The following is a 57,671-nucleotide window of genomic DNA, read 5'->3' as shown; positions in this document are numbered from 1 at the left end:
CATTTACTCTTGTAAGTCCTTTAAAATTGATTCCTGTCAATATGCTAGCAGGTGCTATTGGTTCATCAACAGCTGTTATTTTAGGAGCGCAAGCAAAAATTCCCCCTGTTGGTGGTGTATATGGATTTGTAACCGTTCACAATGGGTGGGCTTATTTGATTGGATTATTGGTTTGTGCTCTTACTATTGGAGTTTTAGCGCCATTGTTGGTTGATTTTAATGACCACTCATCAGAGGATAAAGAATCATTAGATGAAACCGATATTGATATTAAATTTGATTAGTCAAAAATAAGTATTGGTCGTCTGATGGCTGATACTTATGTTTTTTAAATATAGAGTAGGCGTTTAGTTTATATTTTAAATTTGACGTATAGGCCATAGTTTCAGCACGAGGAGGTATTAAAGTGGTTAAAGTTCATTTTGTAAATCATACTCACTGGGATCGTGAATGGTATTTTACGACTCAGGATGCGCAAGTATTAAGTGATCAGCTTTTTTCAGATGTCTTGGATGAACTTGAACAACATCCGGAAGCAAATTTTACTTTTGATGGGCAGATATCAATAATTGATGAATATACTTCTATGCACCCAGAAGCAGTTGAAAGAATAAAAAAACTGGTAAATCGTAAACAACTTTTTATTGGACCTTGGTATACCCAAACAGATGCTTTACTTCCAACAGGAGAGGCAATTATTAGAAATCTGGTGATTGGTATAATGGATTCTAAGTGTAAATATGGGCAACCGATGATGATTGGTTATTTACCGGACACTTTTGGTTTTAGTGCCCAATTGCCAGTCCTCTTAAACCAAGTTGGAATAAAAGATTTTATTTGTTGGCGGGGAACTAATTTTTCAAGACAGACAAAATCAGTATATTTTAGATGGAAAGGCCAAGGATCCGGAGCTGTATATGCTGCTAATTTTCCTTTTGGTTATTACACTGGTCAGATTTCAGTTGAATCAAAACATAATTTATCACTTTTTGTTAAAAATCGATTAGACAAAGGAATCAAATTTGAAGCTAAGCATAATGACAATCAAGAGGTCTTGATTCCATCTGGCATTGATCAAATGAATATTATTCACAATATTTCCGAAACTTTGGGCAAAATTAATAAATTAAGTAAAAATAAAATATTTTTAAGCTCTTATCCTAATTTTATGAATAAATTACATTTAAAAAAAGATTTGGAAGTCTATCAAGGAGAGCTTAGGTTGCCAACATATTCGCGTGTGCATCGAACAATAGGAAGTGTTAGATCACAACTTAAACGTAAGAACTTTAAACTTGAAAGGATAATTTTAAGAAGAGTTGAGCCTTTGATGGTAATTGCCCAAAAGTCGGGTATTAAGATTTCAAATGGTCCAGTATTAAAATTGTGGAAAAAATTGCTAGAATGCCAGCCACATGACACTCTTGGAGGAAGTGTCTCTGATAATGTTGCTGTAGACATTGAGCATCGGTTTAAAGAAGGATTTGAAATAGCCAATGGGATTGAGAATTATATAAAAAAAAGAATTGCTCAACGTTTGGAATTAAAAGAAAACCAAGTTTTAATTTTCAATACAGATCCGATTCGCTTCAATGGTTTTAAAACAATAAAAATTATTACATCATCTAAACGTATTAAATTTGATTCTGAATATAGTGCATGTGTAATTTCTGAGAAATATTTTCCTGCTAGAAAAAATATTATGCAACAAACGCCTAAAGGGTTTGAATTTAAAACTGAATCTGAATATTATGAATTGACGGTTCAAATTAAAGTATCATTACCAGGTTTAGGATTTAAAGTAATTGATTTTAAAAATTCCGACAAAACGATAGCCTGCTTAGAGACAAATAATGGAAACCTTATACAGAATGAATACTGGAAGTTGAATTTTCATGAGGGACAGTTTGATTTGAATAGTAAACAATATCAATATACGAACTTTATTAAAATTCTTGATTCTGGCAATGACGGTGATACCTATGATTATTCACCGTTAAGAAGTGATTTTGAAAGAGAGCTTTCCTTAAATGGTAAGTGTAAAATAATTAAGAGCCAAAACTTTCAGGAACTTGTTATTCATGGTAGCTGGAAATTACCTGCAACATTAACTGACCGAATTATAAAAAATCCTAAATTAAAAGTTGTTGACTATGTTTTAAAGCTTAAACTTACTAATCACCAAAAAATTATTGATGGGAATTTAAAAATTGACAATCAAATTTTGTCACATCGATTACGTTTGAAGATCAAAACAGGAATTATGAGTAATTATTCAGTATCAGAGATTCATGGCGCATTTGTGAAACACAAGAACTATCCAATTGATTCACATTGGGACCAGGAATTCGTTGAAAAGCCAGTAAATATATATAATTTTGATCAGGCTGTAGGATTAAAAAATGAAAATCATAGTTTATTCTTTTTAGGCAAAGGTATGAAAGAATATGAAAAGGTTGAAGATAGTTTGTTGGTTACTTTAATGTCAACAACTGGACAACTTGGTAAACCGAATCTTTTGTGGCGGCCTGGGAGAGCTTCTGGAGATACGACGAGTGTTGGTCATTTAATGACACCTACTATTTTAGCTCAAGAGGTAGGAACCAACGATTTCACTTTCGGAATTTTAGAAAATAGTAGTGAAGAGGATGAAAATAAGATAGCTAATAAAATACATTCTTGGTTTTCACAAAGCATAAGTTATCAAATTCAAAACTTAAATTTGTTTGTTAATCGTCTGGATAATAAAATTTGGAATATTGAATTTAAAAATGATTTACCAAGGATCAACGAAATGTCGGAGTTCTTAAATTTAAAAATTCCTTTAGTTGTAGTAGCTATTTATCCGGCCTATACAATTGAAAAAGCTTTTGTAATTAGATTAGCAAATTATTCAAATCATAAGGTTGATTTGGCTTGTTTGAAAGATGAAAGTTTTTACGTGTCTGATGCCTTAGAAAAAATTGATCCGACAGCTGATTACAGTGTAAAAGCCGAAAATATGATTACATTGATCAAAAAATATTAGGAAGAGATGAACTTTAATGGTTGAACCATTATTTTTAAAGCCAATATTTCATGAAAAGCTGTGGGGCGGACGCTTGTTGGAAAAGGATTTTGGTTATCAGTTGCCGAATGGTAAAATTGGCGAATGTTGGGCGATTTCTGGCCATCCGCACGGGCCAAACCAAATTATTAATGGCCGCTTTAAAGGTCAGTTGTTGCCAGATGTTTATGCTGCTCAGCCAGAACTCTTTGGTAATCCTGGATCAAAAGTTTTTCCATTGCTGATCAAGTTTTTAGACGCTGAAGCCAGTCTATCAGTTCAAGTCCATCCTGATAATCAGTACGCTCAAGTCCATGAAGGTGAATTAGGCAAGACAGAATGCTGGTATGTTTTGCACGCTGAACCTGGCGCATATTTAATTTATGGTCATCATGCTAAAACTCGTGCTGAATTGCGCCAAATGATTGAAAATGGTGATTGGGATCAGCTCTTGCGTAAGAAGTACGTCAAAACTGGTGACTTTGTTTTTGTTCCCAGTGGGACGATCCACGCCTTGAATCAAGGAATTGAAGTGATCGAAACGCAGCAAAGCTCCGATACAACTTATCGGCTATATGATTATGATCGAGTCGACCAAAAGACGGGCCAAAAACGTGCACTGCATTTGCAGCAATCGATTGATGTGACGGATGTACCTTTCAAAGAGCCAGTATTGAATATCAAGTCTAAAAAAATTGGTCAATCGACGATCACGACTTTAGTGGAGCCACCAGTTTCACCATATTTTTCCGTTTACAAATGGAATGTTACTGATAAGTTGAGTTTAAAGCGTGGTCAGCGGCCATATGTTTTAGCTTCAGTGATTGATGGACAAGGCATTCTGATTGTTAATGGTGAGGAGTTTGCAATCAAAAAGGGGAGCAATTTTGTGTTGACTAATGATCTTAACGAGTGGCAATTTAAGGGGAATCTTGAGTTAATTACTTCCAGTCCAGAATAAGAGACTAACGTGTGGTGTTTAAAAAGTAAGTAAGCGTATTTAGCAAAAATTTGTAACTTATAAACATATAATACGAGGAGGTTGTTAATATTGCTTTTAGGTAGCGTTGAAGCTGGCGGAACAAAGTTTATTTGTGCAGTTGGTAATGAAAAATATCAAATTAAAGAAAAAGTCCAAATTCTGACTACTGAACCGAAAGAAACTCTAAAACAATGTATAAACTTTTTTAAACAGTATGACGATTTACAAGCAATTGGCGTTGCTTCTTTTGGACCAATAGAAACTAATTTAGCTTCAGAAAAGTATGGATTTATTACAACAACTCCTAAAAAGTTGTGGCAAAATACAAATTTAGTGGGAATGATTCAAAAGAGTCTGTCAGTTCCAGTTAGCTGGACGACAGATGTTAATGGCTCAGCTTATGGAGAATGGTTAAATTTGCAGGAGAAATCACCTAGAGTTTCTTCTCTTGTTTATTATACTGTTGGGACAGGCATTGGAGCAGGAATAGTTTATGATGGAAATTTCGTAGGTAGTCAAGGAAATCCAGAACTTGGACACATTTATGTAAAGAAACATCCATCAGACATGAACTTTACCGGCGTTTGTCCTTATCACCATGATTGTTTAGAAGGATTGGCTTCTGGTCCGGCAATTAAGGCACGATTAGGCATTGCTGGAGAGAATATTTCAAAAGAAAATAAAATTTGGCAAATAATTTCATATTATTTAGCTCAAGCAGCTATGGTTGCGACTCTAAGCTTTAGACCAAGTAAAATAATATTTGGCGGTGGAGTTTCGAGTCAGTGGTTGGTAGATTTGATCAGTAAGGAATTTTCACTGCTCTTAAATAATTATGTTGAAATTGGAAATTTATCAGATTATATAATAGTTTCTCATATTCCTGATAACGGTTCTGCAACACTTGGCAATTTTGCTTTAGCGAAGAAAAAACTAATACGGATTATTTAGTATTGATAAATTTTTAGAAACTATCTTAGGAGAATTTTCTTAGTTCTTCTTCAAATTAAAATGGTATTATGCCAAGAACGGTCTTTAAATAATGCTGATTGACGTTAGTAAAATTAAGGGTATTTATCTTTAGCAAAACTGATCTCCTTTGAAAAGCATTTTGTAAGAACGGTCGTTCTTCAGACTCAAGGGAGGTTTTTTTTAAAATTATCTATGAAAAGGCTTAAGTATGTTACCTGTAAAAAAACAGATGCTTGTAATTACCTTTATCATGTGAAGATGACAAGGAGGTATTGCACGCAGTTGTACTGATATTAATCAGTGCGGCTAAACTGCCTTATTTGAACATAAAGTCATCTTGCTATCGAATTTAAAGAAAGTCAATTTAAATAAAGATGTACTTGAAGATTTTAGTTGTCTTGAAAGGATTGCTGGATTAACTGAAAAAGACGGTCTATACGACTGAAGCCTAGGATCATTATTTGATTCTAGGCTATTTTTGTATAGTCCTTCATCTGTAACCGACCGTTTATAAAAGAGTGTGTAAGCACCTAATAACCGACCGTACCAAAAAAATGGCCAATTGATCTCATTTGAAATCAGTTGGTCATTTTGCTACAGCTATTTTTGCCAGCACTGGTATTGATAATTTACTTTTATCCTGCCAATTCCATGGCAAATATACTTCCAGCTCTTCAGTTTTCATAAATACTGACAGTTTTGATATTTTTTCTATTATATCTTGTAAATATTTAAAAGGAATTAAGCCATTTGCTTTGGCACTTTCGATCAAAGACATCCAAATCGCATTAGCTTCAGCTCCTTTCGGGCTGGTACTGAAAAGCCAATTCTTTCGACCAATTACATAGCTTTTCATATTTCGTTCTGAAGCGTTATTGCTTAAATCTATTTCGCCAAAATTTAGAACTTGATTTAAAGCTTTCCGCTGATTTTGAGCGTAAATCAATGCTTTGCCTAAACGTGATTTCGGTAATACTTCAGCTTGATCACACCATTGCCAAAAACTATCAATCAATGGTTTTAAACTTTTTGAGCGATGATCAAGTCGCTCACTGCTTGATAACTTTGACCATTGTTTTTCCAAACGAAACATTTCGTTTAAGATTGCCAGTGGGCGAGTTTCTTTAAAATGTCCGCGCACCTTATTGGCATCATCATAAAATTTTCGTCGAACGTGCGCCCAACAACCTACACGCGTAATTGAATCAGTTAAAAGATTGTAACCGGCGTAGCCGTCACACTGAAGAACACCAGTAAAATTCTGATAAATCTTTTGGGCAAATTTTCCTGATCGAGTATCACCGTAAACATAATAAACAATTGGCTTGTTTGAACGACTGATACTTCGGATGACCCAGATATAAGATTTACTGTGTGCTGGTTTGTCGGGCTCTCGCAAAACTTCATAAGGTGTTTCATCACCTTGAAGGAATCGTTGCTCAATTAGTCTTTGATGCAACAAAGCATACAAAGTTTTTACGATTGCCGCACATTTGATTATCCAGTTGGTGATTGTTGTTTCACTGAGTAAAACGCCAGCACGCTGCCATTCCTTTAATTGTCGATAAATTGGAGTTCCCAATACATATTTTTGATTAAGGATCTCTGCTATCAGTGAAGGAGTGGCAATACTATGTGCAATTAACGCCTGTGGCGCCTTTCCGTGGTAAGGATGACTGCAACCATCCAATTCTTCACAGTCAACACATTTGTAAGTTTCTTCATTAATGATTTCAACAAACAATTTGCCTGGAATCATGTGAATGACCTTTCTCACAAAATGTTTTCCAATGGGGATCAGTTGATGACCGTGTTCGCAATAATCATCTTCTCGTTTAATGATTGTCTCTTCAACAGGCAACCCTTCAGAAACGATCTCACTTCGTGTCCGACGATGCCTTTTAACTGGTACAGCTGTTTGACTTTCACTTATTTCTTCGCTTTGATTTCCAGTTTGCTCTGGCTCGGTAAAAGAATTATCAAGCAAGGATAATTGGCCTGGGTTTTCCATTTTTTCAGAATGCCGACCATATAACTTGTTTGTTAAATAAGCAACTTGTTCATTAAGCTGCTTATTTTCTTTCATTAACTCACTATTTTGCCGAAGTGTTTCTTGTAAAAGCTCTTCAGTCTTAGGCATCGCGGATCACCACCATTCCTCATGTGATGATTTGAGTTTATCATTTATTGCCGTTGATGACTAGTATATTTTGGTGGTTTTGTTTGTCGAATCGATGATTCAACAGTTCAACCAGAAAGCAGTCGTTCTAATTGTTTGGCATGAAGTTTCTTTACTTCATTTGTATTTGTGGGCCATTGCAAATGACCATTTTCAATTCGTTTATAAAGCAGCCAAAAACCATCTCCGTCCCAATATAAAGCTTTGAATCGATCTTTTCTTGTGCCACAAAACAGATATAAAGATTTAGAATATGGATCAAGCTTGAATTGATCTAAAACTACATTTGCCAGTCCATCAATTCCCCGCCGAAGATCAGTTTTGCCACAGATAAGATAAATACCTTTAATTTTTCGCATATCAAGCAACATCATTTGAAAATCGCCTTGATTAAAGAATCTAAAATGTATCCTTGGATACGGTTATACACGATAACAGTTTTATTATCATCGACACTAACTTGAAAAGCTTTAGTAGGAGCCGAAGCCTGCGGATTAAAAGATTTACCCATTTTGATCTGAACAACATCAGGTTTATCTGTCATAAAAACACCTCATCATTCTTTATTGATGAGGTAATTTTACCGCTGAAATATACTCTTTTATAGACGGTCGGTTATTAGGTGCTTACATTACAAGTAACAAAGAAGTTTTAAGAAAGTGGTTGCGGCAAGAAAAAATAGCCGGAGCATTTATAGAAAATAAAAAAGCTGGTTGGAAAATTCCCGAAAAGGGATTGGTAGCATTTATTAAAAAAGTAAAAGAGATCATCACACACAAGAATTTATTAAGGGCTATAAAACTGCAAAACAAGAGGATCAAGCATTAATCAAAAAAATAATGCAGATTGGCTTTGATCAACAGTTTTGGTTAAAGCAAAGTGACTTTAAAGATAGTATTTACATGGATACAATAGATAAAAAAATTTTTTGAAATTTGCAGATGAAGAGATTTTTTCCTGGGGTGTTAAAAATCCTAGAAAAGAGCCTGAAGTTAGAATTGCTGGTAATTGGATCAATATTGATTGGAGAGGAACCAATATTACAGAAAATTTAAATGATTATAATTTTGAGAATAATGATTTACCAGAAACAGTTGCAATCGAGGTATTAAAAGATGTACTACTGCAACGTTATAGGACTAATGAACGTAATTAGTCGCATGTTAGTGTAAAGTTTCAAAAATACATGCTATAATGTGAATAAGAAAAAGGAAGCCCCGCTAGAATAGGACTTTCCCGCAAGCCGCTCCAAAGGCGGTGGCGAAGTTAATAAGACAGCCATTAAGCTACCCTGTAACTGGTCAAAGTTACGCAGGGCGGCTTTTTATTTGTTCTTTTTGTCGATGTATGTTAGCAATGCTAATATAAACATTAAGTCAAAGCATTTGAACGTATCTGTTACGGATTCAAAAATATGAACCACTTTTATGCCAGAATTTTTTTAATTGATGAATTTACACTTTAAGTGCAACACTAAAACAAAATAAAGGACTCACAACGGAAATCCAAATATAATAAGTTTGTCTACAACTTAAAGAAGGAGGATTTCTATTATGAGCCACTATCAACATCTTACTATAAATGACCGTGAAATGATATTGGAGGGCCTTACTCAAAGTAAAACTATCCGTGAGATAGCACGAAAATTAAAACGTGCTCCTTCTACGATTTCTCGTGAAATTAAACGGCATCAGTGTAAAAATATCGGAAGATACTCACCAGATAAAGCACAGAATGATTATAAATTTTCTAAAAGTAACTGTGGTCGCAAAGCAAAACTCATTGAAGATCCATCATTGTTTCAAAGAATTAAACACCTTTTTTTGGATTGTCAGTGGTCACCAGAAGAAATTTCGCAACGCTTATTACTTGAAACAGGCGTGACAATCATAAGTTTTATCACCATTTATCGTGGGATTTACGCCGGTCTATTTGATAAACCTGGTTTAAGCCAAGGAAATCGCGGCGCTATTCGTAAATTACGTCATCGAGGTAAGCCTCGTCACAATAAGAAGTATGTCGAAAAACGAGGTAAAATCCCAATCACTAATACTATTCACGAATGTCCTGAAGCTGCCAATAAAAGAACTGAACTTGGTCATTGGGAAGCTGATACCGTGGCAGGAAAAACAGGACAATCTTGTTTAGTAACTCTTGTTGATCGTAAATCACGTTTTTTAATTGCTAGTAAAGCAACTAAAAAAAGTTCAGAACCGGTGACAACCGAGTTGATGGCGATGTTTGAAAAAATTGGTAAAAGCAAGCTTAAAACCATTACACCAGATCGCGGCAAAGAGTTTTCGAAACATGCTCAGGTAACAGATTTGCTTGGTATTCCATTTTATTTTCCTGATCCACATGCACCATGGCAACGTGGGTCAAATGAAAATACCAATGGACTTTTACGTGAATACTCACCTAAAGGACAAAGTCTAGATAATAAGACAAACGATGAAATTCAGGGAATAGTCAACAAATTAAATTTCCGTCCAAAAAAATGTTTGGATTGGCGCACACCATATGAGGTCTATTTTGGTAAAGTGTTGCATTTAATTTGACAATTCAAGTTTTAAAATAAAGAAACCCCTATTCAGGGGACTGCACGGCTCCACCAATATGATTTGACGGAGGCACTTTTTTGAATGGTCGCTTATTAGGTGCTTACGTTGAATCCTCCGGCAGAGATAAAAATTGAATGCCGGTCTAAAAGGAGTTGAACTAGAGCTGCTGTTGGTAATTCAGTTCGTCTAAGCAGCTTTTAAGTTAATTGTTAGTTTTAGCTTGGTGAAGTTTTTTGCAGCTTAAAGCTTCAATAATTTTTTTAGCGCTTAAGAATAAGCCAAAACCTGCTAAGCCGCCTAAAGTATTTTGTAGTAAGTCGTTAATATCAAACAAGCGATGTTCCAAGTAAAAGTAAGAAAGAATCAGCTGTGAGGTTTCAATGGTTAATGAAGTGAAGAAAGCAAATTTGAGCATCTTTTTCCAAGTTGCTAAACGTGGCCAAAGCAAGCTAACAAAGATGGTTAACGGCAGCAGCATAATTAAATTACCGCTGATCGTGTATTGTGAGGTGGCGGTATAAATTGTTTTATACATTTCCAGGGGGTGCCATTCAATATTGGTTAGATGGCCAAAACCGCCAGCTGCTCGAACCATACGCCAATATGTCCAGGGTGTAAAAACGCTAAAGCTGGTGGTTAATTGGACAACACAGACCAAATAAAAGCCAAACAGTCCCTTTAGCAGGAAACGTGGAGTAAAATTTGGAAATCCATTTTGTGACCAGTAAATCATAATTCCAATCATGAATAAAGTTGCCACCATGATCGGCGTAATGGTAAAAATAGGTAGATATAATTGAGTGTTGATCAGCATAGGCTTCACCTTCTTGTTGAAGAGTTTAGCTGTAAACTATTGAGAAAGTGCTAATAAAAAATAAAGAAAGACAGTCTTTTTTTATAAAAATAATTAAAGCACCTCCTAATTGATAGCAAAATCTGCTTCAAAAAGGGTTAATAAACGAATCTAATTTTTAGCAAAGGAGATACTTGTGATGCCTAGTTTAATGGGTATTAGGTAATGATTAAAAAATTTAGACCGTTATTTTTGCGCTAAATACTAGAATGAATTACGGGACGACAGGTCTTAAGGAGCCTTGATATGATGCGGATGGTTCCATATTTTAGTTTTACAATTTTTAAGATGTATAATAAAATTATTATTGGTAATTATGGTCGGGAGGGGTTCATTATCAGTAGATATAAAGTCGGGGCAGGGAAAGATACTTGGGATTTTGCCTCTGCCTATGAACAAATGCAAGCTGGCGACACAATCGAGTTTGAAAAAGATTTTGTATTGACTGGCACTGACAATTCATATTATACGATTAAAAAAATATTAATCTGGTTGGTTTTGTTGATGAGAACGATAATAATAGAACATTTTTAACAACCTTAAAAATTAATTTGTTAATTGACAATGCTACCGTATCAATTGAGGGTTTATGGTTTGAACCATTTGCATTTGAATCAGGGATTTGGTTGAGAAATGGTGCCAAGTTGACTTTGAAAAACTGCCATTTTAATTTTTTAGGGGAATCTAACAGATATGCATTCTATATTGATGGCTCCTCGGCTGTTTTTGAAGATTTATCGCTGGCGGCTGACTCTAGCAAATCTTCATATACAATTCTCATTACAAATCGTGCTACGCTGAACCTTCGAAATTGCATGGTTTTTAAAATAGCAATACAAGGCGATTCGAGGGTTGAGGCTGATAATACAATTTTTAAAGTGATGGAAGCTGATAATTCCATTAATATCAAACATTCTTCTTTAAGTTTAACTAATTCTGAAGTTAATGGAATCGGGACCGAGTATCCCACACTTTGGGCAGAAAATACAACAGTCATTAGTAAAAATTCAATTTACAAGCAAGTTGGATCTGATGGCTGTGTCTGCTTAAAAAATAATAGCGAATTTTCATCAGAATCGGATACGATCACATCAATTGATGCTGAAAGTAGTCGAGTTATTTTAAATCAAGCAACAATCAATGAAAATGTCTCAATAGCTGATCATAGTTATTTATATTCCAAAGGCAAGTTGAAATTTTTGGGTGAAAATTCTGAAAAAATCGACTTGTATGTCGGCGATCAGAGTACGATTAATGCTGATTGTTTTGAACTGTCAAGAATCTTTTCGCCCAATGTTAGGCTAAAAAATAATTCATTATTGAATGTAAATTCACTAATTTCCACCGCCGGAGAAGTAGCTGATCTGGATTGGGAAGTTGACGAGACGTGTGATTACTTTATTCCTGAGGAAACAAGTCAAAAAACAGCTACAGAAAATGCACTTGAACAAGAAACACCCAAAGAAGTGTCTGAAGGGACAACTGATGCTGCTGCCCAATTGAATGAACTGATCGGTTTAAAACGTGTCAAGGAAGAAATCGATAAAATGGTTAAGATTGTCAAGGTCAATCAACAACGAGTTACTCAGGGCCTGACACCAATCAAACAGTCTTTACATTCGGTTTTTATGGGAAATCCAGGGACAGGGAAGACCACGGTTGCTCGGTTAATGGGGCAAGTACTATTTGAAAATGGGGTGTTTTCTGGGGATAAGTTTATCTATAAAGAAGTCTCAGAAACTGATCTGGTTTCGAATTATGTTGGCGAGACAGCACTCAAAACGACTAACGTGCTGGAATCCGCTCGTGGTGGCTTACTATTCATTGATGAAGCTTATACGCTGAACAAGAAAGATTCTGCAACGAATTGGGGTCAAGAAGCAATTGACACCATTTTAAAATATATGGAAGATCATCGTGATGAGATCATGATCGTTTTTGCTGGTTATACCAAAGAAATGGAGGAGTTTTTGCGAACCAACCCAGGATTGGAATCGCGTGTACCGAATAAGTTGATTTTTGATGATTACACGGCTGATGAAATTATTACGATTGGCGAACAGATTTTAGCGCAAGAACAATATACTCTCGAAGACCAAGCATATTATGAGAAAAAAGTGACGCAGGCCTATAATTCATCGATGGATCAGAGTAATGCCCGCTGGATTCGCAACTTTAACGAACAATTAATGAAAAACCTGGCATTGCGGGTGGTTGATGAAGGATCTGACGATATTATAACGATCAAAAATATTGACATTGATCGGTTGCTGAATAAAGACAAATTTAGTGACGATGCTGACATTGATCCTTTAGCTGAATTAAATAATTTGATCGGGATTCACCAGGTAAAAGATCAAGTTGCTCGTTTTGTTGATCAAGCGTTAGTCAACAAATTGCGAGAAGATCAAGGCCTGAAAAATACTAGCTTTACTCTGCATTCATTATTCATGGGAAATCCAGGAACAGGTAAAACAACTGTAGCGCGTTTGTTAGGTCAGGCTCTTTATCAAAAAGATATTATCCGCACCAAGAAGTTTATTGAAGTCACGCGAAGCGATTTAGTAGCTGGTTACTCAGGCCAAACTGCAATCAAAACGCGTGAAGTTTTACAATCTGCTTTAGGTGGGGTTTTGTTTATTGATGAGGCTTATAGTTTATATAAGAATGAGAATGATACTTTTGGACTCGAAGCAATTGATGAGATTTTGAAATTTATGGAAGATTACCGCGACAAGATCGTGATTATTTTAGCGGGATATACTAGAGAAATGCAAGATTTTTTACAAGCTAATTCTGGATTAAACAGTCGGATCCCTAATCGCTTTGATTTTGAGGATTATTCAGCTGCTGAAATTGCCGAAATTGGCCGCTTGCAACTAGCTAAAAATAAATATCAATATGATGTTGAAAGTTATAATCAAATAGTCGAAGCTGCTTATGCAGTTTCAAATGATCGCAGTAATGGTCGGTGGGTCAGAAACTTGAATGAACATTTGCTTGGTATTATGTCTTCGCGAATCGCAAGCGGAAATTATAATGATTTGACAACGGTAGCTGATGAAGATCTTGACAAACTCAGAAAAGAATACCTTAGATGACTAAAGAACCGGATTATGTTCAACCGCCAAAGAAACAAGCAATAAACGCTCAAGGTTATGTCAAACCATATCCAAAAAGCCAATCAGTCCAACCAAGTATGCAAGACTGCGCAGGAACAAAGGCCTGTAACTGACCAACTGATCTCATATGAGATCAGTTGGTCAGTTTGTTTGCGCGGCCGGTTATGAGGTGCTTAGTAATTATTATTTAAAAAGAATAAAAGTCCTCTTTTTGAATAATAAATGTATAAACTTTAGCAATTCTTTTTAAGAAAAATCCGAACATTAATATTTTAAAGTGCCTAATGATTAAATTAATTTATAATTTTCTAACAATTAATGCAATATTTAAAATAATTGTACGTAAAGAACAGGTTCACGAAAATAGTAACCTGTTTTTAAAGAGCCCGAAAATATTTACTTATTCATTTTTTGTGATTAAACTTTAATCATCAACTAGCAGATCTTGATTAGTTGAAGTTAAGAAAATGCTCATGAGTATTTCAAAGTAAATTAGTGTTAAGCCAAAGAAAAGTTGAGGTGAAGTTTTATCAAAGGAAGTTGGCGAAAAGGTATTTGTGCTGATTGTTAAGTCAGCTTTGTGTGCCAAAGCTGAAGCATTGTTTCCAACAAATGCAATGATCTTTATTTGATTGACAGCTGCTAATTGGCAAAGTTCGTTGATCCGGACCGTTTCACCAGAATTGCTGATAAAAATAATGAGAGCATCGGCGTTTTTTCTGAGAAATTCAAGATGAGAATTAGCCGTTGCCCGAAATCCGTGCAGATTCAGATATTCACTCATGTAATTTGCAATGTTTTGTGAATAACCACTGCCTAGAACCATGATCGCTGAATGGCAATGCTTTTTTAGTAACTGAACGAAGGGTTTGATATACGGTTTGATTTGTTTATCGGGTGAATAAAGTATTTGAGCACTAATGGTATCAGTCATCAGAAATACTAATTCTGAATAGCCAGATAAACGTAATTTTTTACACATTTTAATAATATAACTGGGGGATGTAAAAGTTTCTTTTGCAACCTGACGGATATTCATCGCTTTTAAGTTTGTTTTATGATTCATCATATAATTTAAGATTGAAATTTCAGTTTTATTTAACTGAAATTTTTCACTTAGTTGTTGAATGTCCAATTTATTCACACCAATCTATCAGGAGGTAAATGTTTTTATGAGTACAAGCGAAGATAATGAACAAACAGAATTTTTATCTGATCCATGGGCAAGGACGACGACTCGGAATGGATTAATGGGAGATGAAGTGATCTCTGCTTTGCAAAAATCTATCCGTAAAGGCAAGGAACGAGCAGCCGTTGAATTTGCCTATGAAATGTATATTTCTTCACCGCAATTTGAAGAAAAGCTGTGGCGAAGATTGCAAGCAATTTCAGTTGAAGATATTGGAATGGGAAATCCACTCGCACCAGTTGTAATAAATAGTTTAAATCAGATTCGCCAAAACTTCCAGTACGATGAGCCTGATCGGGCGATGATGTTTGTCCATGCTATTCGTTACTTGTGTGCATCGACTAAAGATCGTTCGTCTGATTTGCTGAAAAATATCGTAATCAAGAATTTTAACCTGGGATATGTTCCTCAGATTCCAGATTACGCTCTAGACAAGCATACAACTCGTGGTAAAAAAATGGGGCGTGGAAGCTTGCATTTCTTGCATGTTGACAGTCAAGTAACACCACAGCTTGACGTCAATAATGGTTATTACGAGGAATATGATAAGTTGATGCAGCATTACGATAAGTCAAAAATCATCCCGACAGCTTTTGAATTTAACCCTTATCAAGTTTAATGGAGGAAAGGCATGGAGAAAGAAAAATCTTTTTTTAACAAGCTTGATGCTGTTTTGTCGCCAATTGGGAATAAGTTAGGCAATGAAAAGCATTTACAAGCCATCGCTAACGGAATGTTATTTGGACTGCCTTTTTTGGTGATTGGCTCATTTTTCCTGATTTTTGCTAATCCACCGATCGATTTGAGTCGGTATAATCCACAGACAGCTAATGCCTTCATGCATTTTATGGCCAATTGGAAACATTTTGCAACAGCTCATTATGATGCTATTACGCTGCCATATAATCTAACAATGGGTATTTATGGTGTAATCTGTGCTTTTGGGATTGGTCATGAATTGAGCAAAATTTATAAGCGCAATGCAGCTATGGATGGTATGATTGCTCTAACAACTTATTTAATGGTTACGACGACCGTCAAAAATAGTAAAATATCACTTACATATTTAGGAACGAATGGAATCTTCGTTGCCATCATCATTGCGCTGCTTTCAGTTGAACTTAATCGTTTACTTTTGAAACTTCATTTACAAATAAAGTTACCAGATTCAATTCCGCCGATGGTCGCTGTTTTTATTAACTCTTTGATTCCTGTGACAGCCAATATAATTGTTTTTTATGGTGCAAATTTGTTAGTCGTTGCTTTGACTGCTCATTCTTTCCCGGTGTTTATTACTGATCTGCTGACTCCAGCGACTTCTTTAGCAACTAATATCTGGGGTTTTATTCTGATCGTTACTTTAGGCAATCTTTTATGGCTGATTGGGGTTAACGGAGCAAGCATCGTTTTTCCAATTGTTTTTACAATTGGGGTTGCGCAAACGGGGTTGAATGCTGCACTGGTCAACAAGGGAATGGATCCGACTCATTTAATGAATCTTCAAATGTTTCGGATTTCAGTTTTAGGAGGATCTGGGAATACTTTGGGATTGATTTTATTAATGATTCGAAGTAAATCGAAGAAGCTAAAAACTTTAGGAAGTTTATCATTTATTCCTGGATTATGCAGTATTAATGAACCAATTATTTTTGGCTGTCCAATTGTCTTTAATCCAATTTTAGGAATTCCTTTTTTAATTTCACCAATTGTCAATCTGCTTTTGACTTATGCTGCGCAAAATATGCATTTGATCAGTCTGGGATACATTGTTGATCCTTCTTTTACGCCATTTTTTGCCCAAGCCTATATGTGTAGTCTTGACTGGCGCAATGTTATTTTCTGGATTTTATTAATTTTCATCGCAATGTTGATTTATTGGCCATTTTTCAAAGTCTATGAAAAAAATCAATTGAAATTAGAAGAAAATTAGGATGAAAGGTTAATTGAGGGCAGTCAAGGATAATTATTGCCTTGAGCACTGATGAAAGGACGTTTTTAATTATGAGCGAAAAGACGATTATGTTATGCTGTACAGCTGGGATGAGTACTAGTATGATGGTTTCACGAATGCAAAAAGTCGCAGAACAGAGTGGGCTTGATTATAAAATCTTTGCTAAACCGACAGCTGAGGCCGGTGATATATTGCATAATGAAAAAATTGATTGTATTTTGTTAGGACCACAAGTCAAATATTTGAAAGCGGAATTTGAGAAAAAGTATCAGTCATTTAACGTTCCAATTGCCATCATTGATATGGCAGCATATGGCATGATGGACGGCAAAAAGGTTTTAGAACAAGCTCAATCTTTGATGAGTTAGTATTTTTATGAATTGCTTTTTAAATTTAAATCAAAATAAATTTGTGAGGAAGAAATGGAAGATCAAAACGAATTAAAGATAATCATGGGTTTGATCATTAATGGTGGGAATGCTAAGGGGGCTGCAGTTGAAGCAATCAGAGCCGCAAAGAGAAGTGATTTTGCAACTGCCCAAGAGAAATTGGATCAAGCTGATCGATTTTTAAAAGCTGCACATGATTCACAAACAAATTTATTGAGTGATGAAGCTGATGGCAAGCCCCATCAGGTCAGCTTACTGTTAATCCATGGTCAGGATCATTTGATGAATGCCATTACTTTTCGTGATTTGGCAGCTGAAATAATCGAGCTTTATCAGCAGTTAGGCGATTTTAAAGATAGTAAATGAAACTTTCTAAACCATATTAATAAAATTAGATAGATTAAGCTTATAACTAATCAGCGTTGACTTGTTTCCATTTTCTAATTGGAAACAAGTCTTTTTTAAATTCTAAATTGGCAAAACGGCGTAAATACTTAATAACCGACCGTTCATTTAGTCATGAGTACTACTTCATTGGTAAAAATATCGCAGCAATAGTTAAATGATGGGGTATCTTTTTGACAAGTAATTTTAATGTAATGAGCAATTATAAGCTGTAAAATTGGAGGTACAGATATTTTGGGTCATCGATGGAGCTTCCTTATATAACATACTTTTTAAAAAATATTCTGAAATTTCAGATGTTTTTAAAAACTTTGCGTAATTATAGATTGAACCCCCAAATGGCTGAAGTGATTATCCGAAAAGTTGGGAATTCTGTTGAAATGATTAAAAGACTTGTTCCAGCATTTATCAAAGCATTAAAGCACTATCTGTATTTAGTTGCCAATCAATGTTAGTGATTAGTGGTGCTGCATTTGATTAGCAAACCAGAATGATCGTTGGTTTTCCAATAACACCTGCTACTCATACATATAAAGAACCTTTTCAATTTGCTCTGACAGACTTGATCATAATGTTATCCTGACAGGTCATTTAGTCTGCGATTATCTAGCATTGAATGGTAAAATCGTGGATCATGTTAATGTCAAAGAATTATTTCAAGCTAAAATGGCAGTCAAAGATATTTTTGAATTTGGAGATTAGTGCAGACAGATGTCAAAAATATTCTAAACCATTCCAACTTGTCGTTATTAGACTAGTTTCAAAAGAATATTAATAAGAGTTTTAATTCATAACACCCACACAAGGTTTAAAATGTAGGTATCAAAGCCAAATATTTAAAAATCGAACGGGGACGCTAAAATTGGCGAATAGGTTAAATAGTTTTGCACATACAAAATGATTATGCAAGTCACACCAAAGTAATGGAAAAAATCATATATAATCAATATCGACGAGATTTGCAAAATGATATTAGATTGTTTGGGAATTTACTACTAGATAACAAAGTGATAAGTTTTTACATGAAAGGACCTAAAACAATGCGCTTTTTACATACTGCCGATTGGCATATTGGTCGTCGGCTTCATGGCTTTGATTTAACGGAAGAACAAAAAAATGCGTTTCTCCAGATTGAAAAAATCGCACTTGTGGAAAATGTTGATGGTGTGATTATTGCTGGAGATCTCTATGATCGCAGTTTGCCTGCGGAGGATTCAGTAGGGCTGCTTAATTCAATGATTGAAAAGCTCAATTTGACTGATAAATTACCGATTTATGCCATTTCTGGCAATCACGACAGTGCCCAACGCCTGGCAACTGGAACAAAATGGTTCAAACAAACTAATTTCTATCTGCATACTCAGCTCAAAGAAGCTTTCAAGCCAGTTGAGTTGCCTGATACGCAAATTTTTCTGTTACCTTACTTTGAAATCTTTGAAGCACAACAATATTTTAATAATGATTCGATCAAGGAGTTAGATCAAGCTTTTAAACTTATCATTGCTGAGATGAAAGCTGCCTTCAATCCAAAAAAGTTTCATTTGCTCGTCGCACATTTTTTTGCAGACGGCAGTGTTACGACTGAATCTGAAAGCAAACTTCGGATCGGCGGCTTAGCATCGGTACCGATTTCTTTATTTAAAGATTTTGATTATGTTGCCTTGGGTCATTTACATGGTAAAGACGCCCTGCATACTGACCATGCTCGCTATAGCGGGTCTCCCATTAAATTTTCGCTGTCTGAAGCTGATCAGAAAAAGGGTGTTTACATCATTGATACAGAACCATTTAAACTTACTTTTAAGTCAATCAAACCAATTAGAGATGTTCATTCTTTAACTAACAGTTTCAATAATTTAACTGATAAGACCTGTTATCAAAAGTTGAATCATAATGATTTTTTTGGCATCACTTTGACGGATGAAACACTGATCCCCAATGCAATGGCTCGCTTGCGCCATATCTATCCTAAGATTATTGCCCTGAACTGGGAAAATGGTTATGCGGCTGCACTTGATTATCATGGTGAAAAGGGCAAAGAAATTCGGCAAAAGGATCCAATGACATTGCTAACAGAATTTTATGAAAAGGTCGCCAATGAAGCGCTTACTTCTCAGCAGAAAAAATGGGCCAAAGCAGCTTTGAAAAAGGCAAGTCAACCAAAAGATGGGGGTCATAATTAATGAAACCTTTGAAATTGCATCTGCAAAATTTTGGCCCTTACGAAGATGAAACTATTGATTTCACTGATCTTAACGAATCGCCGATTTTCTTGATCTCTGGTAATACAGGCAGCGGAAAGACAACAATTTTTGATGCCCTTACTTTTGCTCTTTATGGTCAAAGTATTACAGATGACCGTGATCCTGCATCGTTGCGCTCTGACTTTGCTGCTTACGATTCACCTACTCAAGTTGATTTGGTATTTGAACATCAAGGAATTACTTATAGAATTTCTCGTCGGCCCGAGCAAATATTGAACAAAAAGCGTGGTCAAGGTCAAAAAAGATTCGCAGCCACGGGCGTTTTAGATATTTTCGAAAATGGGAAAAAAGTTGATGAATTAAAGAAAATTGTCAATATTAATCTTAAAATCAAAGAGATTCTCCAACTCAGTCGAAAACAATTTGTTCAAATCGTTTTGTTGCCGCAAGGAGACTTTCAAGAATTTTTAGCAGCAAGTAGCGATCAAAAAGAAAAATTGCTGCGTAATATTTTTCATACTGGTCTATATAGCAAGTGGGGCGAAGTTTTAAATGAACAGCTTCATGATCTGGCTAACAATTCTAAGGGCTGGCAAGATAATATCAAGACAAGTTTAGCTCGCATTCAGTGGGTAGCTGCACCTGAAGGAATCACTGATGAAAATACAGAAACGCAACTTGAGTCATTAAAGGTGCAGCAAAAACACGCTACTTTAGAATTGACTGAACTTAAGAATCAAGCTGATACTCTTCAAAGTAAATATGATATTAAAAATCGTCAATTGGCAGAACAAAAAACAACTAATGATCAGATCGCAAAACTTGATAATTTAAATCAACAACAAGCAAAGCTTAAAACCGAGCAGTCAAAATATAAAAAGTTAAAGCGGCAATTTGCAGTCCTGTCATGGGTAAAGGATTTGAAACCGCAATACGACCAATTTCAAGATAAACAAAGTGCGTCTATTCGGTACCAAGCTAGTATTCAAAAAAATCAGGAAGATTTGACAAAGTCATTAGCTCAAAAAAAGGAGCTTGAAGCTGTCAAACAACAACTTGCTAACCAAGAAGATGAGCAAAAAAGGTTGCGTGAACAAACTGTTATCTTAGCTCCTCAACGCAGATCATTTACCAAGCGTGATCAGTTGCAGGTTGAAGTTAGATTGGCAGAAAAAGAAGTTACTCAAGTCAAACAAAACTTAGCAGCCAATCGAGATCAAGCCGAGCAGCTTACCAAACAAATTTCGGCTTTAGAAAATGAAATTGCAGCTCGTCCAGCATTGAGTGACCAGTTATCTGAGAGCAAGCAGAAAATTCAGACTTTAAAAAATTTTCAAGACAAGTTAAGGGATTTGCTGAAGCTCAATCATGAAAATACCGATTTGCAAGTCCGGGATCAAGAACTGATTGAAAAATTAAAAACAGCACGAGAAATGGCAAAACAGTGTCAGGATATCTATGATAATTTAAATGAAATCCGCTTGAAAAATGAAATCAACAGGCTAGTAGCTCAGCTGAAGCCAGGCACGCCATGCCCAGTTTGCGGCAGTATCAAACATCCTGCACCAGCTCAGTTGAACACCAGGGAAACAGTGACTGATGTTCAACTAAAAACAGTTGCGCAAAAATTAACGCAAGCCAATAAAAATCAAGCTGACTATCAGGCACAATTGGGATCTTTACAAGAACAACTGGATCGTCAAACGCAAAGCTATATTAAGCGCATAGCTGAGTTAGTTGCAGAAATCAATGCGGCAGTGCATTTAAAGTTGAAAATTGATGATATAGCTATTTTGACTACTAAGCTGAAAAAATTGCAACATGAAGCAAAAAAAACATCTGCTGAAACGACTAAGCAAATTGAACACTTGCAAACCCAAGCCCAGCAACTTGATAACGCCAAGCAAAAGTACCAAGATGTTCAGCGTATCATTAACAATTTGAACAGCAAGTTAACAGTTGCTACTAATGAACTTGCTGGCAAAAAAGGTTCGTTGCAGGAGTTAGAAAATAATTTGCCGAAAGACTTTGCAGACTTAAAATCACTTGATGAACATTTAACAAAATTGCAGCATCTGATCACTGCTTATAATGACCAGGTTACAAAAAATAATGCTGATTTGAACCAGGTTACTACCCATATCGTGTCTTTAAATGCCCAGCAAAAGAATTTAACACAGGAAAAAGATAATGTTCAAGGGACGTTAACTGCACTTCAAAAAAAGCTTACAACTGCCATTTTACAGCAGTTTGGAACCAAAGATTGGCAGCAGTTTGAAAACTTATTGCCAAAGCTGGATCAGATCCAATTATTACAAAAAAAGCTGACTGAATATCAAGATGCAGTCAAACAAGTTGATAATAGAATTCATTTTTATCAGCAAGAAATCGGTGATAAGCAATATGTTGATTTGCACCAAGAAGCAGCTGCCATCAAAGATTTACTTGGAAAAATTGAAGATTTACGTCAAAAGTACAATGATCAACACGAGCAGGCAGCCTTAAATCAGTCGCTTTTGCATGAGATCACTACTAATTTTGAAAAGATTCGAGAACAGGAAGCAGAAATCACTCAGCTGTCAAAATTGGTTGATGCAATTAATGGCAAGAGTGCTAATAAGCTGGGGTTGGAACGCTATGTTTTAAGGGCTGAACTCGCAGAGATCCTTCAAGTTGCTAATCAGCATTTAAAAAAATTGAGTTCCGGCAGATATTTATTAAGGCTTCACAACGAACCAGGTTCCTACCAAAAAAATACGGGACTAGAAATCGATGTTTTTGACGGTGATGTGGGGCAGCAACGAAATGTCCATACGTTATCCGGTGGTGAAAGTTTTATTGTTGCACTGAGCCTGGCTTTTGCTTTGGGGGAGGTAATTCAAAATGAAGCTGGTGGCATCAGTATTGATACACTTTTTGTTGATGAAGGCTTTGGCACTTTGGATCAGAATTCTCTTGAAACTGCAATGTCGGCTTTGCAGAGTATTGAAAGTAGCGACCGTACAATTGGAATTATCAGCCACGTACAAATGTTGCAGCAAACTATTCCTTGTCAGTTGCGAGTAAAGCCGGTTGGAGAAGGCAAAAGTAAGACGAAGCTTTTTCTTCGCTCGTAAGAATTTTTATGAATCTGTCTTAGGGAATCAGGTCCTGCTATTAAAAAAGTGATTGAAAGCTAATTAATTATCAGGTACTAACAAAAAGTACTGTCTTTGCGAGAGGCCGTTAACGAGCGTACTTTGGATGACTTATTTTACTATTTTTGTGAATCTTTACCAGATACTCAGGCTGAAAAAGCGTTGGGCTGGTTGAAAAAGCAGCTTATTAGCCTAGTTAAAAATATCATCGTGGCTGTCGTTAATAACCGCTTTTTTCAATTGAGAAACCACGTTTTAGCTATATCAATTTCTGATGTGGGTTGGCGCAGTTTCCTACAAAAATTGGAATACAAGGCCAAGGGCCAAGCTATTGGGAAGAACTTTGTGATGGTTACAAATGAAACTGAGTAGCTTACACTAAAAGACAGAGTGGACTTATCCTAGTTGCGGAACATTCCATAGTGAGAGGAAGTTGACAGTTATTGAGTAAAAGTAGCTTGAACCTTTTTGAGAATATTAGAATCTTTGATTGGTAAGACAATTTGTTGCATAGTTTTTCTGCTTTTCTTGAGACATTAAGGTTGGTACGTTACTATCTTGTAAGGATAAAGTAAGGAAGTGATATTGTGAGTGCAAGTAACATAATTAAAGTTAGTTCGAAAATCACAAGTAAAAATCAGATTACAGTTCCTAAATACGTGAGTTTTTGAAAGTTCAGCCTGCTGATACGATTGAATGGCATATTGAGCCAAATGTAACGTAATGATTGTACGTAGCAAACCAGATCTATGGCAACTTGTTTGATGAACAAGAAAAAAAATTCGGAAATCTCAGTACAACAGAAGTTAATTGGGGTAAAGACGTAGAAAGTTCAGACTTTGATTAATGAAATTAAAACAGGGCGCTATTTTGTGGATCAATTTAGATTCAGCTAAAGGTACTGAAACTAAAAAAGCGACCGTCTATTATTAGGTGTTTACGAAAGCATACTTCTTAAAGTACACTTTATTTATAATGATTTTTGCAGGCTACAATAACTAAATGATCGTTGTTAATTGTATAAACTAAGCGATCTTTGCTATTAATTCTTCTTGACCAGCCATCTTGATGTCTCAAACGTTCTGGTTTCCCCAAGCCCAATTCTAAACCATCTCGTTGAATTGATTTAATCAGAGTATTAATTCGCTTTAAAGCTTTTCGATCTTCACTTTGCCAAGCGATATATTCATTCCAAGCTTCATCTAGAAATTTAATTGACATACTTTATTGTTCCTCATTTTCCAAAAGCTGATGGGGATGGATGTCCTGATTGTTAGTTACCTTTTTGAAACGGCGGTTAAGTTCTGCCTGATTGGCTTCACTATAAAATGGATCCTTGACATCAAATGGTAAACCGCCTTCAGCAATACTTTTTTTAATAAAAATATTAATGGCCGTTGAAAGATTCAGTCCTAAACTATCAAAGATTTCAGCAGCTCGTTTTTTATCCGCTAGACTAGTTTTGACAGAAATTGAAACTTTTTTTTTATCTAACATAGTTCTCACCTCATAGCTATAATATCACGAAATAAGTACGTTGTATATTTATAAGATAGCTATTTTACATATTATGAATACTTACTTTATAATACCTAACAGGCCATCATAAAATTATGAAGAAAAAGTTTCGAGAACTCCATGAAAATGTGGTAATTTGCTAGTTGAGCAGGTAAACCACAATCAACCATTGCTAGAAGTGAAAATGAGCTGATGAATATTTCGACTAAGATATTATCTGAGATTACTTTATGTAATGAATCAATGATTAACTATTCAATTTAAGACTGCTCTTTAAGGAATATTACCGATAGTAAGATATTAAGAAAATAAATCCACTTCCATATCCAATAGATTTGGAGGTTATTTTAATAATCTCTATGAGGGAGAGTAGTTTGTAGATTCCGTTAAGTCTTTCAGTCTATGCATTAGCTAAAAATATTAACGTTCCAACTTCTAAAATACAAAATATTTTACTTGATCGCAGGCAAATTTGGATCTATGTCAATATTTTGGAGACTTTTTGTTTTGATGCAATTCATTTTGAACTTTTTTATCAGAAGTGGGAGCCTTAAAAAAACAATTTTAGTTTTTCCTTTTGAAATATTAGCCCATTCATAGGGAAAGCAATTGCAACTATTTTCCTTTGGTTTTCTATATGTGTGATACCGATTAATTAATTTCAAAAAAATTTTTGAAAAAAGCACCTTTTTAAAAATTTGCGTATTAATATATAGAGCCAAAAAGAAAGGAAGTAAGCATAATGAAACAACCAAAAATTGAATTTCTTAATTTAACTAATTTAACAATCGTCCATAAATTTCTCAAAATGGAATTGCCGGAAGCAACTTTTAGCGCTTATTATCGGGATAAAGTCTTGATTTTAACTTACCCGACTGCTTTACAACGTGAAAGGATCAGACTTGAATTGCAGAATAATCCAGATCTTTTTAATTTCAAAGTAGGTGATCAATACTACGGTGTGGTCGATTTAAAAGAATTTCAACTATCAGTTCTTGAAAATGATGAGACGGGCTACAACCTGCTGGCAACTTGTTTTAAATTAAAAGAGTATGACGCAACCTTGTTTTTGTCAAGAGAATTTGAAACTGATTTCTTTTTTATCGTTAACATTCGTGAAAGTGCTACCGGGAAATTTGTTAATGAGGGTCTTATTCGGGCAGATTTCATTGAAAAAACCAATGCTTTAAAAGTTATGGCTGAAAAACAAACAAGTATACTAATCATTAATTTCTTTGCTTATCGAAGGAAAAGTCGTGTTTTTCAAGTTGTCTGCAATTTTAAAATCCTTGATTTTAAAAGTAAAGATAGCGATATAGTTGAAAAATACAATGATTATTTAGCATATTTGGAAGAACTAAAGCGTCAGAATGAGGATGATTACTAAAAGCTGGTTACAAAATCTGAGACCATTTGCAGGAATTACTCACAGCAGTTTTGCATTAAAGAAACTGATGGCAAAACTAATGTTTGAAGTTGACAGGACTCGGCTTACAAGTAGCTCAGACTTATTGTTGTAATCAACGACCGTTTTGAAACTGTTGCAAATCAAAGAAAAACGGTTAGTTTTATCGTCTAATGAGTCTAAAAGTTGATAAATTAAAAATCATTGTACCATGTGATTGACAAGGCCAATTTCATAATCACTGGCTTCTAGCCACCTATTCATTGTCTTCACCAAGATGTCATAGAACCTTATAAGAAGCTTCATAAGCGATAGCTTTAGCCAAACTCTCTTGTAATACTTGCTTTATCAAGTATTACAAGAGAGTTTTTATAAAATTAGAAGATGTTGTAGCAGTTAATTTAGTTGATTGTCATCCACAAAATAGTTTGACAGGTACACCTCGTGAAAGGGCAGTAAAAGTAGCTTAGGTGTACACCCTTTTTCATATCAAGGTGAAGTCTTTTAGTATTGTTCATTATTGTAAGCGATTTTATGATAAGGATGAAAGGAGGATCGTTGATATGAAGAAAACAACAGTTCATATTGTTCCGCATACGCATTGGGATAGAGAATGGTATTTTCAAAATACCAGAGCAACTGTTTATTTGATCAGTCAAATAAACGAAGTAGTTGAAGTTTTAAAAAAGCATCCCCAAACTTATTTTTATTTATTTGATGCTCAAAGTTCCCTGTTAGAGGACTACTTGAATTTCTATCCACAGAAAAAAGAAGTTTTAAGCAAACTTATTAAAGATCGAAGATTATTGTTTGGTCCGTGGTACACGCAAACTGATCAGTTGGCAATTTCGCAGGAGTCGATAGTTCGCAACTTGTACTATGGTATTGATTATGCACAAAAAATGGGCCATAGTATGAAGATCGGGTATTGTCCGGATATTTTTGGTCAAGGTGGCAACATGCCAGAGATTTATCAAAGCTTTGGTATAAAGCAAATAATTTTTTGGAGAGGGATTGGTCAGTCTAAGTTAGCCAAAAGTGAATTTGAATGGTTGGGCGACGATGGTACCAAAATTACAGCATTACAGATTCCATTTGGATATTTTTATGGTGCAAACATTCCAACAAATTCAAAAGATTTGCAAAGCTTTATTAATAGTATGATACCTAAGCTTGAAAATCGCTCAAACTTTACTGATCTTTACTTGCCCAATGGTTTTGATCAGTTACCGATAAATCATAATCTTGATCAAATTGTCGATAAGTTAAATGAGTTGGATAACAGCAGGGTTTATCAAATTTCTTCACCTGAAATTTATATGGAAGCTTTAGCAGAAGACATAGTGAAAGGAAAAAAAGATCTGCCTAAAATACAAGGTGAGTTAATTGATGGTGAAGATTCGCGAGTGCATAAAAGTATTTATTCGACCAGAGCAGATTTGAAACAAGCTAATAATCGTTTAGAGAATTATTTAGTTAATGTTGTTGAACCACTGGTAACTTTGGGGTATAGCTTGGGGTTGCGTTATCCACATGCAGAATTAGAGTTTATTTGGAAAGAGCTGTTAAAAAACGCTGCTCATGACAGCATTGGGAATTGTAATAGTGATTCGACAAATTTTGATATTAAAGCTCGAAATAAAGTAGCTGCTGATATGGCTCATAACTTATTAGAAAAGACAATGCGTGATATCAGTAATAATATTTCACCAAAGGATCCTTACTCTTTTACAGTGTTCAATTCACTACCATATTCGCGAACAACAGTATTAGATGCAAATGTTTATTTACCTGATGGGGCATTTAAATTTATTGATAGTGACGGCAATGAAATTGACTATGAAATTTTGTCACAGCAAGATCAAAGTGATTATGTTTTGCATCAGGCTGAACTTTTAACCCCCACTATGTATCGAGTTCAAAAAAAAGATCCTTGGATGCCAAAACAAGTTTTCTATTCCCATGTAAGATTTTTAATTAAGGATGTTCCTGGTTTGGGATATCGTCAGTTTTATTTAATTCCAAGTCAACAAAATGGTTTAAGCCGGCCAGAAATTTCTGCTGATCAAGAAATTGAAAATGATTTTTATACAATTTCATTGAATCGAAAAAATAATACTTTTACAGTTAAAGACAATCAAAGTAAACAAGTATATCATAATCAATTTTGTTTAGAGGATAATGGAGATGCAGGAGATTCTTATAACTACTCGCCACCTCAAACTGACTGGCAAATTACATCAAAAGATGCCAAGCTAATTAAAATAAAATCGCAAAAAGGAAAAATTAGCGAAACTTTGACAATTAGTTTAGAATTTATTCTTCCCCAAGATCTAATTGCACGGCAACAGCGTTCAGCTACCAGAAAAATGATTATAGATTTATCAGTAATATTAAAAAAGAGTGATCCAGTTATTCAAGTGAGTGTAAAAATTAATAATCCAGTATCAGATCATCGGTTACGGCTGATTCTAAAAACAGGCATTCAAGCTAGTCATTCAATTGCTGATAGTCTATTTGGAGTTGTAAAACGTCCGGTTATTGACCAAAATGCAAAGGGTTGGAAGGAAAAGGGCTGGGTTGAAAAACCAACAGAAATAAATCCATTGCAAAATTTGGCTGCAGTTAGTGATGAAAACAAAACGGTGGCTGGTTTTACTGATGGACCAAGAGAATATGAAGTTATTGGCAAAGATTTTGATCAGTTGGCTTTCACAATTTTTCGAGCTAACAGCTGGATGGGGAAAACTGATCTTCGTTATCGTCCTGGAAGGGCCTCAGGTGAGACTATTGTTTTAACGCCTGATGCTAAACTATTAGGTCAGTTAAAATTTGAGTTTGGTTTTTGTTATCGTTCTAAATCATTTGACCAAGATGAAATTTGTAAATTAGCTAAGGAGTTTTATTCATCATTGCAAGTTTATGAACTAGCTCCATTTTTAAATAGTCGAATTCGGTTTATACGAAATGTACCCCAAAAACGCAGATTACCTTTCAAATTGGGACTCTTGGAAATTGCTGATTCAACCGCTGTTGTAAGTACAATAAAGAAAGCTGAGGCAAGCAAAGAAATTATTCTACGTTGTTTTAATCCATTTTTGAATCGAGAGGCTCAGATAAATTTACCAAGCGATGCAATTAAGGTGAATTTAGATGAAACAACAGTTGATTGTTCAACTAAAAAATTTAATCATAATAAGTTTAAAACATTCAAGTTTGCTTTGGGAGGTGATCAATTTGCTTATATCCAACAAGCTTATTGATTTAGACATAAGAGCAGTCGGTAAAAAAGATGTAATTGATCATCTGGTGGATTTAGCCGATAAGGATAATCGTTTATCTGATTTTGAAAAATTTCGAACAGCAGTTTATAAACGTGAAGAAGAAGTTTCAACTTCATTAGGTTATGAAGTTGCTGTTCCGCATGGCAAGACTAATGCGGTTAAAGAACCCTTTATTTGTTTTGCTAAATCGACTAAGGGAATTTATTGGAATAAACAATTAGTACATTTGGTTTTTCTAATCGGTGTTCCAGAAAATCAAAAGGGAAATTCATATTTAAATATACTGGCAAGCATCGCACGAAAGATAATAGATGAGGATTTTAGAATAAAACTTTTAGAAACAAATGATAAGAATGAAATAATTAAAATTATTGATCCGACTGAAAATTAATGAAAGGGTGATTATGATGAACATCGTTGGTGTAACAGCTTGTACGGCCGGAATTGCACATACGTATATGGCGCAAAGTGCGCTTGAAAAGGCTGCTAATAAGCTAGGATATCAGATAAAAATTGAAACTCAAGGGGCAATGGGAGCTGAAAATGAATTATCATCGTCTGAAATTCAGGCTGCTGATGTTGTAATTTTAGGTATCGATGTGTCAATCGAAGGTACAGAAAGATTTAATGATAAACCAATTTATGAGACATCCGTTTCTGCTTGTGTTACTGACCCGGAGAAAGTTATTAATAATGCACTTGCAAAAATAAGAAAGTAAATTTTAATTAAGGAAGTAAATTTTAATTAAGGAAGTGAAATTTAATGAATAAAATATTTAGCCAAATTAAAAATCATGCGATGACTGGCGTTTCATATATGATTCCAACTGTAACAGTTGGAGGAATTCTTTACGCTATTGCATTAGCTTTTAGTGGTGGAGTCAATGTTAAGATACAATTTCTAGCAAATATTGAAACAATTGGTGCTGCGGGGATGGCATTATTAGTACCAGTTTTAGCTGGGTATATTTCATATTCAATTGCTGGTCGACCAGGATTAATACCTGGTTTGATTTTAGGATATTTGGCAGCTAATCCAGTTGGATCCGCTAAAATTTCTACAGGCTTTTTAGGAGGGCTTTTACTTGGATTTGCTGCTGGATATTTGTCAAAATGGGTAAAAGGATGGAAAGCTCCATCATTTTTACGTCCATTAATGCCGATTATTGTAATCCCCTTAATTGTTTCTTTAGTTATTGGTTTGCTTTATATTTATGTTATTGCGACACCGCTTGGCGGAGTAGTGAGTGGTTTAACAAGTTGGTTGAAGCATATGTCCACCGGGTCAGCTGTTGTTTTGGCCATTGTTGTTGGTTGTATGATTTCTTTTGATATGGGTGGTCCCTTTAATAAAATTGCATATACGACGGGTGTGGCTTTAATTGCTACTGGCGATGGACATTTAATGGGGATGGCCGGTGTTGCAATTTGCATCCCGCCAATCGGACTTGGTTTAGCCTCATTGATTTTACGTAGTCGTTTTACAGAAGAAGAACGTAATTCAGGCAAAGCGGCAATTGTTATGGGAGCTTGCGGTATTACAGAAGGGGCAATTCCTTTCGCTGCATCAGATCCATTAAGAGTGATACCTTCAATTATGATCGGATCAGCAGCCGGTTCGGTAGTAGCAGCTTTGGGATCGGCAACCGATATGGCACCTTTAGGAGGACTGTTGGTGTTGCCAGTAGTCACTGGCAGGCTTATGTACGTTTTAGGAGTTTTCGTTGGAGTAGCAATTGTAATTGCCTTAATGGCCTTATTGAAGAAGCCAATTGCTGCAAAATAAGATTAATCTGCTTTGACAAACATTTCGTGAGGAGAATAATTATGAAATCACGGACCTGGAAAATGTTGCAGTTGTTGCTAAACAATACTAGTAATGGAGGCAAAGAAATCCTTACTGCTTATCAGTTAGCGCAGCAATTTAATGTAAGTAAACGGACAATTTTAAATGATTTGAATGAAATAAAAGATGTTTTAAAAAATTATAATTTATCAATAGTTTATTTACGCAATCAGGGATATCTTTTAAGTGGTAATGGCAGTGATATTTTAAGACTACAAAATTCGTTAAAATTTTTTGCCGCTAGTTTAACAGCTGAAACAAGAAGGCAACAAATTATAATTGCTTTGCTACTGAACAGAAATGCAATTTCAATTAATGAACTGAGTAAAAAATATCATGTTTCACGTAGTTCAGTTGCCCGTGATTTTAAAGTTATCAGACAAAACCTAATGCTAAAAGGGTTAGATCTTGTTTCTAATGTTCATGGTACGCAAATTATTGGACATGAAACAACAATTAGAGAAGTATTGCGGCAAGAAATAAAAGAGTATAAACCTTTAAAAACACGGAAGTTATTAACAATAAAACCAGAGGCTTCGAGAATAGAAACAAGTTCTTATATGCGTTTAGTCGGGATCTTTAATCCTAAAATGATTGAGCAAACAGAAAAAGCTTTGATTTCTTTTGAACAAAAAGTACATTTTAGTCTTAGTGACATCATGTATCTAAATTTAGTTACACACGTTTTAATAATAGTTGAAAGAAATCGTCATATTCAATCTAATAAGTTTAAAAATTTGAATTTGGAAAAAAATTTAACAGATAAGTTGGCAGTTTTATCTGATTGTTTAAATCAGGCATTTTCAGATACATTTACTAGAGAAGATATTCAATATCTTGGACAGCATTTGGTTATGTCAGGCATTCAGGATACCATTCAACCAGAACTGTTAATGGATTATTTACAGCAATTTGATAATGGAGCAGATAATTTTGCCAAGGATTTGATTTATAGTGTTTCAGAACTATTGAATGTCGATTTGACTAAGGATCGTGAATTATATTTGAATTTACGTTCACATTGTTTAGCTATGCTCGAACGATTAAAGAATAAACAAGAAGTTAATAATCCACTGCTTAATCAGATTAAGGAAAATTATGCAGCTTTATTCGGTGTAATTGTATTAGGAATATCACGTATGTATGGTGAAGGAAAATTAGCTTTTAAAAATGTTTCTGAGTCTGAAATAGGTTTCTTCACGATTCATTTTCAAGCTTCATTAGAAAAAAATATAGAAATGAAAAAAATAATTATTGTTTGTCCTGAAGGAGTTGGTTTTTCCAGATTGATCCAAAATAAAATCAATTCAATGTTACCGTTAATTAAAGTTGAGCAAATAGTGGCCTTTAAAAATATAAATAACTATGATTTAAAAGGAATTGATTTTATAGTATCTACAATTCAGTTTGAAACTTCAGTTCCAGTTGTACAAGTTTCTGGTTTTTTAGACGAAAATGATATTAATCGCTTAAACACATTTGTAATTCAAAATGATAAAGGGGAAACACCCAATAATTTGATTCATTTGATCAGAGAGGATTGTTTGTTTACACAAACATCTTTTTCAGATAAAAATCAAATTATAAACTTTATGACTCATCAAATGCTTAAATTAAAATTAATTGATCCGCAATTTGTTGATTCTGTTCATCAGCGTGAAAAAGTTATGTCAACAGAAATTGGCCATGGCCTAGCAATTCCGCACGGGAATAGCGATTTTGTGAGGGTGCCAGCAATAGGAGTTTTGACTCTGAACGATCCGGTTGTTTGGGGAAAAAGTACCGTTGATGTTGTATTTTTGTTAGCGCTTAAGTTTGAAAACAGTTTACAAAACAAAAATGCTATTAATAGTTTTTACAGTTTGGTAAATTCAAGAAAAATGATTCAAAAAATTCGTCAAATTAACAACAAAAATAAATTGTATCAACTTTTAACAATCAATTTTATTGAATAGTAAATGGCTAGAATTATTCAAACCTTTATCAAGTCCATAAATTTCAGAATTTTTGAAAGTTTATGGGCTTGATTTTATTGTGTGCGCGGTATGGTTGATCGGTAGTTGGTGAAAATCCAGAAGCGATAGCTGAAATGTTAAGTCGAAATCTCCCTAATCAAGTATCAAGAGAGTTTTTATAAAATTAGAAGATGTTGTAGCAGTTAATTTAGTTGATTGTCATCCACAAAATAATTTGACAGGTACACCTCGTAAAAGGGCAGTAAAAATTATTATCAACGATGTTGAGGTCAAGTCTTCAGTGGCGAATCTCTTGGAATTCTGAAAGGTTTGAACATTTATCTTTGGAATCGAGGGAATCAGGTTTCTGAAAATAAATGAAATGAAAATCTATCTAGTCTCTAATAAAATAAGCTTGCGAAAAAGAATAGGTGATCTCGCAGATATCGCTTATGAAAAAATGAGTTATTGATTCACGATTATTTGCTGCTCTAGCCGGCAGATTAATTTTTTCAGGATAAGCTTATTTTACGCGAAGTTTATTTGACCTGATTTTATATAGATTTGCAGTTTTTTTAAACCCATTCCATTTTAACAGCAATGGGCAATCCTTGTTGTTAAATATTTTTAATTAAAACAATTAATTTTTGGCTACTTTTGAGGGTGCAAAAGCGAAGATAATTGCACTGTCATTTAAAAAATGAGCTTCAATAAAGCCAATTTTTCCTCACTAATTGGTATTGTTAGCTACTGTTCAACCAGTTTGTTAAAATACTTTAAAATTAATTTACCTACCTGTTCATGATATTTTTTTTGTGCCTTGCTGGGGTAATAACTCAAATAAATCTTTCGATATACTTTTTGCGGAGAAAAACTCAATAAACAAGTATCTGAAAAATCATTATAAAGCCATGAATACTGAGGAACAAAACCAATCCCAAAGTTATTTTTTATCAATTCATGTTGAGTGCTGATATCACTAGTTACAAATTTGGGCTTGATACTTAGTCCATTTTCTTTAAAAGAATTCTCAATAACACTTCGTAAAGGATTAGGCCGCGACATGATTACGTTTTGATATTTTAAATCTTGAAATTCTATAGAAGTTTTGCTTGATAAATTAGAACTTTTACTTACAGCAACAAATACCTCTTCTTTTAAGATAAGAAAATTTTTGTTGTTTTTTATTTTTTGAGTTGAAAATTCAAAGTCACAGTGATTCATCCAATCATCTTCAAGCCCACGCTGTACAAGCAAGATTTTGATGTTTGGTAAAGCATTTTTTAAATATTTCATGACTGCAGGAATTACTTGTGATGATTTCTCACATCTGAGAGAAATTACTCTATCATAAGAATTATATTGACTGCTGACTTCCTGACTAGCCAAATCGATAATACTTAACGCACTTTTTATTTTTTTGTAAAAGTACTTACCATTTTCATTTAAAGTTATCGAACGACTATTTCTGATAAAAAGTTGACAATTCAATTCATTTTCTAATTCAAGAATTGTTCGACTTAACGAAGGTTGCGAAATATGTAATCTCTTTGCAGCTTGAGTCATGTTTTCTAGTTCAGCCGCTATAATGAAATATCTAAGTTGTAATAATCTAATGGCTTTTCACTTCTTTTTATAACATTTTTTCTATATGTTATCACAAAAGTAGTATTTCACAATTAAATATTTTGAAAATATAATTAAAAATAAATTAAATTGATTTAATTTAGTCTTTATCAAGTGAGGTGTTGTTATTGGAAGCTGATGAGTTATTTATTCAAAAACATCAAGAATACTTTTTACAAGTCTTAGAAAAGCTTGTCAGTATTCAAAGTATTTGTGGAAATCAGGCACATATTAACCAAGCCGTTGATTTTATCTGTCAGTTATTACAAAGTTTATTTACTTGTCAGATTAAGATTGTTAAAACTAAGGGATCGCCTGTCATTTTATGTGAATTGAATTCAGAGGCGGATTCAAAAAAAACAATTTTATTTTATGGTCATTACGATGTTATGCCTGCTGAAGATGTTAAAAATTGGAAAACAGATCCTTTTAAACTCATTTTAAAAAATGGCAGATTATATGGCAGAGGTGCTGGTGATAATAAGGGTCAATTATTGGGAGTGATTTTTGGGCTGTATGTTTATAAACAGCTTCATCATGAATTCCCTTGTAATCTTAAACTGCTGATTGAAGGTGAAGAAGAAAAGGGCAGCCTTCATCTGGAACAAACTGTTCAAAATTTATCATCTGCTGAGTTGAAAAATGTGCAGACAGTGTTTGTGATTGATGGTTCATTTAACTTTGCCGGTCAGCATGTTTTGCGTTTGGGCAATCGTGGTCTTTTAGGCTTTGAAATAACTTTGAAAACTAATGATATGGATGCTCATTCTGGAAATTATGGTAATATTTTGACTAATCCGGTTTTAGAATTTCATAAAATACTGTCAAAATTGTATGACTTTGAAGAAAACAGAGTAAGAATTCCGTATTTTTATGATGGTATTAAAAAAATTAGTCAAACTGAAGAAAATATTTTGCATAAATTGCCGGCAGTTCCTTTTAAGAAAAGCAAACAAGCAATTTTTCAAGATAGTTTTGATTATTACAAAAAATTAATGTTCGAACCGACTTTCAATATAAATGGCATTCAAAGTGGTTTTTTAGGGAGCGGCATGAAAACAATTATTCCGGGGAAAATCAGTGCTCGATTTGATTGTCGTTTAGTTAAAGGACAGTCGATTGAAAAAATCGAAATGGGTTTGAGTGAGCAATTGGCTGCTTGGATTCAACAGGGATCAGTTGAAATAAAATATTTGAATGAAATTCCACCATATTATGCTGGAACTGAGGATGACTTTATAGATAAAATTATTACAAATATTAGAAAGGCTGATTCTAAAGCAATCATTGAGCCAGTCATGCCGGGAACTGTTCCAAATTATGTTTGGGAACAAAATTTGGAAGCTAAGGTCTTCACAATTCCTTTAGCCAATTTTGACCAGCATAATCATGCTGCAAATGAAAATATCAGATTAGATGCATATCTTCAGGGTATTAGGATAATTTATCAATTAATCAATTTATATACAGATTGATCAAATGAAACATAGGGGGATTATAAAATGGAAAATACTAGTCAAAGACGTCCTAAAGCTGTTTTTACACTATTATATGTGGCATTTATTATTTGCTTTATCGATCGGTCGGCTGTCAATATTGCGTTATCATATATCGGCAATGATTTTAATTTAAATGCGACAGAATTGGGATTTGTTTCAAGTGCATTTTTCTTCAGTTATTCATTAATGCAAATTCCTGGTGGATGGCTAGCTGATAAATTTGGTTCGAAAGTTACTGTTGTGACAGCAATTTTAATGTGGTCAATTTTTACCATGATGACAGGTTTTGCTTGGTCTTTGGCATCGTTATTGATTATTCGTGTTCTTTTTGGAATAGGTGAAGGTGCTTATCCTTCTGCAAGTTTGAAACAAATCAGTGAAGAGTTCTCCTATAAAACTCGATCGGAAGCAACTTCTGCAATTATATCTTCAAATTATGCTGGTGCAGCAATTGCTCCCGTAATAATCGCGCCGATTATTGCCACGCTTGGTTGGCGTTCAGCTTTTCATTTGATGGGTATTTTAGGTTTAGTATTTGTGATTGCTTATGTTTTGATTTTGCGTCCAATCAGACAAAAGAAATTGAGAACTAATGAAAATAAAAATAAGATTGATTGGAAGCATTCAGTTGCAAACCCCGTAGTTTGGCAGTTTTTTTTGGTTGTATTAGGATTAAGTACAATAACCAAGGGGCTTGATTCATGGATGCCTACGTACTTGTTGCGGGCACGCCATATTAATCTGGCCGGAATTGCTTGGTTAGTACCCCTTCCTTCAATTAGTGCTGGAATTGCGGCTTTATTATGCGGCTATTTGATGGTTCATTTTTTTAAAGACAAAGAGAAATGGTTGATTGCTTTTAGCTGCTTACTAGCAACGGTGTTCATGTTTGGTATGTATAAATCAGTTAGTCTGACAAATGTTATTATTTTTGAAATGCTGACATATTTCTTTAAGGGTTTAGCCTTTAGTGGCTGTTTTGCATTGTTTGCTCAACTGGTTACTAAAAGTTCTTATGGCTCCTCGGTTGGAATCGTCAATTTTGGTGGACAATTAGCAGGTTTTTTAGCTCCAATCATCATTGGTATGATTGTTGAGCATTTCGGTTCATATAGTTCAGCCTTTTTGTTTTTAGTAATTTCAGCAGCATTTTCATTTGTTATTTCATTGACTTTCAATGCAAAAGAGTTGAAAGAAAACCAGCAAAAAGTTGCTAATGAAAATGAGTAAAAGGGAGTGTTTTTTAAATTGAAAATAAAAGAAGCTAAACTATATAAAGTTAATCTTCCGCTAAGAGATCCTTTTGAAACTAGTTTTGCGCGGATGAGCTTTAAGAAATGTATTATTCTTGAATTGATAGACGAAAATGGAAAGAGTGGTTTTGGCGAGTCCTCGGCTTTTGATGTGCCGTTTTATAATGAAGAGTTTCGTGATGGCAGTTGGGCACTGCTTAAAAACCAGCTGCTTCTTAAAATAATCGGTCAAAAGATTTCATATCCAGATGATATTTATGAGCTATTTTCGTACATTAGAAGAAACAATATGTCCAAATCAGCAGTTAATTGTGCTCTCTGGGATTTATATGCTAAGCAAAACGGAGTTAGTCTAGCCAAAGCTTTGGGCGGTAGTAAAACAAAGATTGAAACTGGCGTCAGCATCGGCGTTCAGAAAAGTCCACAAAAACTGGTAGAAGTTGTTGGTAGTTATTTAAAAGCTGGCTATCGGCGAATAAAGATGAAAATCAAACCAGGAAAAGATTATGCGTATTTGGCTGCTGTCCGAAAAGCCTATCCGACTGCGATGCTGATGGCTGATGCGAATTCTGCTTATCGGTTGAGTGATCTCAAGCTTTTAGAAAAACTTGATGATTTGGATTTAATCATGATTGAACAACCTTTGCAGCCGGGTGATTTGGTTGATCATGCCCACCTTCAAGCTGCCTTGGCTACTAGTGTTTGCTTAGATGAAAGCGTTACTTCAGTTGATGATGCAAAAAAGATGATTGAATTAGGCAGTGGAAGAATCATTAATATTAAAGTTGCCCGTGTTGGGGGTCTGGGTATCGCTAAAAGAATCCAACAATTAGCTATGGAAAATGGTATTGAGTGTTGGTGTGGCGGGATGCTTGATTCAGGTGTTGCAAGAGCGGCCAATGTAGCAATTGCAACACTACCCGGTTATACTCTTCCCAATGATATTGCTGCTTCCAGAAGGTACTATGATAAAGACATTATTAAACCCTTAATTGAACTTGATGGTACTTATGTCAATGTTCCTGCTGAGCTTGGTTTAGGATATCAAATTGATCGGCAAAATTTAGAAAAATTCAGTATAAAAATAGAAACTGTTAAATGAAATATTTAGTACAGAAATAATATAACTTTAGATTATTGGTGAAAGAATAATAAGTGGCGAATTACGATGATTTTAATCATCGTAATTTTTTTATGACATTTTTAAACCATCCCTGACAAACTCTTTTGTATGCAAAAAAATATTCTCTTTGTAGGTAGAAAAAGAAGTGGTTAAACTATAGCTCCCCGTAAAGTTTAGAATGTAGGTGTCAAAATCAGACATTTAAAAATCGAAAAGGGACTTTAACGATTGACGAGTAGGCTAAATAGTTTTGCAGATACAAAATGGTTTGTAAGTACTATATGTTTGCCGCACTTAAAGTTTAGAAGAAAAACATAAGCATTTAATGACTGATCATCGATTATTTTTCCTATTCTTGGCGCTATTCAAGGGAAGGGATTTGTTGAAGGTGGTAGTTTTACAATTGTAAACCCAAGTACAGCTGTTATTGGGAAGTCTGTTCGAGTAAATCAAGAGGGAATTGATCAACTCACGGTAATGTTGAAACTTCAAGGAATTGATTTGTTTGTTGTCGATATTCCAATAAGTAAAATTCATTTGGATGAAATTTTTGTCATGATTGATAAAGGCTTAGCTCTGGGAGATCTTGAGGTACTACCACACTGGTTTATAGCTAAAATGAAAACTTTAGGGATTAAAGTTATAGGCGTCTCAAAAAAGGATCCAGATCTAACAAATAATTGTTTGGCACTTTCTCCAAATAAAGTACTTTTTCCAGCTTCCGGTAAAAATACTATCCAAATACTTGAAAAAAACGGAGTTAATGTCATTCCGATTGATGTTTCAGAAATTAATAAAATGGGTGGGGGAATACATTGTTTGACGTTGCCACTTTATCGTGAAAAATAATAATTTTGAGTTTATAATTAGGGAGACAGGAAATGAAAAGTTTATATGAGAGATCTTTAACAGTTTTACCTCCCGTTGCTGCTCGGGCAACCAAACTGGGAGTTGTAAAAGGAAACGGTGTTTATTTGCTCAGTGAAGATGGTCAGCAGTACTTAGATTTTGCCGCTGGGGTTGGTGTTGTTAATTGTGGCCACAATAATCCGCAAGTTGTGGCAGCCATTGATAAACAACTTCATCTTTTAATTCACGGTGGCCATAATGTTGTTTATTATCCATCATATATTGAATTAGCCGAAAAGCTGACTAAAAGGATTGGCGAGGACTACAAGATTTATTTTGCAAATAGTGGAGCTGAAGCGAATGAAGGAGCAGTTAAGCTTGCCCTTAGTGTGACTAAAAGAAATGGAATTATTGCTTTTACACGATCATTTCATGGCCGAACTTTGCTAACAGCTGCCATGACGGCATCTAATGCCCGTTATCGTGAAAATTATGAAGGAGTTTTACCCCCTGTATATCATGTCGATTTTCCAGATGTTTATAATACTGATCTGACTGAACGGCAAGAAGTACAGCGCTGTTTAAATCAGTTACGTCAACTATTTGCAAATATTTTAAAACCGGATCATACAGCATGTATTATTGTTGAGCCGGTTCAAGGAGAAGGTGGTTATTTACCAGCTCCCAAAGCCTTTTTGACAGCTTTACGGAAGATTTGTGATGATCATGGTATTATGTTGATTTTTGATGAGATTCAGTCGGGTTATGGCCGGACAGGTTATTTGTTTGCAAAAGATTATTATGAAATTCAACCTGATATTTTAACATCAGCTAAGAGTATTGCTAATGGATTGCCACTAAGTGCAGTAATTGGTAGAGCTGAGTATATGAACCAATGGCTTCCAGGAGCTCATGGTGGAACTTTTGGTGGTAATCCTTTGGCCTGTGCGGCAGGGAGTGCTGTTTTGGATATTATGAATGACCAATTTTTAGCAGCTGTTAGAGAAAAAGGGCAAATGTTCGAAGCGGGTCTCCGTCAATTGCAACGGAAGTATCCTGTAATTAGTAGCGTCAGAGGACTAGGATTAATGATTGGCATGGAATTTCGTTCAACTAAAGATAAAAAGCCATTAACTGATTTTGTAGCTAGAATTCGTCAAGAGGCTTTAAAACGTCATTTAATTTTATTAAATTGTGGGGTCGATCATAATGTTATTCGTTTTATTCCACCATTAGTTATTAGAAAAGAACAATTGCAGGATGCGTTAAAAATTATCGATGAAAGTATTGTTGCTAGTCTAGAAATTAAGACACCTGATAACGTTTCTTGAAAGGAGAAAACAAAATTGACAAAAATAACTGTAGCAGCTACCCAAATGGCATGCTCTTGGGATGTTCAAAAAAATATTGATCATGCTAAAGATTTAATTACCCAAGCGGCTAAAGCGGGTGCTAACATTATTTTATTGCAAGAATTATTTGAAAGAAAATATTTTCCTCAGCAGCAAAAACCAGAGTACATGGATTTTGCTTGTGAAATGCAAGATGATCTGGCTGTTCAACAGCTACAAAAACTTGCTAGGGATCTTCACGTAGTTTTACCAATCAGCTTTTTTGAAAAGAAAAATACTACGCGTTTCAATTCAATTGCCATCATTGATGCAGATGGAGAAATCTTGGGAATTTATCGCAAAAGTCATATTCCTGATGATGTCGGCTATGAAGAAAAGTATTATTTTACTCCAGGGAATACTGGATTTAAAGTTTGGCAGACAAAGTATGGAAAAATTGGTGTTGGAATTTGTTGGGATCAATGGTTCCCGGAAGCTGCTAGATGCATGGCTTTAATGGGAGCAGATTTTATATTTTATCCATCTGCTATTGGATCAGTTCCGAAACATCCTGAAATTAATTCTCGTGATCATTGGCAGAGAACTATTCAAGGGCATGCAGCTGCAAATTTGATACCTATCGTTGTTTCAAATCGAATTGGAACTGAAATGATCGATGATTCATCAATTAGATTTTATGGTTCAGCATTTATCACCGATCAAACTGGTAAGATCGTTGAACAAGCAGATGAAGAGACAACAACTGCCTTGATTCATACGTTTGATATGGAAAGAATTCAGGAAACTCGCAACTCATGGGGCCTTTTCAGAGATCGTCGCCCAGATTTGTATCAAAAAATTTTAACCTTGGATGGGACTGAAAAAAATAAACAATCGCTGCAAGGTTAGCTTTGGTGTAAACGTCCTTTAAATAGAATGTGATAAGCATAATTGTCTAATAAACGATTTGTTTCAAAAGATCATCTAAGCTCATTTATGATATGAGAGTAGATGGTTATTTTGTTGTCTTTAGACCGATTTGAGTTTGCGTGAAAAAGCAAAACCGTCGCTTAACAATTTGAAGTGGACTGGATAATGATATTAAGGCAGTCATGTTACTTGGATTATAAAAGACATAAATACTTATACTCTCATACCATTGAAACTGATTGGATAGAGGTTTAAGTTTTATGGAAGATATTTTCTAAGGCGTATCTAAAACTGACTTTGCCGGTAGTTTTAGAGATGGCTGCTAGTATGATTTATAACTTAGCAGATATTTTTTATTGCAAAAACACAAAATGCTGTTTTAGTTGCTAGTGTAACTATTTGTATGGCGCCTTTTTTAATTTAGGTGATATTTTTAGCCTTGGCGGCAGTGCCTTAATTTCACACTTATTGGGAAAAGAAGATTAAACGGCTGTATGCAAGGTAAGCAGCCCAATTTTATCGAATAATGGTTATTGGACTTGCATTAATAATGGTTTCTTTGGTTCCAGATAATTTATTGTGAACAAAAGGATTAGCAATGGAATCAAGGATTGAAACAATGTGTGGAAACATTTTGATGATTATTTGTGATCTAATATTTATTTTGGGATTGCATCTTGGTGCTACAGGTGCTGCCTAAGCGATGATTTTAGGTTATGTTTTTCAGATGTTGTGCTACTGTTTATGGCTGCAATTGTGCCCAATTTTTAACATTGGATTTAAAAAAGCTAAAAATTACTCATCTTGAGGTATTCATGAAAAATATCACAGATAAGCAATTGAGCTTTTTTCTAACTTAATTTGATATTTTTTAATAATTCTAAAATCCTTAATTTAAAGAACTTGACATTTTAGTCTTTTATTTCAAGTGATGGTGCGATAAAATTTAATTAGAATATGATTATTCTTCTTTCTGACTAGATTCGGTTGCTCAACCTGTACTATAAAGATAGGGTTTTTTTAATGTAAAAATAAAAACTGATACTGGACTTTACTTTATGTTCCAGTAATATCAGAAAGTCTAGATCCACTTCTCAAATATTAGTATAAATTATTATCCATAGTAATTTATTAGAACGATATATCTTGTTTGAATTTATAAATATTAGATTCAAAATGTATGGTAGTGAATGTGATGAATAAAAATAAAGAAATTAAAAAATTATCAAAATTTGTAGTTGCAACAGCTTTAGCTATCGGTGGTAATACATTGATAGTGACTAATGTTAAAGCAGATGCTTCAAACAGAGCAACAGCTTTAAATCAATCGTCTAGTCAAATTTCAACGCAAGCAACGGCAACAACTTCTGACTCAACTTCCTCCTCTAACTTGGCGACTGATAGCTCAGTTTCTGAGACGATTGATGCTGCTAAAGCTTCCAGTATCAGCTCGTCTCAAAGTTCTACTACCGAAGCTTCTAGCGCCAGTCTTCAAAAGGCAACAGCTTCCACGGCTCAATCACTTACCAATAAAGCAACTAATCAAAATGTTAGTTCTGAGGCACAAAGTAGCAATGCCAACAATCAGGTGGAAACAAACCAAGTTTCACAATCAGATAGTAATACACAAAAGATTGAAGTGAATTCTGGTAAACATATTGCGGCAGCTCAATCAAAGACAGCTGCAAATAAAACAGAAGTGGCTGATGAGCAAAAAACTGTTGATACGCTAAAATCACAAATTGATGATTTAAATCAGAAAATTAACAATGCAAGTGATACAAACAATAATAATCTAATTACAGTTCCAAGTGATTATGCTAGTGCGCTTAATTCTTACATAGATTCAGTTGTCAATGGCGATTCTGATAGTGGTGAAAGTTTGGTAAAACTTGCAGCTGAAGGATTATCAGAGAATAGTTATCAAGACAATGTAGCTGATGAAAAGATTTCAGTGATTCCTGGCAACTTATCTGATAGTCAAATAGAGGAATTATCGAATTACGCTGCGTCATTGATTAATGATATTCGTCAACAGTTGGGCACAACCCCGAATGTTTCAGTTGTTAAAGGAGCTGTTTCTTTTGCTAAAGCGGTTGCTGATAATTACACCAGTGACAATTGGAATATTTATACTTATAAAGATCATGATGATTCAGCGATAAATCAGGCAGCGTTAGCAAATGGACTTGCAACTTATGATGGTTCTAATGTTTATGAAGATGCTAGCGCAGGTTATCTAATTAACAATGTTACTGGACAAAAACTTACTAATTCTTTTACCTTGAACGATTACAAAAAAGCAATTTACAATACTCTCATTGCAATGCTATTTGATGATGCAAATGAAAACTGGCTTCATGCAATGTCAATTACAAATCTGAACGATTATGCTGGAACAGATAATTATGGAACAGAAAAATCAGCCCAATATTTTGCTGTTTCAGTTGATGATCTGGGACAACTTCATTTTGAATTTATATCTGAATGGCAAATTATAGACTTGTCAAAATTTGATACAAGCAGCAGCGTTTCAAAGCTTAAAGACCAGTTAGTATCTTCTAAAACAGCCTTAGCGACTGCTGAAAATGCTTTGGCTATTGCTCAAAGTAAACTGGTTACGGTTGAAAATACCACTAAGTTGTTGCCAAAAAATGTTTCTGAAAGAACTTACAAACAAATTAAAGACAGTCGGGTAAATCAACAACTAATAGCAAATGGAAAAGCTGATAACCTTAAGTCAAATAAAGCAATGATTTCTATTGTCAAATTTATTAGTCATAGAGGCAAAAAACAGCCTATAATCAATAAAAGTCGTCAGTTTTCTACCAACTTACCGCAAACTGATGAAAACGATAGTTCAGCTTTAACCTTGTTCGGGTTATTATTAATAGAAATGACTGGATTAATCGGAATAATCGGAAAATTGCGAAAAATTAGTTTTAAATAAACAGCAATGGTTTTTGAATATTTTTTAATAAAAGAGTATTATTATAATCTTTATTTAAAGAAAAATTAGGTTGACACTCAAAAAGAAAGGGAAACTAGTGCTATAATGCAGCATTGACTTTAAAACTTTGGATGTATATATTAAAATTAATTAATAATTTTAAAGGAGTTTTAAGGGTGCAGGCTAAAAAGAGAAAAAAAATTATTAAATGGTATCGACGTAAAAATTTAAAAAAACTAGCTCTTGTTTCTGGATTGACGATGTTTTCATTGGCAACTGGGGTGACAGTGAATTCACATCAAGTTTTAGCGGACCAAAACGCAAGTGTTACATCAGCAGTTTCAAGTTCTAGTAGTTCAGCTGATCAAAGCAAGGGTTCTACCAGTTCCAGTAGCAGTTCAGCTGCTAAGATAGCTACAAGTGTAACAAGTTCCGCTAATGCAACAACTGAGCAAGACAATGTTACCAGCGCAGTTCAAACCTCAAGTTCGTCAAGTTCAACAAGTTCATCAAGTTCAACAAGTTCGTCAAGTTCGTCAAGTTCAACAAGTTCATCAAATTCAGCAAGTTCGTCAAGTTCAACAAGTTCAACTTCTACAACAGCTGAAACGACAACTGCTTCTGCGACTACTTTAAGTTCTGCAGCTGAAACTACTAATACAAGTGATACTGATACCAATAAAGTTATACTAGCTTCCAGTGGTGTAGCATCATTTGATATTGGACAGAGTTCGGTTTCCGGGGATGCTATTGATATTTCTTCCTATCAATCATGGCTTAATACTTTAGCTCAATTTAAAGAGTTAAAATCATTGGGTATTAAGACTGTCATTGTTAAAATCACTGAAGGAACTAGTTATACTAATCCTTATGCGGCTAATCAAATTTCATTGGCGAAAAAGGCTGGCTTGAACATTGAAGTTTATCACTATGCTACATTTTCTGATTGGGATTCTGGAAGCAATCAAGGTTGGTATGCTGCTAAGGTGATGGAAAATTTAGGCTTGAGCACTAGTACACTAATTTTTGCAGATATGGAAGCTTCATCTACGGAAACTTCATCTATTGGGGATGGACTAAATGGTTTTTGGAGTGCTCTTTCAGCAGCCGGATATGGCAATCATGGCGTTTATACTTACGCATCTTATCCTTATCTTGATCAAGTTGTAGCTACGGTTGGGAAAAAGAGGACATGGCTAGCGCAGTATCCTTATTCTGGTTATGAGACTAAGTATGAAAGCAAATGGTTAGCAGCTGGTTACGGTGGCTGGCAGTTTTCCTCGACTGGTTATTTGCCAGGATATGAAAGTAAAGGATATATAGATGTTGATCATGATTTTAATGGTTTATTAACTGAAGGTTCTGTTTCAAGTGATAATTTTGCCAATATTGAAAATGTTAAGATTACTGGCAATACAGTTGAAGTCAAAGGCTGGCATGTAGCAGATGCTTCAACTTCAGAAACACATGCTTATGTGATTATGTATGACGCAACTTCAAAGCGGGAAATTGCTCGTGTTGCTTATACACCCCTTAAACGTGAGGATGTTGCTAAAGTTTACAGCAATGTTTCAAACGCTGATTATAGTGGATTTGATGTTGAATTGACAATCCCAGATGGTTATGTTTTTGCTGGTAAAAATATCAAATTTGTCTTACGTTATTCTGATGATGCAAGTGGAAATGGTAACTATACTGATGTCTGGTCGAAAGCTTATAACTTCACAGATAATGCTGGAAGTCTTGATAGTTATTACTTAGATTCGAATAACACTTTGCATGTTTCCGGTTGGCATGCAGCTGAGGCTTCCAAGACTGATAAATATGCTTATTTAATTGTTTATGATGATACCACTGGCAAGGAAATTACCAGAGTGTCTTATACTTTGCTTAGCCGTTCAGATGTTTATCAAAATGGATACGGTTATATTTATAACGCTACGAATAGTGGATTTAATGTAAGTATTAATTTAGGAAATAATTTAGTAAATGGTCATAAGCTGCAAATTGTTATGCGCTATTCAAGCGATAGTAAACATGGTGAAGGACAGCATGTGGATATTTGGTCACAAGCATTTACAATTCAAAACAATAATGCTGGATATGTTGATAGTCTTTCTTTAGGAGCTAATAATACTTTACATGTTTCTGGCTGGCATGCAGCTGATGCTTCAACGGTTCTTTCAAATGCTTATTTAATTGTTTATGATGATACCACTGGTAAGGAAATTGCCAGAGTAAAATATACTCCTACTAGTCGTTCGGATGTAGCTAAGAATGGCTATGGCAAGATTTACAACGCCAGCAATAGTGGCTTTGATCAAGATATTAGTTTGGGTAGTAACTTAATCAATGGACATCAGATTCAAGTCGTGATGCGCTATTCAAGTGATAGTACAAATGGTGAAGGAAATCGGATTGATTTATGGTCGCAAAAATATACGATCGGTAATGTTAATGCTGGTTATATCGATAGCATCTCCTTAGGTGCTAATAATACTTTGCATGTTTCCGGTTGGCATGCGGCAGACGCTTCATCGGCCCTTGCAAATGCCTATCTGATTGTTTATGATGATACCACTGGTAAGGAAATTGCCAGAGTAAAATATACTCCTACTAGTCGTTCGGATGTAGCTAAGAATGGCTATGGCAAGATTTACAACGCCAGCAATAGTGGCTTTGATCAAGATATTAGTTTGGGTAGTAACTTAATCAATGGACATCAGATTCAAGTCGTGATGCGCTATTCAAGTGATAGTACAAATGGTGAAGGAAATCGGATTGATTTATGGTCGCAAAAATATACGATCGGTAATGTTAATGCTGGTTATATCGATAGCATCTCCTTAGGTGCTAATAATACTTTGCATGTTTCCGGTTGGCATGCGGCAGACGCTTCATCGGCCCTTGCAAATGCCTATCTGATTGTTTATGATGATACCACTGGTAAGGAAATTGCCAGAGTAAAATATACTCCTACCAGCCGAGCAGATGTAGTTAAAAACGGTTATAGTGGTGTCTACAATGCAAGTAAGAGTGGCTTTGATCAAGATATTAGTTTGGGTAGCAACTTGATCAATGGACATCAGATTCAAGTCGTGATGCGTTATTCAAATAATAGTACAAATGGAGAAGGCAATCGGGTTGATTTATGGTCGCAAAAATATACGATTAGTAATGCCAATGCTGGATATCTTGATAGTTTTAGTGTAAATTATACGAATAATACCTTACATGTTTCTGGCTGGCATGCAGCAGATGCTTCAACTGTTCTTTCAAATGCTTATTTGATTGTTTATGATGATACCACTGGTAAGGAAATTGCCAGAGTAAAATATACGCCAATTAGTCGTTCGGATGTAGCCAAAAGTGTATATGGAAAGATTTATAATGCTGGCAAAAGTGGTTTTGATCAGACCATTGATCTAAAAGAAGATGTTTCAAGTTTGAAGGGGCATAAAATCCAAATTGTCATGCGTTATTCATCAGATTCTAAAAATGGTGAGGGAACTCGAATTGATTATTGGTCAGACAAAAAAGTTATTTGATAATAGCATGACTCTTAATATTGAAGGTTCTTGAGTATCAAAGAGCTGGCTTAAAGTTATTTTAGCAAATTAACTATGTCAAATTGGAAGCTCTTTTTCAGCATTTACAAGGTAAAAAGTAAAGGTTTGTTTGTAAACTGATAATTCAGTGACAAACGGATCTTTGCTTTTTTAGGTTGTGCTCGGCATGAGGCGATAACTTAGGCGATAAAAGTCAGTCGAGTTAATAATAATGACATACAATTTTACGAAGTTGCAAACTTTCGGTGAAAAAGCCTTTAACATAGATGCTGATAGTAGAATTTTTCTTAAATCTGGTCCAGGGAGAGTCCCTTCACTTTAATTCTATTAAGAGGGGATTCCCTTTTTAATAGAATTTGCATTTATTTAAATAAATAAATCATTTTTACTATTGTAAACTGTTTTATGATCTTTGAAAAAGACTAAATCTTACTTAAGATTGTGTTTTTTATTATATTTTCTCATTGAATCATCAAAAACTTTATTTTGATCATGATCGACAAAGTCCTGCATAGTACGATGAGAACTAATCGTTGCACGACCCCGAGCTTTTTTCATTAGAAATTCTTCTTTTGATTTGGTAAAGTAATGGTTGATTCTGATTATATCAGTATTAACATTTTCAGAAAGAGGTCCATCTATCTCTTTTCCTCTTTCATCAACTGCATGACAGCCAGGAAGATAAAATGCACTATGTGGATTATTGATAAATCCGGCAGTTCTTTGCGTTAAAACAATACTTTTGATGTGATGGTTTTTCTTAAAATTTTTTTCTGCGCGATAAACAAAATTATCTGTTACTAATCCTACTGGTTTTTTTTCTAAATGAGAAGATCCAAAAATTTGCCAATTGATTGCTAATCCACCAACTTCCTTTTTTGAAAAATATTTATTCAGTAAGGTCAATAAGTCATTAGAATCGTCTACCAGGTAGATATATTCATCAGCATCAATAAAAGCCATATACTTTGATAATCTACCAAATCGAGTCAAAGCATCATTATAAGAATCGAGCTGACGTTGCTTACCAGGAAACTTGATGTAAGTTATCCGGTCGTTAAATTGCTGCAAAACTGAGGATGGATTATCAGTACTTTCATTGTCATAAATATAAAAATGTTGCACTCCTAGAGTCAAGTAGTAGTTTATCCACTCTTCAAGATAAGGACGTTCGTTTTTTATAATAGCAACAACAGAAAGTTCAAATTTGGGGTGCATGTTTAAATTTTTTTCACGAAGTAATTTGAGAAAATAAAAAAAGCCAGGAAGAAAGAACTTTATATCTGTTTTCTTAATGTTGTTCAATTTCTTTTTTTCAGGTACCGTAGTAATAAATTTCGGCAATCTTCTGATACTGGCGTGTAGTGCTGTTTTAAAACTCATTTTTTAATCATCCTCATCAGAATTATTTATAAAAACTGTTCAGTAATTTAATGTTGTTTTAGATTGAATAGAATCATAATTTTGCTGAAATTGAATTTGTTTATTGAACCTGACAGCAGTAGCTACTATCAGCTTTTCTAATAACAGTAAAGCTTTAAAAGCTTTACAAACATGCTATTTTTTAAAACTTTATATTAAGATGTCATTTAGAACTTAAATAATGACTGGTCAAACGACTGAACTAATCTGTTTGAAAAATATCTCTGGTATAAACCTTTATAGCTATATCTTCCAGTTCCTTGTCAAAACGATTGGCAAGGATTACTTTCGATTTTGTTTTGAACTCTTCCAAATTATTGACGATTTTGCTACCAAAAAATGTCCCGTTATCTTTCAAGGTTGGTTCATAAATGATAACATTTATCCCCTTAGCCTTCAGACGTTTCATCACACCTTGAATACTGCTTTGACGAAAATTATCGCTGTTGGACTTCATTGTCAGTCGATAAATGCCAACTATGATTTTAGACTCCTTTTTTGGATCAAACTGATTATTTTTACTGTAACTATAATAACCAGACTTCTTTAAAATTTGATCAGCAATGAAATTTTTACGAGTATCATTTGATTTGACAATTGCTTCAATTAAATTTTGTGGCACATCCTGATAGTTAGCCAAAAGCTGCTTAGTGTCCTTAGGAAGGCAATAACCGCCGTAACCGAATGACGGATTATTGTAATACGTTCCAATTCTCGGGTCCAAGCAGACACCGTCGATAATCTCTTTAGTATGCAAGTTTTTAATTTCAGAATAAGTATCAAGCTCATTGAAATAACTGACACGTAAAGCCAAATAAGTATTGGCAAATAGCTTGACGGCTTCTGCTTCGTTAAAACCCATAAATAAAGTTTTGATATCTTGTTTAATTGCTCCTTTTTGTAATAGTCCAGCAAAGGTATGAGCTGCTTGGACTGACTTAGAATCACTTGGATCATTTCCAACAATGATCCTTGAAGGATATAAATTATCATATAAGGCATGTCCTTCACGCAAAAATTCAGGACTGAATAAGATTTTTTTTGATCCGGTTTTTTTCCTGATTAGTTTGGTATAGCCAACTGGAACGGTTGATTTGATCACCATATAAGCTTCAGGATTATACTGCATTACCAATTTGATGACCGCTTCAACTGACGAAGTATTGAAATAATTTTTTTCACTGTCATAATTTGTAGGTGTGGCAATGACGATAAAATCTGCATCCGTGTAAGCTTGTTTGGCATCAAGAGTTGCCGTCAAATGCAGATTTTTATTTGCCAGAAAGTCTTCAATTTCGTGATCAACAATTGGCGATTTGTGATGATTGATTAAATCAACTTTGTTCATAATTACGTCAACTGCTGTTACTTGCTGATGCTGTGACAACAAACAAGCAAGACTTAAACCAACGTAACCTGTTCCTGCTACTGCTATTTTCATTAATTTAACATACTCCTTTAAAATCAAATCATTCATACTTAAATTCAAAAACGATGATAGCAAGATGATAATTAAGTTTCTGAGATCAACTAACAATTACTGATTTTTTTCAGTAATTGTTAGTTGATCTATCAAAAGTCTTAGGAAATCAAATTTTTCATTATAAAGAATTTACTAAAATTGCGTAATAAATTCAACTATTTGATTTCAAATGATTGTAAAAGTAAAAATGATCATTGGTTCAAAGCCCAAAAAGCTTTGATATGTCCAACTTTTCTATTTGTCCATAGATGCTAACTGCTGAGATATATTGAGTCATTGTGAGATTATCTTAATAAGCATCTATTTTGGGGTTAATTAATAAGTAAAGTTAGTTGTAAATTGCGGACGAAAACTAATAACATTCAAATATGTTCCTTATTCGAGAACAAGATCTCAAATTTGAAAATCCATTTGTGAACATTAAATTATAAATTCCAATTATGAATAAATTGCCAGCATAATCGACTTGCTTGTAAAGGCAAATTATACTTGAGTTTTGACCAGCATGGTTTTCATCTTTTTTGAAAATCAATTTTAGTTTAGCGTTAAATTATTGAAAAAATAGTAATAAATGATGAAAAAATTTGGCCTTTTTCCATAAGAAAGATTAAAGCGACTCCGATTTCAAAAAAAGATTAAGAGATGAATCTAATTGCTCGTGGAAGAGTGCTTCTCTCAGTTAATCTAAGGAATGTTGGGTGATTATTTGGGAACGATACCCGGATGATGGTTAGTGTACTGGCCTACGATATTGTTAATTTTTTAAAGCAGCTAGGACTTTCAAAGTATGATTTGGGTTTGCGTCTTAGCACATTGCAAATCTTTTTATTCAAAGTTGTGGCACGTGTCGCGTATACTGGCCGACGCATTCAGTTGCGGCCGAGCTCGCGTCACGTTTACCATCGCTTGTTCTACCAGGTTTTATATTCTCGGCCAGCAAAACAAAAAAGAGATAAGTATGCCCAAATGTCCAATTTAACTCAGCATTAAACAAAATTATCATGATTCAGAGCTTATAAGCTTCATACTTCAACAAAAAAACAAAAACAAGCCCATCAGTTTCGAAAAATCGTGAAAACTGGCGGTTTTTTTAAGCTATGAATAATTTAGGTCAGAATTTATTTCGATTAGTTAATAAAGATAGTTTGCAAAGTTAAGCTGCGAGCGATTCTTGTAGCAGCAAAACTAGGCAACTAAAAATTAGTCGGTTTAAAATTAATAGTATTGTATCAACTTGGTTAGTAATCCATTTTTGTGGCAACCCAAGCTGAACTGATTTTGACGCTTATGAAAGAAGTCATTCAGACGGATTCCCCATTACTTGACAGATATCAGTTGATTCGGTATCTTTGCAAAACTAAATTGTGTTAAAAATGGGAAGATTTATCAACATCAAGTTTGGCGTTTGCCAAACTGCAAAATTTATACCATATTTAAGAATTTCAAGCGTAAAATTAAGACTGATTTTATGATAAGTGAGGTGCGGCAATGAATCTTCACGGTTTTAAACTTGGTGATCGATTGACTTTTTTAAATCAGTGGCGTCAAAGCAGTTGGCAAAGCCTTCAGTTAGGCACACCGCTGTTATTATTGGGCTTGTTTTTTGAGGGTTTTAACGTTAGCTTTCTGCAACCAGACAGTTTTTTTTATCAAATTTTTGATTTGCGCAAATGGAATTGGCTAATTGAGTTTTCGAAAGCAGCTGATGCCTTGAGTCAAATTTGTTTTAGCTCTTTTTTACTCTTATTATGCGTGGCAACGGCAGTTTTTCAGATCCAACAAGTTAAACTTGTCAGCAATCATTCAGCGCAGATGCAGAGTTCTTTAGCGGCAGTTTTGCTGTTGTTGACGATCAGTTATTCGCAGCGGATTTTTTCTAGTGGTGCTGGTTTTAATTGGTTGGGCGGTCAGGCAACTTTTTTAGAAGCTATGTTGGTTGGTTTGTTAGGTGCCGGAACATATTATGGATTGCAGTGCTGGTTCACGCGTCAAAGTTGGATGTTGCAACTGTGGCAGGTTATGCTAGTTTCTTTGATAGAAGGCAGTCTGATTCGTGAACTAAATCATTTCATTCAGCATGGTCAATGGTTTATTACTGGCAGTTTAAGTCAGCTTAATTTAAGTGCCACGCAGTTGCCGGGAGTTGTAACGGCAAGCGGCCAATCGATTATCAATACGTTGCAATTATGGGTTGGAGCAGTCAGTCCTGGCAACTTAGCGGCCGATTTCAGTGATGATGCGGTCAACAGTGTTAATCTGGCGGCAGCTTTGACGAAAAACAGCTTAAAAGCTCTGCCAGAGCCGCTGAATCTTCATAGCTTGCTGGGATCTTATGCATTACTAGGCGGAACCAGCCAATTATTAGCACTGTTACTGGTTCTATTACTCATCGGAAATCGTCGGCAGCAAAAATTAGCTAAACTGAATCTCGTCCCGGTCTTTTTCAATTTAAATGGTGGCCTTTTTGCTGGCATTCCACTCTTTTTTAATTGGGAGCTACTCGTGCCGCTAATCTTAGCTCCATTAGTTAGTATTTGGCTTGCTGCCGGTGCACTCGCTCTTAAGTTGCTGCCGCCAGCGGTTTATCCAACGCCCAATGGGACGCCAGCATTATTGAATGCTTTTTTAGGAACAGATGGCAAATGGCAGGTCCTAGCTTTTACGATCGTGATTTTATTGCTTAGCATGCTGATCTATTATCCCTTTGTCAGCTCAAGGTTTAACCGCCAGACCTCAAAGGAGGTAGCTAGCTTTGTTTAAAAAAAGCAATTTAGTTTGGCTGCTTAGTTTGCTGCTAATCACGATAATCTTAGGGATTCCGGCTGCTAATTGGATGAAGCAGGAAGTTAAGTCTGATCGAGCTGCCCATCGCTCGTCACTTGATCCGGTCATCATGGTGCCAGGTTCAAGTGCGACCCAGAATCGCTTTGATAGTTTTGTCAAGATTATCAATCAAAAAACGGCGCGGCCGCACAGTTTAATCAAAGTGACGGTTGAACGTAATAATCAGATGCATATTAGTGGTAAACTACTGGCTCATGATCACCGGCCGTTTATGGTAATTGCGTTTGCCGACAATGCCGATGGCTATCGGCCAATTCAGCGGCAGGCTGCTTGGATGAATCTGGCAGTAAATCGACTTGAAAAAGTTTATGGCTTTAACCGTTTCTCAGGGATCGGTCACTCAAATGGTGGATTGATTTGGACGTTATACTTAGAAAAATATTTTGATCAAAACCGCTTCTCGCTTGATCGTTTGATGACAATCGGAACGCCTTACAACTTTAATGAACGTAATCCGAAAAAGCAGACAAACATCTTAAAAGAACTGGTCAAGGGCAAGAAAAAATTGCCGCGCCATTTAATCGTTTATTCAATCAATGGCAGCATTAATTATTCAACAGATGGTTTGGTAGCAGCTGAGAGCGTAGCTGCCGGCAAGTACATTTTTCAAGGGCAGGTTGCCCACTACACACGAATTACCGTGACTGGCAGCGACACAGAGCATTCTGATCTGCCGCAAAATCAGCAGATCATCAAGCTGATCAAACAAAATATTTTGGAAACGCAGCGGCGATCGGATATGGGGCAAAGGTAGTTACTCACGAAAAATAATGGCGGAGGTCTTCAGTCATGAATAAAAGAAGGATTATAAGTATATTAATTATCAGCTTACTGGCTTTGGCAGTAGGAGAATATTTTGCTTCCGGCATGTATCTTAAATCAGTCTTAAATTCGCAAATGAATTCGCTGCTGGCAAGTCACGATTCTGCAAAAATGGCCAGTTTAGCGGCTAATAATTCCACATTGAAGCTTTTGGAGCAGACATCGGCGAGTACCAGGATTAAAGATACTTCGGATGCTCAAGGTGGTTCAACTAACAGATTGTACTATGTTACGAAGGTTGATCACCAAAATGTCGGCGTGTATTTGAAAAGGACCGGCTTTTTAGTCTGGAAAATCGATGAGATAGTTAAGTGAGGTTCTAGGAGAACATTTTATGCGGTATTAAATACAAATAATTGATGAAAGTTTTATGATTATGGGATCAATGACGGAGATTTTGACACTAAGGGGATTGATGGCAAACAAGTTAGCTTTCAATAGGTTAACAATTATAATCCTTGGAACCTGGACTTTGAGGCCAATCAATAAAGTAAAAAAATCAATGTCGAGGAAAGAATCGTTTTAAAAGGCCACAACGGCAAGCATTGAATCATAAAAGATCCAACCTTACAATTAAATAAGGTTGGATCTTTTACTAAAATATTTGTCAGCTTTAATCTATACTTGCAATTTGATGATGGGTTGCATGTTCCTTGTTTGGTACCGTGCTCCAAGCAAAGTTCCTGTCAACGCAAAACCATGTTCAACTAAAATAGTGATTGCAATAATGAACTCATAGCATCACCTAATTTGGAAGCTATCAGACAAATCGCGATAATCTCAATGATCGAACAAATTAGAGTTGCAACAGCTGCTCCATAAATTCGATCAAATTGACCACCACTTTTAAAGGTGACAACACCACAGATCAGTGCAATACTCCAAATCAAGGATACTAATGATAGCAGCAGCATACTGAATAAGATTGATGCTGAGCCAACTGATGACAGAAATGAAACTAAACAAAAGACTAAATCTAAAACTAAAATTAAACTACTATAATGGACGATTCGGTTTGTATAATTTAAAAAGGTTTCTTGGTTCTGATTGCCGCTAACTGCATGAAACATTAAAAATGAAACTCCGACCATTGCTAAAGAAGCTATGAAAATAATTAAAATAATCGAAAAATAAAAGCCGAAACCTAAAGAATAAGAAGCATGGTATGAAGAATCGGAAAAAACTGAGGCAATACTGTTAGCCGTATCAGTTGCAGTAGAAGCTCCCTTTTGTGCGATATGTCCCAAGCCTAAGGAAAATAGTAGTGCTTCTATGAACAAGGAAATCATTCCAAAGTATTGGTTAGCAGTTTGATTTGCAAATGGCTTTTTCCAAGATGCAACCAGCCAGTACCAATAGTCTTTCAAAGCGGACTGCAAAACTTGAGAATTGATTCTGCTTTGGGGTGCTTGCTGTGACTGCCATTGGGTTTGATCAGCATTAAAATTTTGCTGGGAAGAAGTAGTGTTAGTGGCAGGTGATTTAGTTGCTGTTGGGGCTTGATTAACTGCTCCAGTTGAATTTGGGGTTAATCTTGTGCCACAGCTGGTGCAAAATTTAGCATCTGCATCTACTTCAGCATTACAATTTGGGCAATGTTTCATTAATAATTCCTCCTAAAATAAATATACTTATATTTTACAACTTAAAATCTGGATAACCAATGAGAAGTTAGGCGCTAGACAAAATTCAGGCAACTTTTTATGTCAAGGATATTTGCTGGGCAGAGTCTTTAGTTGATCATTGACAAGATAACGGTGGCTGAAAATGATAGTAGCAGAAAATCTGCAAGTTAAATGAATAACGATTATAAAAATGGCGTATTTTACAGAATAATTTTTGCAAATTTTTTGACAAGATTGTTCACCAAAACCGTACAATCTTTAATTCTATAACGACATCAAAGTTATGTAAATCTTTATTTTTAGCCAATTTGGTAAATCATTTTTGAAAGCTGACCAGAAAATTTTTAAATTAGAATCTTTAAAATTTTCAAAAAATAATCAGTAAAAAGGTTTATGCCGATTTGTGAGAAACAGGTCTTTATGATAAAATTAATAAAAATAAAAAGTTCGTCTATTACTAATGGGGTGTAATCAAGATATGAATAATGATTTGTTTTGTCCGAATTGCGGCACCAAAATAAAAGCAGGGGGCCAGTTTTGTCCAAATTGTGGCACAAAAATTAAGCGAGTTGTCGCGAAAAGCCAAACTGACGACCAACCAAAAACGAAAGCAATTCCAGCTAGTCCACAGCGAACCAAAATGAAAGTTCCATTTGGAAAAAAGAATCGGCAGTTCAAGATATTGTTGCTGGCGGTGGCGGTCGTGTTAGTGGCGGTTTTTTTTGGCCTAAAAAGTTACTATCAGCCACAAAAACAGCTTGATCGCATCATCACAGCTTTTGGTAACCCCAGCAAGGATTTAAGTGGATACGTCACGACTGATGATCCAAATTTACAAAAAAAAATCAATGCAACTAATTTAAAACCAGTTCAAAAATATTTTAGCAAGGATCATCAAAAATTAGCCAGTTTGAAAGCAGCCTTGGAAAAAAGCAACAGTTATCAAGGAAGCTATTCATTACAACGCGATGGGTCCGCTTGGCTGTTCTTTCCAAAATATAAAGTAAATATTTCAGCAGTCTATGTAAAGCTATATACCAATCACGCCAATTTTAGCTTTTACAAAAACAGCCAAAAAGTCGGGAAAACGACCCAAGATTCATATTCTCAAAAAGTTGGGCCACTTTTCCCGGGAACTTATACGTTTACCGCAAGGGGAACCCTGTCTGGCAGAAACATGAGCAAGAAAGTTGAGCAGACAGTTAATAGTAATTCAAAAAATATTCACTTAAATATTACTACAGCTAGTCTTACACTTCATGGTCATCCTGAAGCAAATGTTTATTTTAACCATCGAAAAATTGGTCAGCTTAATAAAAATGGCACCTTGAAATTAAAGAATTATCC

45 protein-coding genes and 1 pseudogene (2 of these 46 cut by a window edge) are annotated in these 57,671 nt (G+C 35.0%); 35 read left to right on the top strand and 11 right to left on the bottom strand.

Annotation, left to right across the window (positions count from 1 at the left end; all coding sequences use genetic code 11):
- The 4 genes from KH893_RS05660 to KH893_RS05645 all read left to right on the top strand — a co-directional run.
- On the top strand, nucleotides 1-284 hold the final stretch of the coding sequence (locus KH893_RS05660) for a PTS fructose transporter subunit IIC (protein ID WP_281165180.1). 811 nt of this gene lie to the left of the window's left edge; the window shows 284 of its 1,095 coding nt (coding positions 812-1,095); its start codon lies beyond the left edge, outside the window; it ends in the stop codon at nucleotides 282-284.
- 122 nt (nucleotides 285-406) lie between these two features.
- Nucleotides 407-3,028: a glycoside hydrolase family 38 N-terminal domain-containing protein gene (locus tag KH893_RS05655; protein ID WP_281165179.1), complete on the top strand. Its 2,622-nt coding sequence runs from the start codon at nucleotides 407-409 to the stop codon at nucleotides 3,026-3,028.
- Between the two features lie 16 nt (nucleotides 3,029-3,044).
- Nucleotides 3,045-4,007, top strand: a complete 963-nt coding sequence (gene manA, locus KH893_RS05650) for a mannose-6-phosphate isomerase, class I (protein WP_281165178.1) — start codon at nucleotides 3,045-3,047, stop codon at nucleotides 4,005-4,007.
- A gap of 90 nt (nucleotides 4,008-4,097) precedes the next feature.
- A complete protein-coding gene (locus tag KH893_RS05645) occupies nucleotides 4,098-4,979 on the top strand; it encodes an ROK family protein (protein ID WP_281165177.1) in 882 nt (293 codons plus the stop codon).
- Between the two features lie 607 nt (nucleotides 4,980-5,586).
- Here KH893_RS05645 and tnpC read toward each other — a convergent pair.
- The 3 genes from tnpC to KH893_RS05630 form a co-directional block, all read right to left on the bottom strand.
- Nucleotides 5,587-7,140, bottom strand: coding sequence for an IS66 family transposase (gene tnpC, locus KH893_RS05640; protein ID WP_281165176.1), 1,554 nt, complete (start codon nucleotides 7,138-7,140; stop codon nucleotides 5,587-5,589).
- 107 nt (nucleotides 7,141-7,247) lie between these two features.
- The gene (tnpB, locus tag KH893_RS05635) at nucleotides 7,248-7,538 is read right to left on the bottom strand and encodes an IS66 family insertion sequence element accessory protein TnpB (RefSeq protein WP_281165175.1); all 291 of its coding nucleotides are present in this window, start codon (nucleotides 7,536-7,538) and stop codon (nucleotides 7,248-7,250) included.
- Nucleotides 7,539-7,549: 11 nt separating this feature from the next.
- Nucleotides 7,550-7,723, bottom strand: coding sequence for a hypothetical protein (locus tag KH893_RS05630; protein ID WP_281165174.1), 174 nt, complete (start codon nucleotides 7,721-7,723; stop codon nucleotides 7,550-7,552).
- A 119-nt stretch (nucleotides 7,724-7,842) separates the two neighbouring features.
- On the opposite strand from KH893_RS05630, the gene KH893_RS05625 reads away from it, so the two are divergent.
- The 3 genes from KH893_RS05625 (at nucleotide 7,843) to KH893_RS05615 (ending at nucleotide 9,737) form a co-directional block, all read left to right on the top strand.
- Nucleotides 7,843-8,007, top strand: coding sequence for a hypothetical protein (locus KH893_RS05625; protein WP_281165173.1), 165 nt, complete (start codon nucleotides 7,843-7,845; stop codon nucleotides 8,005-8,007).
- A 100-nt stretch (nucleotides 8,008-8,107) separates the two neighbouring features.
- On the top strand, nucleotides 8,108-8,335 hold the full coding sequence (locus KH893_RS05620) for a hypothetical protein (protein WP_281165172.1): 228 nt from the start codon (nucleotides 8,108-8,110) through the stop codon (nucleotides 8,333-8,335).
- A gap of 397 nt (nucleotides 8,336-8,732) precedes the next feature.
- Nucleotides 8,733-9,737 carry an IS30 family transposase gene (locus KH893_RS05615; protein ID WP_281165171.1) on the top strand — a complete coding sequence of 335 codons (1,005 nt, stop codon included), beginning with the start codon at nucleotides 8,733-8,735 and terminating at the stop codon, nucleotides 9,735-9,737.
- Nucleotides 9,738-9,942: 205 nt separating this feature from the next.
- Here KH893_RS05615 and KH893_RS05610 read toward each other — a convergent pair whose 3' ends face one another.
- Nucleotides 9,943-10,554, bottom strand: a complete 612-nt coding sequence (locus KH893_RS05610) for a VanZ family protein (RefSeq protein WP_281165170.1) — start codon at nucleotides 10,552-10,554, stop codon at nucleotides 9,943-9,945.
- Nucleotides 10,555-10,839: 285 nt separating this feature from the next.
- Here KH893_RS05610 and KH893_RS05605 point away from each other — a divergent pair, with 285 nt between their 5' ends.
- Both KH893_RS05605 and KH893_RS05600 read left to right on the top strand, forming a co-directional pair.
- On the top strand, nucleotides 10,840-11,127 hold the full coding sequence (locus KH893_RS05605) for a hypothetical protein (protein ID WP_281165169.1): 288 nt from the start codon (nucleotides 10,840-10,842) through the stop codon (nucleotides 11,125-11,127).
- Between the two features lie 347 nt (nucleotides 11,128-11,474).
- Complete coding sequence (locus KH893_RS05600; RefSeq protein WP_427859935.1) at nucleotides 11,475-13,694, top strand: AAA family ATPase; 2,220 nt, start codon at nucleotides 11,475-11,477, stop codon at nucleotides 13,692-13,694.
- Nucleotides 13,695-14,139: 445 nt separating this feature from the next.
- On the opposite strand, the gene KH893_RS05595 is transcribed toward KH893_RS05600, so the two are convergent.
- The gene (locus tag KH893_RS05595; protein ID WP_281165167.1) at nucleotides 14,140-14,850 is read right to left on the bottom strand and encodes a MurR/RpiR family transcriptional regulator; all 711 of its coding nucleotides are present in this window, start codon (nucleotides 14,848-14,850) and stop codon (nucleotides 14,140-14,142) included.
- 37 nt (nucleotides 14,851-14,887) lie between these two features.
- On the opposite strand from KH893_RS05595, the gene KH893_RS05590 reads away from it, so the two are divergent.
- The 7 genes from KH893_RS05590 to KH893_RS05560 all read left to right on the top strand — a co-directional run bounded on the left by KH893_RS05590 (nucleotide 14,888) and on the right by KH893_RS05560 (nucleotide 23,362).
- A complete protein-coding gene (locus KH893_RS05590; RefSeq protein WP_281165166.1) occupies nucleotides 14,888-15,523 on the top strand; it encodes an AAA family ATPase in 636 nt (211 codons plus the stop codon).
- Between the two features lie 12 nt (nucleotides 15,524-15,535).
- Nucleotides 15,536-16,834, top strand: a complete 1,299-nt coding sequence (locus KH893_RS05585; RefSeq protein WP_281165164.1) for a PTS sugar transporter subunit IIC — start codon at nucleotides 15,536-15,538, stop codon at nucleotides 16,832-16,834.
- A gap of 71 nt (nucleotides 16,835-16,905) precedes the next feature.
- Complete coding sequence (locus KH893_RS05580; RefSeq protein ID WP_281165163.1) at nucleotides 16,906-17,223, top strand: PTS sugar transporter subunit IIB; 318 nt, start codon at nucleotides 16,906-16,908, stop codon at nucleotides 17,221-17,223.
- 54 nt (nucleotides 17,224-17,277) lie between these two features.
- A complete protein-coding gene (locus KH893_RS05575) occupies nucleotides 17,278-17,610 on the top strand; it encodes a PTS sugar transporter subunit IIA (RefSeq protein WP_281165162.1) in 333 nt (110 codons plus the stop codon).
- Between the two features lie 1,079 nt (nucleotides 17,611-18,689).
- Nucleotides 18,690-19,832 (top strand): exonuclease SbcCD subunit D, encoded by a 1,143-nt coding sequence (locus KH893_RS05570; RefSeq protein WP_281165161.1) that lies wholly within the window; start codon nucleotides 18,690-18,692, stop codon nucleotides 19,830-19,832.
- Nucleotides 19,832-22,969, top strand: a complete 3,138-nt coding sequence (locus tag KH893_RS05565; protein WP_281165159.1) for an AAA family ATPase — start codon at nucleotides 19,832-19,834, stop codon at nucleotides 22,967-22,969. Before KH893_RS05570 ends, KH893_RS05565 begins: the two co-directional genes overlap by 1 nt.
- Before the next feature lie 123 nt (nucleotides 22,970-23,092).
- Entirely contained in the window at nucleotides 23,093-23,362 is a 270-nt protein-coding gene (locus KH893_RS05560) for a hypothetical protein (protein ID WP_281165158.1), read from the top strand.
- A 594-nt stretch (nucleotides 23,363-23,956) separates the two neighbouring features.
- On the opposite strand, the gene KH893_RS05555 is transcribed toward KH893_RS05560, so the two are convergent.
- Nucleotides 23,957-24,211: a Txe/YoeB family addiction module toxin gene (locus KH893_RS05555; protein WP_281165156.1), complete on the bottom strand. Its 255-nt coding sequence runs from the start codon at nucleotides 24,209-24,211 to the stop codon at nucleotides 23,957-23,959.
- Between the two features lie 3 nt (nucleotides 24,212-24,214).
- Entirely contained in the window at nucleotides 24,215-24,487 is a 273-nt protein-coding gene (locus KH893_RS05550) for a type II toxin-antitoxin system RelB/DinJ family antitoxin (protein ID WP_281165155.1), read from the bottom strand.
- Nucleotides 24,488-25,250: 763 nt separating this feature from the next.
- Here KH893_RS05550 and KH893_RS05545 point away from each other — a divergent pair.
- The 6 genes from KH893_RS05545 to KH893_RS13055 all read left to right on the top strand — a co-directional run bounded on the left by KH893_RS05545 (nucleotide 25,251) and on the right by KH893_RS13055 (nucleotide 32,998).
- A complete protein-coding gene (locus tag KH893_RS05545) occupies nucleotides 25,251-25,895 on the top strand; it encodes a hypothetical protein (protein WP_281165153.1) in 645 nt (214 codons plus the stop codon).
- 581 nt (nucleotides 25,896-26,476) lie between these two features.
- The gene (locus tag KH893_RS05540) at nucleotides 26,477-29,176 is read left to right on the top strand and encodes a glycoside hydrolase family 38 N-terminal domain-containing protein (RefSeq protein WP_281165152.1); all 2,700 of its coding nucleotides are present in this window, start codon (nucleotides 26,477-26,479) and stop codon (nucleotides 29,174-29,176) included.
- On the top strand, nucleotides 29,151-29,588 hold the full coding sequence (locus KH893_RS05535; protein WP_281165151.1) for a PTS sugar transporter subunit IIA: 438 nt from the start codon (nucleotides 29,151-29,153) through the stop codon (nucleotides 29,586-29,588). The genes KH893_RS05540 and KH893_RS05535 overlap by 26 nt, the downstream gene beginning before the upstream one ends.
- 16 nt (nucleotides 29,589-29,604) lie before the next feature.
- On the top strand, nucleotides 29,605-29,916 hold the full coding sequence (locus KH893_RS05530) for a PTS fructose transporter subunit IIB (protein WP_281165150.1): 312 nt from the start codon (nucleotides 29,605-29,607) through the stop codon (nucleotides 29,914-29,916).
- 44 nt (nucleotides 29,917-29,960) lie between these two features.
- The gene (locus KH893_RS05525; RefSeq protein ID WP_281165149.1) at nucleotides 29,961-30,983 is read left to right on the top strand and encodes a PTS fructose transporter subunit IIC; all 1,023 of its coding nucleotides are present in this window, start codon (nucleotides 29,961-29,963) and stop codon (nucleotides 30,981-30,983) included.
- A 26-nt stretch (nucleotides 30,984-31,009) separates the two neighbouring features.
- On the top strand, nucleotides 31,010-32,998 hold the full coding sequence (locus KH893_RS13055; RefSeq protein WP_281165148.1) for a BglG family transcription antiterminator: 1,989 nt from the start codon (nucleotides 31,010-31,012) through the stop codon (nucleotides 32,996-32,998).
- A 747-nt stretch (nucleotides 32,999-33,745) separates the two neighbouring features.
- Here KH893_RS13055 and KH893_RS05515 read toward each other — a convergent pair.
- A complete protein-coding gene (locus tag KH893_RS05515) occupies nucleotides 33,746-34,615 on the bottom strand; it encodes a LysR family transcriptional regulator (RefSeq protein WP_281165202.1) in 870 nt (289 codons plus the stop codon).
- Nucleotides 34,616-34,752: 137 nt separating this feature from the next.
- Between KH893_RS05515 and KH893_RS05510 the strand changes: the two genes are divergently transcribed.
- The 8 genes from KH893_RS05510 to KH893_RS05475 all read left to right on the top strand — a co-directional run bounded on the left by KH893_RS05510 (nucleotide 34,753) and on the right by KH893_RS05475 (nucleotide 48,107).
- Nucleotides 34,753-36,099, top strand: a complete 1,347-nt coding sequence (locus KH893_RS05510) for a M20/M25/M40 family metallo-hydrolase (protein ID WP_281165147.1) — start codon at nucleotides 34,753-34,755, stop codon at nucleotides 36,097-36,099.
- A gap of 27 nt (nucleotides 36,100-36,126) precedes the next feature.
- On the top strand, nucleotides 36,127-37,353 hold the full coding sequence (locus tag KH893_RS05505; RefSeq protein WP_281165146.1) for an MFS transporter: 1,227 nt from the start codon (nucleotides 36,127-36,129) through the stop codon (nucleotides 37,351-37,353).
- An 18-nt stretch (nucleotides 37,354-37,371) separates the two neighbouring features.
- Complete coding sequence (gene menC, locus KH893_RS05500) at nucleotides 37,372-38,478, top strand: o-succinylbenzoate synthase (RefSeq protein WP_281165145.1); 1,107 nt, start codon at nucleotides 37,372-37,374, stop codon at nucleotides 38,476-38,478.
- A gap of 360 nt (nucleotides 38,479-38,838) precedes the next feature.
- Nucleotides 38,839-39,348 (top strand): dimethylarginine dimethylaminohydrolase family protein, encoded by a 510-nt coding sequence (locus KH893_RS05495; protein WP_345803726.1) that lies wholly within the window; start codon nucleotides 38,839-38,841, stop codon nucleotides 39,346-39,348.
- A gap of 32 nt (nucleotides 39,349-39,380) precedes the next feature.
- A complete protein-coding gene (locus KH893_RS05490; protein WP_281165144.1) occupies nucleotides 39,381-40,679 on the top strand; it encodes an aspartate aminotransferase family protein in 1,299 nt (432 codons plus the stop codon).
- A gap of 15 nt (nucleotides 40,680-40,694) precedes the next feature.
- Nucleotides 40,695-41,588, top strand: a complete 894-nt coding sequence (aguB, locus tag KH893_RS05485) for an N-carbamoylputrescine amidase (RefSeq protein WP_281165143.1) — start codon at nucleotides 40,695-40,697, stop codon at nucleotides 41,586-41,588.
- Nucleotides 41,589-42,804: 1,216 nt separating this feature from the next.
- A complete protein-coding gene (locus KH893_RS05480; protein WP_281165142.1) occupies nucleotides 42,805-44,559 on the top strand; it encodes an SEC10/PgrA surface exclusion domain-containing protein in 1,755 nt (584 codons plus the stop codon).
- Nucleotides 44,560-44,735: 176 nt separating this feature from the next.
- Complete coding sequence (locus KH893_RS05475) at nucleotides 44,736-48,107, top strand: GH25 family lysozyme (protein WP_281165141.1); 3,372 nt, start codon at nucleotides 44,736-44,738, stop codon at nucleotides 48,105-48,107.
- Between the two features lie 450 nt (nucleotides 48,108-48,557).
- On the opposite strand, the gene KH893_RS05470 is transcribed toward KH893_RS05475, so the two are convergent.
- Both KH893_RS05470 and KH893_RS05465 read right to left on the bottom strand, forming a co-directional pair.
- Nucleotides 48,558-49,511 carry a glycosyltransferase family 2 protein gene (locus tag KH893_RS05470; RefSeq protein ID WP_281165140.1) on the bottom strand — a complete coding sequence of 318 codons (954 nt, stop codon included), beginning with the start codon at nucleotides 49,509-49,511 and terminating at the stop codon, nucleotides 48,558-48,560.
- A 241-nt stretch (nucleotides 49,512-49,752) separates the two neighbouring features.
- On the bottom strand, nucleotides 49,753-51,027 hold the full coding sequence (locus KH893_RS05465; RefSeq protein ID WP_427859908.1) for a nucleotide sugar dehydrogenase: 1,275 nt from the start codon (nucleotides 51,025-51,027) through the stop codon (nucleotides 49,753-49,755).
- Nucleotides 51,028-51,753: 726 nt separating this feature from the next.
- On the opposite strand from KH893_RS05465, the pseudogene KH893_RS05460 reads away from it, so the two are divergent.
- From KH893_RS05460 to KH893_RS05445, 4 genes and pseudogenes are all read left to right on the top strand, one after another.
- A pseudogene (locus KH893_RS05460) lies at nucleotides 51,754-52,023 on the top strand (transposase); the annotation flags it as partial.
- A gap of 498 nt (nucleotides 52,024-52,521) precedes the next feature.
- On the top strand, nucleotides 52,522-53,793 hold the full coding sequence (locus tag KH893_RS05455) for a hypothetical protein (protein WP_281165137.1): 1,272 nt from the start codon (nucleotides 52,522-52,524) through the stop codon (nucleotides 53,791-53,793).
- Nucleotides 53,786-54,631 (top strand): alpha/beta hydrolase, encoded by an 846-nt coding sequence (locus KH893_RS05450; protein ID WP_281165136.1) that lies wholly within the window; start codon nucleotides 53,786-53,788, stop codon nucleotides 54,629-54,631. The genes KH893_RS05455 and KH893_RS05450 overlap by 8 nt, the downstream gene beginning before the upstream one ends.
- A gap of 35 nt (nucleotides 54,632-54,666) precedes the next feature.
- Entirely contained in the window at nucleotides 54,667-55,014 is a 348-nt protein-coding gene (locus KH893_RS05445; protein WP_281165135.1) for a hypothetical protein, read from the top strand.
- 392 nt (nucleotides 55,015-55,406) lie between these two features.
- Here KH893_RS05445 and KH893_RS05440 read toward each other — a convergent pair whose 3' ends face one another.
- The gene (locus KH893_RS05440; protein WP_281165134.1) at nucleotides 55,407-56,303 is read right to left on the bottom strand and encodes a zinc ribbon domain-containing protein; all 897 of its coding nucleotides are present in this window, start codon (nucleotides 56,301-56,303) and stop codon (nucleotides 55,407-55,409) included.
- Between the two features lie 499 nt (nucleotides 56,304-56,802).
- Here KH893_RS05440 and KH893_RS05435 point away from each other — a divergent pair, with 499 nt between their 5' ends.
- Nucleotides 56,803-57,671 carry the 5' portion of a TcaA 3rd/4th domain-containing protein gene (locus KH893_RS05435; protein WP_281165133.1) on the top strand. 535 nt of this gene lie beyond the right edge of the window, so 869 of the gene's 1,404 nt are visible here — the first part of the coding sequence; the start codon lies at nucleotides 56,803-56,805; the stop codon falls past the right edge of the window.

The organism is Liquorilactobacillus sicerae, from assembly GCF_029916425.1.
GTDB classification, from domain to species: domain Bacteria; phylum Bacillota; class Bacilli; order Lactobacillales; family Lactobacillaceae; genus Liquorilactobacillus; species Liquorilactobacillus sicerae.
The sequence above is the reverse complement of the archived record's forward strand: the minus strand, read 5'-3'. Positions and strand labels throughout refer to the sequence as shown.

Excerpts from the sequence above, each read along its gene's own strand:
- KH893_RS05440 (WP_281165134.1), bottom strand. The coding sequence starts at position 56,303 with ATGAAACATTGCCCAAATTGTAATGCTGAAGTAGATGCAGATGCTAAA.
- KH893_RS05565 (WP_281165159.1), top strand. The coding sequence starts at position 19,832 with ATGAAACCTTTGAAATTGCATCTGCAAAATTTTGGCCCTTACGAAGAT.
- KH893_RS05630 (WP_281165174.1), bottom strand. The coding sequence starts at position 7,723 with ATGACAGATAAACCTGATGTTGTTCAGATCAAAATGGGTAAATCTTTT.
- manA (WP_281165178.1), top strand. The coding sequence starts at position 3,045 with ATGGTTGAACCATTATTTTTAAAGCCAATATTTCATGAAAAGCTGTGG.
- KH893_RS05585 (WP_281165164.1), top strand. The coding sequence starts at position 15,536 with ATGGAGAAAGAAAAATCTTTTTTTAACAAGCTTGATGCTGTTTTGTCG.
- KH893_RS05605 (WP_281165169.1), top strand. The coding sequence starts at position 10,840 with ATGATGCGGATGGTTCCATATTTTAGTTTTACAATTTTTAAGATGTAT.
- KH893_RS05575 (WP_281165162.1), top strand. The coding sequence starts at position 17,278 with ATGGAAGATCAAAACGAATTAAAGATAATCATGGGTTTGATCATTAAT.
- KH893_RS05530 (WP_281165150.1), top strand. The coding sequence starts at position 29,605 with ATGAACATCGTTGGTGTAACAGCTTGTACGGCCGGAATTGCACATACG.
- tnpB (WP_281165175.1), bottom strand. The coding sequence starts at position 7,538 with ATGCGAAAAATTAAAGGTATTTATCTTATCTGTGGCAAAACTGATCTT.
- KH893_RS05615 (WP_281165171.1), top strand. The coding sequence starts at position 8,733 with ATGAGCCACTATCAACATCTTACTATAAATGACCGTGAAATGATATTG.
- KH893_RS05540 (WP_281165152.1), top strand. The coding sequence starts at position 26,477 with ATGAAGAAAACAACAGTTCATATTGTTCCGCATACGCATTGGGATAGA.
- KH893_RS05455 (WP_281165137.1), top strand. The coding sequence starts at position 52,522 with ATGAATCTTCACGGTTTTAAACTTGGTGATCGATTGACTTTTTTAAAT.
- KH893_RS05445 (WP_281165135.1), top strand. The coding sequence starts at position 54,667 with ATGAATAAAAGAAGGATTATAAGTATATTAATTATCAGCTTACTGGCT.
- KH893_RS05505 (WP_281165146.1), top strand. The coding sequence starts at position 36,127 with ATGGAAAATACTAGTCAAAGACGTCCTAAAGCTGTTTTTACACTATTA.
- KH893_RS05555 (WP_281165156.1), bottom strand. The coding sequence starts at position 24,211 with ATGTCAATTAAATTTCTAGATGAAGCTTGGAATGAATATATCGCTTGG.
- tnpC (WP_281165176.1), bottom strand. The coding sequence starts at position 7,140 with ATGCCTAAGACTGAAGAGCTTTTACAAGAAACACTTCGGCAAAATAGT.
- KH893_RS05600 (WP_427859935.1), top strand. The coding sequence starts at position 11,475 with ATGGAAGCTGATAATTCCATTAATATCAAACATTCTTCTTTAAGTTTA.
- KH893_RS05610 (WP_281165170.1), bottom strand. The coding sequence starts at position 10,554 with ATGCTGATCAACACTCAATTATATCTACCTATTTTTACCATTACGCCG.
- KH893_RS05545 (WP_281165153.1), top strand. The coding sequence starts at position 25,251 with ATGAAACAACCAAAAATTGAATTTCTTAATTTAACTAATTTAACAATC.
- KH893_RS05580 (WP_281165163.1), top strand. The coding sequence starts at position 16,906 with ATGAGCGAAAAGACGATTATGTTATGCTGTACAGCTGGGATGAGTACT.
- KH893_RS05465 (WP_427859908.1), bottom strand. The coding sequence starts at position 51,027 with ATGAATGATTTGATTTTAAAGGAGTATGTTAAATTAATGAAAATAGCA.
- KH893_RS05525 (WP_281165149.1), top strand. The coding sequence starts at position 29,961 with ATGAATAAAATATTTAGCCAAATTAAAAATCATGCGATGACTGGCGTT.
- KH893_RS05470 (WP_281165140.1), bottom strand. The coding sequence starts at position 49,511 with ATGAGTTTTAAAACAGCACTACACGCCAGTATCAGAAGATTGCCGAAA.
- KH893_RS05480 (WP_281165142.1), top strand. The coding sequence starts at position 42,805 with ATGAATAAAAATAAAGAAATTAAAAAATTATCAAAATTTGTAGTTGCA.
- KH893_RS05570 (WP_281165161.1), top strand. The coding sequence starts at position 18,690 with ATGCGCTTTTTACATACTGCCGATTGGCATATTGGTCGTCGGCTTCAT.
- KH893_RS05490 (WP_281165144.1), top strand. The coding sequence starts at position 39,381 with ATGAAAAGTTTATATGAGAGATCTTTAACAGTTTTACCTCCCGTTGCT.
- KH893_RS05550 (WP_281165155.1), bottom strand. The coding sequence starts at position 24,487 with ATGTTAGATAAAAAAAAAGTTTCAATTTCTGTCAAAACTAGTCTAGCG.
- KH893_RS05590 (WP_281165166.1), top strand. The coding sequence starts at position 14,888 with ATGAGTACAAGCGAAGATAATGAACAAACAGAATTTTTATCTGATCCA.